This window comes from Acinetobacter lwoffii, assembly GCF_024129355.1.
GTDB lineage: Bacteria > Pseudomonadota > Gammaproteobacteria > Pseudomonadales > Moraxellaceae > Acinetobacter > Acinetobacter lwoffii_I.
The window spans coordinates 1-57671 of the sequence record NZ_JAMXXP010000007.1 but is presented as its reverse complement, the minus strand read 5'-3'; the positions used below and the strand labels follow the sequence as shown (position 1 = coordinate 57671).

At 43.4% G+C, this 57671-nt stretch carries 53 protein-coding genes and 1 pseudogene (1 of these 54 running past the window's edge); 27 read left to right on the top strand and 27 right to left on the bottom strand.

The window, feature by feature from the left end:
- From leuE to aceR, 3 genes are all read right to left on the bottom strand, one after another.
- Positions 1-491 carry the 5' portion of a leucine efflux protein LeuE gene (gene leuE, locus NI468_RS05910; RefSeq protein WP_129716684.1) on the bottom strand. The gene continues 169 nt to the left of window position 1, outside the view, so only the first 491 of its 660 coding nucleotides appear in the window; the start codon lies at positions 489-491; the stop codon falls past the left edge of the window.
- Positions 492-566: 75 nt separating this feature from the next.
- Entirely contained in the window at positions 567-1544 is a 978-nt protein-coding gene (gene tal / locus NI468_RS05905; RefSeq protein ID WP_004645437.1) for a transaldolase, read from the bottom strand.
- An 89-nt stretch (positions 1545-1633) separates the two neighbouring features.
- Entirely contained in the window at positions 1634-2524 is an 891-nt protein-coding gene (gene aceR / locus NI468_RS05900; RefSeq protein ID WP_005263303.1) for an HTH-type transcriptional regulator AceR, read from the bottom strand.
- 99 nt (positions 2525-2623) lie between these two features.
- Here aceR and aceI point away from each other — a divergent pair, with 99 nt between their 5' ends.
- Both aceI and NI468_RS05885 read left to right on the top strand, forming a co-directional pair.
- Positions 2624-3061 (top strand): chlorhexidine efflux PACE transporter AceI, encoded by a 438-nt coding sequence (gene aceI, locus NI468_RS05895; RefSeq protein WP_191112486.1) that lies wholly within the window; start codon positions 2624-2626, stop codon positions 3059-3061.
- Positions 3062-3236: 175 nt separating this feature from the next.
- A pseudogene (locus NI468_RS05885) lies at positions 3237-5420 on the top strand (LVIVD repeat-containing protein).
- A 53-nt stretch (positions 5421-5473) separates the two neighbouring features.
- Here the strand turns inward: NI468_RS05885 and NI468_RS05880 are convergent.
- A complete protein-coding gene (locus NI468_RS05880) occupies positions 5474-6991 on the bottom strand; it encodes an acetyl-CoA C-acetyltransferase (protein ID WP_005106598.1) in 1518 nt (505 codons plus the stop codon).
- 240 nt (positions 6992-7231) lie between these two features.
- On the opposite strand from NI468_RS05880, the gene NI468_RS05875 reads away from it, so the two are divergent.
- The 5 genes from NI468_RS05875 (at position 7232) to dnaX (ending at position 13748) form a co-directional block, all read left to right on the top strand.
- Positions 7232-8623, top strand: a complete 1392-nt coding sequence (locus NI468_RS05875) for a 3-oxoacyl-ACP reductase (RefSeq protein ID WP_253100612.1) — start codon at positions 7232-7234, stop codon at positions 8621-8623.
- A 157-nt stretch (positions 8624-8780) separates the two neighbouring features.
- Positions 8781-9635, top strand: a complete 855-nt coding sequence (locus tag NI468_RS05870) for a MaoC family dehydratase (protein WP_253100609.1) — start codon at positions 8781-8783, stop codon at positions 9633-9635.
- Positions 9636-9694: 59 nt separating this feature from the next.
- Positions 9695-10960, top strand: a complete 1266-nt coding sequence (locus NI468_RS05865) for a serine hydrolase domain-containing protein (protein WP_253100608.1) — start codon at positions 9695-9697, stop codon at positions 10958-10960.
- 78 nt (positions 10961-11038) lie between these two features.
- On the top strand, positions 11039-11482 hold the full coding sequence (locus tag NI468_RS05860; RefSeq protein ID WP_253100605.1) for a copper resistance protein NlpE N-terminal domain-containing protein: 444 nt from the start codon (positions 11039-11041) through the stop codon (positions 11480-11482).
- Between the two features lie 133 nt (positions 11483-11615).
- The gene (gene dnaX / locus NI468_RS05855) at positions 11616-13748 is read left to right on the top strand and encodes a DNA polymerase III subunit gamma/tau (protein ID WP_253100601.1); all 2133 of its coding nucleotides are present in this window, start codon (positions 11616-11618) and stop codon (positions 13746-13748) included.
- Between the two features lie 8 nt (positions 13749-13756).
- Here dnaX and NI468_RS05850 read toward each other — a convergent pair whose 3' ends face one another.
- Together NI468_RS05850 and NI468_RS05845 are read right to left on the bottom strand one after the other, a co-directional pair.
- Entirely contained in the window at positions 13757-14191 is a 435-nt protein-coding gene (locus NI468_RS05850; protein ID WP_005252181.1) for an acyl-CoA thioesterase, read from the bottom strand.
- Between the two features lie 44 nt (positions 14192-14235).
- Positions 14236-15396, bottom strand: a complete 1161-nt coding sequence (locus NI468_RS05845) for an iron-containing alcohol dehydrogenase (RefSeq protein WP_253100598.1) — start codon at positions 15394-15396, stop codon at positions 14236-14238.
- A gap of 120 nt (positions 15397-15516) precedes the next feature.
- On the opposite strand from NI468_RS05845, the gene NI468_RS05840 reads away from it, so the two are divergent.
- From NI468_RS05840 to NI468_RS05825, 4 genes are read left to right on the top strand one after another with little or no spacing between them, the layout of a single operon-like run.
- Positions 15517-16023 carry a low molecular weight protein-tyrosine-phosphatase gene (locus NI468_RS05840; protein ID WP_253100595.1) on the top strand — a complete coding sequence of 169 codons (507 nt, stop codon included), beginning with the start codon at positions 15517-15519 and terminating at the stop codon, positions 16021-16023.
- A 3-nt stretch (positions 16024-16026) separates the two neighbouring features.
- Positions 16027-17067, top strand: coding sequence for a UDP-N-acetylmuramate dehydrogenase (murB, locus tag NI468_RS05835; RefSeq protein WP_253100592.1), 1041 nt, complete (start codon positions 16027-16029; stop codon positions 17065-17067).
- Between the two features lies 1 nt (position 17068).
- Positions 17069-18208 (top strand): YdcF family protein, encoded by a 1140-nt coding sequence (locus NI468_RS05830; RefSeq protein ID WP_253100589.1) that lies wholly within the window; start codon positions 17069-17071, stop codon positions 18206-18208.
- Complete coding sequence (locus NI468_RS05825) at positions 18208-19251, top strand: alpha/beta hydrolase (protein WP_005263275.1); 1044 nt, start codon at positions 18208-18210, stop codon at positions 19249-19251. Before NI468_RS05830 ends, NI468_RS05825 begins: the two co-directional genes overlap by 1 nt.
- Before the next feature lie 69 nt (positions 19252-19320).
- Here the strand turns inward: NI468_RS05825 and NI468_RS05820 are convergent, their stop codons facing one another.
- Entirely contained in the window at positions 19321-20991 is a 1671-nt protein-coding gene (locus NI468_RS05820; protein ID WP_253100586.1) for an FMN-binding glutamate synthase family protein, read from the bottom strand.
- Positions 20992-21492: 501 nt separating this feature from the next.
- Positions 21493-22500, bottom strand: a complete 1008-nt coding sequence (locus NI468_RS05815; RefSeq protein WP_004278803.1) for a helix-turn-helix transcriptional regulator — start codon at positions 22498-22500, stop codon at positions 21493-21495.
- Positions 22501-22740: 240 nt separating this feature from the next.
- Between NI468_RS05815 and NI468_RS05810 the strand changes: the two genes are divergently transcribed.
- The 5 genes from NI468_RS05810 (at position 22741) to NI468_RS05790 (ending at position 26963) form a co-directional block, all read left to right on the top strand.
- Complete coding sequence (locus NI468_RS05810; protein WP_253100583.1) at positions 22741-24300, top strand: circularly permuted type 2 ATP-grasp protein; 1560 nt, start codon at positions 22741-22743, stop codon at positions 24298-24300.
- Positions 24301-24322: 22 nt separating this feature from the next.
- On the top strand, positions 24323-24925 hold the full coding sequence (locus NI468_RS05805) for an alpha-E domain-containing protein (RefSeq protein ID WP_004278801.1): 603 nt from the start codon (positions 24323-24325) through the stop codon (positions 24923-24925).
- Complete coding sequence (locus NI468_RS05800) at positions 24922-25701, top strand: transglutaminase family protein (protein ID WP_005252164.1); 780 nt, start codon at positions 24922-24924, stop codon at positions 25699-25701. Before NI468_RS05805 ends, NI468_RS05800 begins: the two co-directional genes overlap by 4 nt.
- A 13-nt stretch (positions 25702-25714) precedes the next feature.
- A complete protein-coding gene (locus tag NI468_RS05795) occupies positions 25715-26449 on the top strand; it encodes a proteasome-type protease (RefSeq protein WP_004278798.1) in 735 nt (244 codons plus the stop codon).
- 82 nt (positions 26450-26531) lie between these two features.
- Complete coding sequence (locus NI468_RS05790; protein WP_005106614.1) at positions 26532-26963, top strand: BLUF domain-containing protein; 432 nt, start codon at positions 26532-26534, stop codon at positions 26961-26963.
- A gap of 47 nt (positions 26964-27010) precedes the next feature.
- Here the strand turns inward: NI468_RS05790 and alr are convergent, their stop codons facing one another.
- The 12 genes from alr to ppsA form a co-directional block, all read right to left on the bottom strand.
- Positions 27011-28081: an alanine racemase gene (gene alr / locus NI468_RS05785; protein WP_005263263.1), complete on the bottom strand. Its 1071-nt coding sequence runs from the start codon at positions 28079-28081 to the stop codon at positions 27011-27013.
- Between the two features lie 49 nt (positions 28082-28130).
- Positions 28131-29573 (bottom strand): replicative DNA helicase, encoded by a 1443-nt coding sequence (gene dnaB / locus NI468_RS05780; protein WP_253100580.1) that lies wholly within the window; start codon positions 29571-29573, stop codon positions 28131-28133.
- A gap of 216 nt (positions 29574-29789) precedes the next feature.
- Positions 29790-30236, bottom strand: coding sequence for a 50S ribosomal protein L9 (gene rplI / locus NI468_RS05775; RefSeq protein ID WP_004645413.1), 447 nt, complete (start codon positions 30234-30236; stop codon positions 29790-29792).
- A 9-nt stretch (positions 30237-30245) separates the two neighbouring features.
- On the bottom strand, positions 30246-30473 hold the full coding sequence (rpsR, locus tag NI468_RS05770) for a 30S ribosomal protein S18 (protein WP_004278792.1): 228 nt from the start codon (positions 30471-30473) through the stop codon (positions 30246-30248).
- A gap of 12 nt (positions 30474-30485) precedes the next feature.
- The gene (gene rpsF / locus NI468_RS05765; RefSeq protein ID WP_004278789.1) at positions 30486-30872 is read right to left on the bottom strand and encodes a 30S ribosomal protein S6; all 387 of its coding nucleotides are present in this window, start codon (positions 30870-30872) and stop codon (positions 30486-30488) included.
- Between the two features lie 437 nt (positions 30873-31309).
- Positions 31310-32188, bottom strand: coding sequence for a heme o synthase (gene cyoE, locus NI468_RS05760; RefSeq protein ID WP_153566251.1), 879 nt, complete (start codon positions 32186-32188; stop codon positions 31310-31312).
- Between the two features lie 10 nt (positions 32189-32198).
- On the bottom strand, positions 32199-32525 hold the full coding sequence (locus tag NI468_RS05755) for a cytochrome o ubiquinol oxidase subunit IV (RefSeq protein ID WP_004645410.1): 327 nt from the start codon (positions 32523-32525) through the stop codon (positions 32199-32201).
- A complete protein-coding gene (gene cyoC, locus NI468_RS05750; protein ID WP_004278786.1) occupies positions 32525-33145 on the bottom strand; it encodes a cytochrome o ubiquinol oxidase subunit III in 621 nt (206 codons plus the stop codon). Before cyoC ends, NI468_RS05755 begins: the two co-directional genes overlap by 1 nt.
- 4 nt (positions 33146-33149) lie before the next feature.
- On the bottom strand, positions 33150-35138 hold the full coding sequence (cyoB, locus tag NI468_RS05745) for a cytochrome o ubiquinol oxidase subunit I (RefSeq protein ID WP_253100577.1): 1989 nt from the start codon (positions 35136-35138) through the stop codon (positions 33150-33152).
- A gap of 3 nt (positions 35139-35141) precedes the next feature.
- Positions 35142-36236, bottom strand: coding sequence for a ubiquinol oxidase subunit II (gene cyoA, locus NI468_RS05740; protein WP_044108868.1), 1095 nt, complete (start codon positions 36234-36236; stop codon positions 35142-35144).
- Positions 36237-36534: 298 nt separating this feature from the next.
- On the bottom strand, positions 36535-37332 hold the full coding sequence (locus tag NI468_RS05735) for an RDD family protein (RefSeq protein ID WP_005247265.1): 798 nt from the start codon (positions 37330-37332) through the stop codon (positions 36535-36537).
- Between the two features lie 418 nt (positions 37333-37750).
- Positions 37751-40129: a phosphoenolpyruvate synthase gene (ppsA, locus tag NI468_RS05730; protein WP_191112143.1), complete on the bottom strand. Its 2379-nt coding sequence runs from the start codon at positions 40127-40129 to the stop codon at positions 37751-37753.
- 154 nt (positions 40130-40283) lie between these two features.
- On the opposite strand from ppsA, the gene ppsR reads away from it, so the two are divergent.
- Complete coding sequence (ppsR, locus tag NI468_RS05725) at positions 40284-41120, top strand: posphoenolpyruvate synthetase regulatory kinase/phosphorylase PpsR (RefSeq protein WP_004278781.1); 837 nt, start codon at positions 40284-40286, stop codon at positions 41118-41120.
- 246 nt (positions 41121-41366) lie between these two features.
- Here the strand turns inward: ppsR and NI468_RS05720 are convergent, their stop codons facing one another.
- The 4 genes from NI468_RS05720 to NI468_RS05705 all read right to left on the bottom strand — a co-directional run bounded on the left by NI468_RS05720 (position 41367) and on the right by NI468_RS05705 (position 44566).
- The gene (locus NI468_RS05720) at positions 41367-41930 is read right to left on the bottom strand and encodes an NAD(P)/FAD-dependent oxidoreductase (protein ID WP_213687387.1); all 564 of its coding nucleotides are present in this window, start codon (positions 41928-41930) and stop codon (positions 41367-41369) included.
- A 343-nt stretch (positions 41931-42273) separates the two neighbouring features.
- The gene (locus NI468_RS05715) at positions 42274-43278 is read right to left on the bottom strand and encodes an LLM class flavin-dependent oxidoreductase (RefSeq protein WP_253100574.1); all 1005 of its coding nucleotides are present in this window, start codon (positions 43276-43278) and stop codon (positions 42274-42276) included.
- Positions 43279-43447: 169 nt separating this feature from the next.
- A complete protein-coding gene (locus NI468_RS05710; protein ID WP_004278778.1) occupies positions 43448-43903 on the bottom strand; it encodes a hypothetical protein in 456 nt (151 codons plus the stop codon).
- Between the two features lie 246 nt (positions 43904-44149).
- The gene (locus NI468_RS05705) at positions 44150-44566 is read right to left on the bottom strand and encodes a glycine zipper domain-containing protein (RefSeq protein WP_005263255.1); all 417 of its coding nucleotides are present in this window, start codon (positions 44564-44566) and stop codon (positions 44150-44152) included.
- Between the two features lie 345 nt (positions 44567-44911).
- Here NI468_RS05705 and prfA point away from each other — a divergent pair, with 345 nt between their 5' ends.
- Complete coding sequence (prfA, locus tag NI468_RS05700; RefSeq protein WP_004645400.1) at positions 44912-46000, top strand: peptide chain release factor 1; 1089 nt, start codon at positions 44912-44914, stop codon at positions 45998-46000.
- Complete coding sequence (prmC, locus tag NI468_RS05695; protein ID WP_222112205.1) at positions 46000-46818, top strand: peptide chain release factor N(5)-glutamine methyltransferase; 819 nt, start codon at positions 46000-46002, stop codon at positions 46816-46818. The genes prfA and prmC overlap by 1 nt, the downstream gene beginning before the upstream one ends.
- A gap of 182 nt (positions 46819-47000) precedes the next feature.
- On the opposite strand, the gene NI468_RS05690 is transcribed toward prmC, so the two are convergent.
- Positions 47001-47354 carry a hypothetical protein gene (locus NI468_RS05690; RefSeq protein ID WP_253100571.1) on the bottom strand — a complete coding sequence of 118 codons (354 nt, stop codon included), beginning with the start codon at positions 47352-47354 and terminating at the stop codon, positions 47001-47003.
- Between the two features lie 228 nt (positions 47355-47582).
- On the bottom strand, positions 47583-48605 hold the full coding sequence (locus tag NI468_RS05685) for an AraC family transcriptional regulator (protein ID WP_253100692.1): 1023 nt from the start codon (positions 48603-48605) through the stop codon (positions 47583-47585).
- A gap of 138 nt (positions 48606-48743) precedes the next feature.
- Here NI468_RS05685 and NI468_RS05680 point away from each other — a divergent pair, with 138 nt between their 5' ends.
- The 3 genes from NI468_RS05680 (at position 48744) to NI468_RS05670 (ending at position 52811) form a co-directional block, all read left to right on the top strand.
- A complete protein-coding gene (locus NI468_RS05680; protein WP_005263250.1) occupies positions 48744-49514 on the top strand; it encodes an SDR family NAD(P)-dependent oxidoreductase in 771 nt (256 codons plus the stop codon).
- A 246-nt stretch (positions 49515-49760) separates the two neighbouring features.
- Positions 49761-50897: an acyl-CoA dehydrogenase family protein gene (locus tag NI468_RS05675; RefSeq protein ID WP_253100569.1), complete on the top strand. Its 1137-nt coding sequence runs from the start codon at positions 49761-49763 to the stop codon at positions 50895-50897.
- 267 nt (positions 50898-51164) lie between these two features.
- The gene (locus tag NI468_RS05670; RefSeq protein ID WP_253100566.1) at positions 51165-52811 is read left to right on the top strand and encodes an AMP-binding protein; all 1647 of its coding nucleotides are present in this window, start codon (positions 51165-51167) and stop codon (positions 52809-52811) included.
- 255 nt (positions 52812-53066) lie between these two features.
- On the opposite strand, the gene NI468_RS05665 is transcribed toward NI468_RS05670, so the two are convergent.
- Complete coding sequence (locus tag NI468_RS05665; protein WP_044108878.1) at positions 53067-53597, bottom strand: pyridoxamine 5'-phosphate oxidase family protein; 531 nt, start codon at positions 53595-53597, stop codon at positions 53067-53069.
- 482 nt (positions 53598-54079) lie between these two features.
- On the opposite strand from NI468_RS05665, the gene NI468_RS05660 reads away from it, so the two are divergent.
- The 5 genes from NI468_RS05660 (at position 54080) to NI468_RS05640 (ending at position 57362) form a co-directional block, all read left to right on the top strand.
- Positions 54080-54850 (top strand): HesA/MoeB/ThiF family protein, encoded by a 771-nt coding sequence (locus NI468_RS05660; RefSeq protein WP_005106630.1) that lies wholly within the window; start codon positions 54080-54082, stop codon positions 54848-54850.
- 57 nt (positions 54851-54907) lie between these two features.
- Positions 54908-56206: an ABC1 kinase family protein gene (locus tag NI468_RS05655; protein ID WP_253100563.1), complete on the top strand. Its 1299-nt coding sequence runs from the start codon at positions 54908-54910 to the stop codon at positions 56204-56206.
- 124 nt (positions 56207-56330) lie between these two features.
- Entirely contained in the window at positions 56331-56711 is a 381-nt protein-coding gene (folB, locus tag NI468_RS05650) for a dihydroneopterin aldolase (RefSeq protein ID WP_004645388.1), read from the top strand.
- Positions 56668-57105, top strand: a complete 438-nt coding sequence (locus NI468_RS05645) for a 2-amino-4-hydroxy-6-hydroxymethyldihydropteridine diphosphokinase (protein WP_004731425.1) — start codon at positions 56668-56670, stop codon at positions 57103-57105. The genes folB and NI468_RS05645 overlap by 44 nt, the downstream gene beginning before the upstream one ends.
- Before the next feature lie 83 nt (positions 57106-57188).
- On the top strand, positions 57189-57362 hold the full coding sequence (locus tag NI468_RS05640; RefSeq protein WP_004731424.1) for a hypothetical protein: 174 nt from the start codon (positions 57189-57191) through the stop codon (positions 57360-57362).
- The last annotated feature ends 309 nt before the right edge of the window (positions 57363-57671 follow it).

The following is a 57671-nucleotide window of genomic DNA, read 5'->3' as shown; positions in this document are numbered from 1 at the left end:
GCCAGTAGCGTGAACGTCAGGGCAGGATAAGGATAGGCAGGATCGACAAACTGCACAAAAAAAGACAGATAAAACAGAATCGCTTTGGGATTTAAGATGCTAATCGTAAGTGCGGTACGAAAGGGCTGAATTGATTCAGTAGTATCGGAAGATGTTTTTTTAATCTGGACGCGTTGTGATGACTTTTCCGGAAAGAAAGTCTGGTAGGCCGCAATGATTAGCTTGATACCCAAGTAACTGAGATAGATCGCTCCGATAATTTTCAGTGCAATAAACAGTACCGGGAAGGCATGTAGTAAAGAAGCTGCTCCCAATGCCGTACATATAATCAGGATCAGGTCGCCTGTATATACCCCCAATGCGCCCATATAGCCTGTTTTGATGCCAAAGCGTGAAGCAATCGACATGACATACAGGGAGTTCGGCCCAGGCAGTAACACAATCAACGTGGTTCCAATGATAAAGGTCGTTAGATCTGTGATACCAAACACGAAAAACTCGCATGAACAAAAAAGCCGATGCGGCATTATAGCAACATCGGCCTGGAGAAATTTGCTAAATTTTCTTTAAATTTCAGTGGTACTCAGGAAAGTTTCACGTAATAAAGCAGCCAGTTGCTCACGGGCTTTAATGAAACCGTCAATGCCGCCTTGCAATAATTCACTGGCCATCGGATCCTGTTTCAGTTGTGCTTCAAAATCGGCAGGGCTGATTGGGCTGAGTTCACCTTGAACTTTAATATCTTTGGCTGAGAGTTGGGCCTGCACTTCACGCTGATCATTTTCCAGTTCGGCCAGCAGGTTTGGTGCTACCGTGAGCAGGTCACAGCCGCTCAAGCCTAGAACCTGATCAATACTGCGGAAGCTGGCACCCATGATTTCAGTCTGAATACCATGCGCTTTATAAAATTCATAAATACGCTTAACCGAAAGTACACCCGGATCTTTTTCAATCGGGTAAGACTCAACGCCTTCAGCTTTTTTGTACCAGTCCAGAATACGGCCGACAAAAGGCGAGATTAATGTTACTTTGGCATCAGCACAGGCATGGGCCTGATGCTGACCAAACAATAAAGTCAGATTGGTATGAATGCCTTGTTCTTCCAGTGCTTTCGCTGCCTGAATGCCTTCCCAGGTAGACGCGATCTTGATCAGAATGCGGTCTGAGTCAATTCCATATTGCGCATAAAGTGCCAGTAACTCTTTGGCTTTGGCAATGGTAGCTTCAGTATTAAAGGACAGCGAAGCATCGACTTCCGTTGAAACACGACCTTCAATCAGTTTTAAGATTTCTACACCAAATTTGACCGTTAAAATATCAATAGTCCGTTCAATCAGAGCGTCATCTGCATAGCCTTCTTGCTGGGCTTGCTGAAAAGCAGCTTCAATCAAGGCCTGATTTTCAGGTTGTTTTGCTGCTGCAGTAATCAGCGATGGATTGGTGGTTGCATCAAGCGGACGAAATTTTTCAATGGCACTCAAATCACTGCTGTCTGCCACAATGGTCGTCAAGTTTTTTAATTGGTTTAATGCAGTTAATGTCATTACGATCTAGTTCTATGGTTATTGCTTATGCTTTCTTATATATCATAAATGGCCGGTTTACCAAGTAGACTGTCGTTGAATTTCTGTGATTAATGCCCGGTTTTACGTTGTTTGCGCAAGTGATTAATCAAAAAATGAGCAGCTGTGCCTAATCGGGTTTCTCTGCTCCAGACCAGATCAACAAAATATTCAAACTTTGGGGTGAAATCGAGCAGGTTGAGAACCTGTAACTGATCTTGCAAATGTGGCTGCTCATTCAGCATTTCGAGTGGCAGAACCCCCCAGCCCAGTCCTTGCTGAATCATGCTGCAAGCCGAGTGGTGGTTGTCGGTGCGCCAGTAATTTCGTGAAAAGAGTAGTTCCGGCTTGATGGTGCGATCCCGACTGGCCACCACAATCTGCCTGTTTTGCAAAATCTGTTCATAACTGACTTGATCGAACTGACTTAGGGGATGCTGTTTGGCGACTACAGCCACCAGTACCTCACGTTTCAATTCCACAAACTGTTCCCGTGTTTCCAGTTGTTCGCGTTCAAACATCAAGGCTAGCTGCGCTGAACCTTCAAACAGCATACGATGTGCATCTTCCTGAGGTGCACTGAATACATTGACTTGCAGTGCAGGAAATTCCTGTTCTAGCAACACAATATAATCGGTCCAGCGCGTATGCAGCAATTCTGAAACTACCACAATATTCAATTCAGATTCCAAGCCTGAACTTAGGGCTTGAGCATGCTGTTTCCACTGGTTCATTTCTACCAGTAGCTGCTGGGTTTTTTCATACAATACCTGCGCTTGTGCAGTTGGTTTCGGTTCACGACCTATACGCTGAAACAGTTCCAGATTCAGGTCAATTTCCAGATTGGCAATGGCCATGCTGACTGCTGAAGGTACTTTGCCCAGTTGACGTGCAGCCGCAGAGAAAGAACCGGTTTCCATCACGGTTTTAAACATCAGCAGCTGTTCTTGATTAACATTCATATCTTTAATCTTTCATTTTTATTGATAGATTCTAACTCGAATAATCAGATTTAAAGAAATAAAATTCTTGCATCATGTAATGAATTGAGCTGATTTAATATGTTAATTTCCAAAAGAAGACTGATTCATGCTGCCTTATATGAAGGCATTTTACTGGTCGTGATTGCTGTCCTTTTAAGTACACTGATGCATATGCCACTTGAAGTGACAGGTGCGCTCGGGATTGCTATGGCTGTGACTTCAGTATTTTGGAATATGCTGTTTAATCACTATTTTGAAAAGTTTGAAGCTAAACATCGTTTAAAAAGAAGCGTTAAAGTGCGGATTGCTCATGCAATTGGCTTTGAAGGCGGTTTGATGCTGGCGACCATTCCGATGGTGGCTTATGCCTTACACATGAGTCTGGCTCAGGCCTTTCTGCTAGACTTAGCTCTAACCCTTTGTATTCTCGTATATACCTTTATCTTTCAGTGGATTTATGATCATCTAGAAGCCAGACTAGGGCTCCAGCCGGATTATCGGAAAATCTCATCATAAAATATGCCATAAAAAATACCACACAGTTTAGACTCCCTTTTCAGAATGCGAAAGGTGAAATATTCAGCGATGAGGACTTGATCAAGTCCTCATTTTTTATGCTCGAACCCAACTGAAAATTAAGATATAAGACATTGATTTTTTATTTTAATTTTAAAATTTATTGGGGAATTCAATGCTATTTAGACGAGTGACCTTGTCAGTGTCCATCGTGTTGCTGATGTCTGGTTGTGGGGGTGGAGGAGGTGATAGCAGTACGCCACAGCAGACGCTTCCGGATTTCGTAATTTCACCAGGTTCGGGTGAGCAACTGAGCAAAATTGCGGAATTTAAGGTTCTGGATGTAGGTTCGGAATTAACAGCAGGGAATTTCGGTCTGAAAACCTGGAATCCCACCGCCATGGTGGTAAATGGCGATGTGCTTTATATTGCCAATAGTCAGGCCGAATCGAATATTCTACGTTATGACTTAAAACAAAAACGTGCACTCAGTGCGATTGATCCTATGAAAATTTCGGGTCTGGCCAAAAAATGGGACAGCCTGAATGATCTGGAAATTCATGCAGGGCGTTTGTATGTGGCCAATTATGGCTCGAACCGAATTGATATTCTAGATATTAGTGGTGAGCAGCCGAGCTTCATTATGGCACTCGGCATAGGTGTATGGTGGGGCGATGCGCTTAATTATGCGCTGGTACATAGCAATGCAGTGACTGCTGACGACCGTTATGTGTATGTACCTGATATTGAAGGCCGGATCAATGTCTAGCGTCAAAGTGATGTGACAGCGCAAAACCATTTAAAGGCCCGCAAATTTGCACGGCTCAGCTTGCCGGGCTGTGCACGCAACTGTAATGCACGTATGGAGGTCATGGGCGACTATCTGTATACCAGCCTGCTGGATGGTATGACTTATGTCCACGATATCAATCAGATTCAGGAAAATGGAAATAATATTACGCCCATTTTAATAGAAACCAATTTGTCGGCAGTCATGCATCGCCATAACGATGGCCTGGTCTATGTGTCACGGAATGATGGCACTGTAGAAAGTTACAAGGAAAAATCCTTTAACTTGGAGTCTATCTTACCCAATAAAAGTGTGGATACCTTCCGAGACTGTATTTTAAAAGGGCAAAACCAGAGCAGCCGAATAGCTAAAGCCAGCGATCTTTATATTTATGGTCAGAATCTATTACACATGGCCAATCAGAAAATTTATATTCTGCCAATGCTGACCCTGCAACAGAATAAATCCACCCAGCTAAACCAAGCTATGATTTTAACCGAATCTAAAGCACGCGAGAGAAGCCGTGTCTTGCAGGATGGTGAATCATGGGAAACCTTGACCAATAGCAGCCAGCGTCATGTCTATATGGACCATATTTTATCGGCAACCCTAAATGGCAATCGCCTGCATTTGCAAAGCTACAGTGCTGTGCCTGTACGTGATTTGCAGATTCGTGCCAAGATTAAAAACTCAGAAGACTGGGTGATTCTGGCAAAGCTGGATCAGTTGACGCCATTTTCGAATGCCAGCTTTGATCTCAAACTGACCGATCAATCCCGTTTCCCGTTGCTCGATGGCACAGGCTCGATCCAGCTAGCAGGTCTGAGTCAGACCACGCAAAATCCAAGCAATATTTTTGATCTGAAAATTAACTCTGAGACCGATGAGCACGTCAAAAAGCTGAACCAGATTAAAGCCAAATGGAAAATTTATTTTGGTACCTATGATGAACCGAATAAATGGTGTCGTATTACGCCGGTCTATGCCCGGGAATGGGTCATGATGATGACCAATCTGGCCTATATGCTCAGTACTCCAGAATTTGAAACCTTATGGTTTAACCATAAAGCGGTCATGGGACACGATTTTTTTGGCAATGATGGTCAGGTAGAAGGGCCGAATGGTTTCTTTCAGCCAGAAGATTATGTCCGGATCTATCGGGAAATTCTTAACCGCAATGAAATTAATCTTGGCATTACCAATATGGGTGGTGGTTTAGGTGGTGGAGCAGTATTAGGAGTAGATACTTGGTTATTCTATGGCCATTACAGATTATCTGGTTATCGAATTATTGCACATGAATTTGGTCATCATTGGGGCGGGCATAATAGTGCCTGGGCCATGTCGAATTATGGCTTTGAAGCTATCGTCGATTGGTTAAACTTCTATTTCCAGCGCCGTCCAGGCTCAATTCCTTATATGGATCCAAATGTAAATGCTTTTCATTTGACGCCGGACAATGCACTTTGTCAGGGTGTGAACCAGAATATGGTGAAAGGCGTGGCATCGACTGCACCGTGGAATAAAGTGGATGAATACTTCAAAAATAACCCACTGCCAAATCAATAAGTCATAAAAAAGCCCCTCATTTGAGGGGCTTTTTAATTAGATCGGTCAACGGATTATTTTTCAATAATCGCCGTTACACCTTGACCACCGGCTGCACAGATCGATACCAGTACGCGACCTGAACCTTTCTGGTTAATCAGTTTTGCTGCTGTCGCAATGATACGACCGCCAGTTGCTGCAAACGGGTGACCGGCAGCAAGTGAAGAGCCTTTTACGTTCAATTTTGCACGGTCAATTGAACCCAGTGGAGCGTCCAGACCTAAACGCTCTTTACAGAATTTCGGATCTTCCCAAGCTTTCAGCGTAGACAATACTTGAGATGCAAAAGCTTCATGAATTTCGTAATAGTCAAAGTCTTGCAGTTTCAGACCTGCACGTTCCAGCATACGCGGCACGGCATAAGCAGGCGCCATCAACAGGCCTTCTTTTTTCTCGACAAAATCAACTGCGGCAGTTTCCTGGAAAGTCAGGTAAGCCAATACTTCATGACCATTTGCCTTCGCCCATTCTTCAGAAGCCAAGAGCACGCAAGAAGCACCATCTGTTAGCGGCGTAGAGTTACCCGCAGTCATGGTACGGGCATCGCCCTTACCAAAGGCCGGCTTTAATTTCGCCAGTTTTTCAACACTTGAGTCCGCACGCAGGTTATTGTCACGCTTAAGACCCAAGAATGGTGTGATCAGGTCATCAAAGAAACCTTCTTCATACGCTGCAGCCATTTTCTGGTGTGAAGATGCAGCAAGTTCATCCTGTGCTTCACGGGAAATTCCCCATTCCAGTGTAGTAATCGCCTGATGATCACCCATAGACAGACCTGTACGCGGCTCACCATTTTTTGGTGCATCCATAAGGTCTTTCACATTGATTTTGGTCAGTGCTTTCAGACGGTCTTTTGCAGTTTTCGCAATGTTTAGCTCAAGTAATGCTTTACGTAAACCGTCACCAAAAGCAATCGGTGCATCAGAAGTCGTATCTACACCACCTGCAATGCCTACTTCGATTTGACCTAAAGCAATCTTGTTGGCAACAAGAAATGCCGCTTGCAAACCAGTACCACATGCCTGCTGGATGTCATAAGCAGGCGTTTCAGGTGCAAGGGCAGTATTTAGTACACATTCACGGGTCATATTGAAGTCACGGCTGTGTTTCAGTACTGCACCCGCAACCACTTCACCTAAGCGTTGACCTTGCAGATTAAAGCGTTCAACTAGGCCGTTCAGGGTTGCTGTAAACATGTCAGTATTGGATGCCGTAAAGTAAGCACCATTAGAACGTGCAAATGGAATGCGGTTACCACCGATAATCGCAACGCGGCGAACTGTATTTTGGCTCATGTTTGGTTCCTGTAGAACAGAAGTCTGTGTTGTAGAGATTAAATCTTTTTCAGATGAAGTCGTATTTTTGGCACGGGCAGGTGTGCTCCGTGTACGCGAGGTTTTAGTCGGACTTTTTTCTGTCCCAGTGGCTGTGTCAGTATTTTTAGTGCTACGCTTGGTGCGCGTTGATGGTTTTGACACAGTTTCTGTCGCAGAGTTCTCGACTGCTGGATTTTCTTGAGTTGTTTTGCTCATAAGGCTTTACCAGGCAAATAGATCGTCTTCTTGGCGCTTACATTAGCATAGAAGAGGATAGGCTGTATTGACTACAATGACATTACAGACTGCGCTCAGGTCAAGTCATCTGCCTATTATCTCAAGTATGATTGGGCGGAATCTGGCGGATCTATTGAAATATATGTGTCTGGCATCATATTGAAGTTTAAGGATAACTTTAGATCAACCAAAAATTAATTTGTATGAGAGATAATAAACATGACTGATCAGTACCAAACTTTTGCAAAATCTCCTATTGGTAAATTTGTCATTAAAAATTTGGGTCTGCCATCCCCAACTTCTTTAGACCGTTTTGAGTCTGCTACGCCAGTGGTAAAAGGCGCAGTATTATTGGGTGCAGCACCAGCAAGTCCATTGACGGGTGCTATTGCTCAGGTTCTGGCAAATATTTATGCCAACAGCTATGCAGGTAATAATGCTGAGTTGCAACAGGCGGCTGCAGCATCCGGGCTGAATCTGGGTGCATTTAACCCGGGCGATAAAGAATCAAAATTCAAGGTCGTTATTTTTGATGCTTCAGGGATCGAAAATTCAGAACAGTTAAAATCACTTTATGATTTCTTTAACCCGATTGCGCGTCAGATCCAGAGTTCTGGTCGTGTCGTGATTGTAGGGACTACGCCTGAAACTGCTAAATCAGTCAGTCAGTCAATCGCTCAACGTGCACTGGAAGGTTTTGTGAAATCAGTGGCTAAAGAATTCAAGAAAGGTATCGCAGCAAACCTGATCTATGTTGATGCAGGTGCTGAAGCGAATCTTGAGTCTGCATTACGTTTTGCGGTTTCTCCTCGTTCTGCCTATGTTTCTGGTCAGGTGATCCGTGTTTCACCAGCTGAAAAAGTAGACGTAGACTGGACCAAGCCATTAGCGGGTAAAACTGCGGTTGTGACAGGCGCAAGCCGTGGTATTGGTGAAGCGATTGCCCATGTATTGGCCCGTGATGGTGCACATGTCATCTGTCTGGATGTTCCACAACAGCAGGCTGACCTTGATCGTGTAGCTAGTGAGATCGGCGGTTCTACCTTGGCTATTGATATTACAGCTGCAGATGCAGGTGAGAAGATCAAGGCAGCGGCAGCAGAGCATGGCGGCTTAGACATCATTGTGCACAATGCCGGAATTACCCGTGACAAGACCTTGGCCAATATGAAGCCTGAACTGTGGGATCTGGTGATTAACATCAACCTGTCGGCGATTGAACGTGTAAATGACTATTTAATCTCCAACGATGGTCTAAATGCCAATGGTCGTATTATCTGTGTATCCTCAATTTCAGGCATTGCAGGTAACCTGGGTCAAACCAACTATGCAGCGTCTAAAGCGGGTGTGATTGGTGTGGTGAAATTCACAGCACCAACTTTAAAAAATGGTATAACCATTAATGCCGTTGCACCGGGCTTTATCGAAACACAAATGACGGCTGCGATTCCATTTGCGATCCGTGAAGCGGGCCGCCGTATGAATTCGATGAGTCAAGGCGGTCTACCTGTCGATGTTGCAGAAACGATTGCAATGTTTGCTGCTACTGCATCAACAGGTTTAAATGGCAACGTGGTACGTGTATGTGGTCAAAGTCTTTTAGGGGCTTAAAGCATCAAGTCCTTTCTTGCAGTTTAATTAAAGCTCAGGGAGAGGATTTAGGAGAGGGAGACTAGGGGCCTTTTTTTAGCCCTCTCTCTAACTCTCTCCCAAAGGGAGAGAGAACTCCACTCATATATAAATGAAAAGAATATTTTAAAGGTTCAGTATGAATACGCGCCATTTTAGTCAACTTCCAAAACCTTATTTAGCCTATCCAAAAGTGATTCAAGGCTTGATTTTTAAAAAGCCGAAAGCTGAAAAAGTTCTACCGCAAGTTGAATATGTGGTGGATTCATTCAAGGTCGATCAAAAACATCTGAAAGCCTATAATGAAGTCTGCGGTTTTAAAAATAATGGTTATATTCCAGCAATCTATCTGACGGTGCTTTCACAAAGTCTACAAATGCACATGATGACTTCAGAAGCATTTCCGTTTCCGATCTTGGGTCTGGTACATATCCGTAACCAAGTGAAGCAATACCGTAAAATCGGCGTCAATGAAACCTTGACCCTAGCATGCAAATTTGGCGAATTGCAGCCGCACGATAAAGGCGTGCAGTTTGATTTCATTACTACAGTCAAAGTGGGAGGCGAGGTCGTAGTTGAAGCATTGACGACTTATCTGTCACGTCAAAAGACCAATGCTAAAGCTGCTGCAAAACCTGCAGAAAGCCAAGCGCCAGAATATATACTCAATAATGAATGGAACATCTCGGAGAATACTGGTCGTCGTTATGCCATGACCTCAGGCGACTTTAACTTGATCCATATTCATGCAGTCACAGCGAAAGCTTTTGGTTTTAAACAGGCGATTGCACATGGTATGTGGAGCAAGGCCAAAGCACTGGCGAATCTGTCATTGCCAGATGCTTATGAAGCTGATGTCTGGTTCAAGTTGCCGATGTACTTGCCATCTAAAGTTGAGTTCCTGACGGCACAGGCAGCCAATGATACAGATTTTCTGATACGAAGCAGTAAAAATCAAAAACCACACGTCACCGGCCATATCAAAGCAATTTAAATCTGAATCAAAAGCCTAAACCCGATTTAGGCTTTTTCATTTTAAGGGATCAATATTCTATGGATAGAATGATGCAGCCAATTAAAGATTATCTGTTTGCTGATCAGCATAATTATCAGGGCAATGTCGATGAGCGTTTCAGTGACCTTGCCCGTCAGTTTAGCCGTTTGCAGGATGCACGTACCGAACAGGGTGGTGCCGCACTGGTGGTATATTTTGAGGGACAAAAGGTCGTCGATATTTATACCGGTAAAAAGTCTGTCACTGAAAACTGGCAACCGGATACCATGTCGCTGTGTTATTCCACAGGTAAAGGTGTGCTGGCGACTTTGGCGCATATTCTGGTCAGTCAAGGTTATCTGGATTATGATCGACCGGTTGCAGAATACTGGTCTGAATTTGCACAAAATGGTAAAGAAAATATTACTCTGGCACATATGCTCAGTCATCAAAGTGGCCTGTTTGATATCCGTAATATGATTGATGATGCCACTGAAATGGCCGACTGGTCGCATATGCTGGACCGGATTGCGGCGGCTGAACCACGATTTCAGGTTGCTACAGATGCCGCTTATCAACCGCTGACTTTTGGCTGGCAGGTGGGTGGAGCATTAGAAAAAGCGACTGGTAAAAAACTGGGTGAGCTGATGCAGGAATATCTGGTACAGCCACTACAGTTAAATGGTGCTTATTTTAGCGTACCGACGAATGAGTTAGCTCGGGTAGCGCTGCCCATTTTAAAGCCTAAAGCAGCCAAGTCTCAAACACAGACTGCGAAAAAAACTACACCAAGAAAGCCGAACCTGATGGAGCGAGCCTTGGTCTTTAGCGGGCAGGATCCTCAGGATTTTCAGGATGCCATGATTCCCAAAGGCATGAAGAAATTTAGTTTCTTTAGTGAACAGGGGCTACAAGCGATTATTCCCTCCGCCAATGGTGTCTTTACTGCAGAGAGTCTGGCAAAAATCTATACCATGCTGGCGAATCATGGTGAATGGCAAGGTCAGCAACTGATTTCGCCTGAGGTGTTCCAGCGACTTAGTCAGATGCAATACAAAACACGAGATCGGGTCATGCCTTTACCGATGCACTGGCGTTTGGGTTATCACCGTGTTCTCACTTTAGGAAAAGCCTCTAAAGGTTTTGGTCATATGGGGTTTAATGGCTCTGGTGCCTGGTGCGATCCTGAGCGGAATTTAAGTTTTGCCTATACCCATAATTTCCCGACAGGTTCATTAACCGGAGATTATCGTCTTTGGGGTTTAACTCAGGAAACCTTACGCTGTGCGGATGCGGTACTGACCGGGCGCAAAGGCTGGCGTTAGATCACCCTGATCCAGGATTTAATCTATCCTTTAAAATGTGCTATTTTGTGGCGAATTCCAGTTCTGTGAAATGAAAGCATGAAGAAAGTGATATTGATTCCTTTAGTGGTAACCGGTGCTTTATTTGGTTGTCAGGATCAAAATCAATCAGTTAAAAATACTGTCGCTGAAGCCAAGGTGCAGCTACCTGCATGGGTGGGAAATTATCAGGGCACAACGCCATGTATGGGATGCTTTTCAAGTTGTGAAGATTGTCCCGGCATGGCAGTGGCCTTAACTTTAAATGAAGATCAGACCTTTACTTTACAGCGTGAAAGTTTAAGTGGTCATAATGAAATTAAAACGATGAGCGGGCAGATTCGGTTTCAGGATGAATCACAACAAAAGATTGAACTGCTGAATGTCGATACCCGAAATCTGCTCTATGTCGATCTGAAAAAGCATGTTTTGGAAATTCGTGAAGATCAAACAGGCAAACGCTACCAAATGCAAAGTGACTTTATCCTGTTTGAATCGGTCTAATTTTAAAAAAGCATCTGTTTTATATCCCTTTTTCAATGATTTTGATCAAGGGATTTTTATTCTTTATAAACCGGCATTCATTTCACTATTTTATAAAAAAACAGTATGCTTAGACCTGTAAAAAGGAGCATACATGTATCAAGTACTTGCGCGAAAATACCGTCCTCGTAATTTCAATGAATTGGTGGGGCAAAACCATGTATCACGTGCTTTAACCAGCGCGCTCGAACGTGGCCGTTTGCATCATGCCTATTTGTTTACAGGAACGCGTGGTGTCGGAAAAACCACGATTGCACGTATTTTGGCGAAGTGCTTGAACTGTGAAACCGGTATTACCTCGACGCCTTGTGAAGTCTGTGCAACCTGTACCGCAGTCAATGAAGGTCGTTTTATTGACCTGATTGAAATTGATGCGGCGTCACGCACCAAGGTGGAAGATACACGTGAGTTGCTCGACAATGTGCCTTATGCACCGACTCAAGGTCGCTTTAAAGTCTACCTGATCGATGAAGTGCACATGCTCTCCACGCATTCTTTCAATGCGCTGTTAAAGACGCTGGAAGAACCGCCAGAACATGTCAAATTCCTATTTGCAACCACCGATCCGCAAAAACTACCCATTACCGTAATTTCTCGCTGTCTGCAATTTACTTTGCGTCCATTGGCAGTCGATGAAATTACTGAACATCTAGGCCATATTCTTAGCAAAGAAAGCATTCAGTCTGATCAGGATGCCATCTGGCAGATTGCTGAATCTGCGCAAGGTTCATTACGTGATGCCTTGTCGTTGACCGATCAGGCGATTGCCTATGGTCAGGGAGCGATTCAGCATCAGGATGTCAAAGATATGCTGGGACTGATTGACCGCACCATTATTTATGATCTGATTCTGGCGATTCACCAGAACCAGAAAGCGCAGGTCAGTCAGTTATTACTACAATTCCGTCAGCAAGCTCTGGATGTGTCACTGGTGCTAGACCAGCTAATTTCGACACTGCATGAACTGGCTTTATTGCAGTACCTGCCAGATCTGAGCCTGAAATATAGTGCCGAAATCAATCGAAAGATCATGCAGTTATCGGCTCTCATCTCAGCACAAGACCTGCAACTGTATTATCAGATTGCCTGTAAGGGTCGTGCCGATTTACAGCTTGCAGTTACGCAGGAACAAGGCTTTGAGATGACGGTGCTACGCTTACTGGCTTTCCGTCCATTACAACCAAGTGAAATTCCAGTGATGCAGGAGACTGTACCGCAACAGGCAACAACTCATACAACACGTCTACAGCAGCCCGTTCAGACACAACTTCAATCTGAATCAGTAGAAACACAATCATTGGAGGCAGAACCGATATTTGATGATTTTTCTCTGGACGATGAGACAGATGAGGAGATTGATGTCGCATCAGCGTCTGAACCTTCTTCGGATGATTTTTTGGATGAAGACGAGCCAACCAGCATCAATGCGCCTGAACCTGTCCAGCCTGTAGCAACTCAAACAGTGATTGAAGAAGTGCGGTCTAGTGATCAAATTGTTTTTGATCCAAATGATGACAAAGGCCTATTTGGTTTTGATGAAATCAAGAGTAAGCCAGAAGCACCTGCTACCAGCAACAGTTCGGATGATCTCCTGCTTGAAGAGTTTATTCCTGCAGATGCTGTCATCCCTACCGAGCCAGCACAAGACATCATGTCTGCTGATGAGGAATTTAGTCTTGCTGCACCGGAATTAGAACTTTCACAGGAATTGATTGCTCAGCCTGCTCTTGAAAATACAGCGCCGGTTCAGCCAGTCGCACAGACAGCTTTGCTGGAAGATATTTCTCAAGATGTAAATACGCAGAATCTGATGCCACAGGATATTCTGAAAATACCTGAACAAACCTTAGAAGGTGAGTGGAGCGTAGAAAAATGGGAATACTGGTTCCGTAATAGCCAGCTTTCTCCAGCGGTACAGGAACTGGCGCAGTATGGCATCATGACTGGTCAGATGAATGGCGAATCCGTTTTCCATATTCCTGAACAGTACCAGCAGTTGCTGACCCAGTTGCAACATCATCTGGAAGCTGCTTTGCAACAGCAATGGCCGCAAACCAATTTCCAGGTGAAATTTGAAAATGTGGACCAGTTAACGCCATATACCATGCAGCATCAGCGTAAGGCACGTGCCTTTAAACGTGCCGAAGAATTGTTACATGCTGAACCGGCAGTACGCAATCTGTTACAGCAGTTTGACGGTGAACTGCAAAATATTCAGCTGAAATAGGCTGGATGTTAAGTCACAACAAATCGAGATAAAGCATCCCGCATTTCAACTGGAATCGGGGTGCTTTTTCGTGTCTCACGATCGACAAATACATGGACAAAATTGCCTTGCGCAGCGGCTGTATCTGAGTTGCGTTTAAAAATAGCCAGATCATAGCTGAGTGATGAGCTTCCCATGCTTTCAATGGCCACGCCCACTTCAATAATTTCCGGATAAGACAGTTCCTGATTAAACTGACAGTTGGAGCTGACTACCAAGCCAATCATCGGGGAGTATTTAGGATCAAAATCAGCTTCCTGAATCAGCAGGGCATTGGCTGCGGTATCAAAATAACTATAATAAGTCACATTGTTGACATGGCCGTACAGATCATTGTCTGCCCAACGGGTTTGAATGGGCAGGAAAAAAGTATAGTGTTCGCGCTGTTTGATGGTGGCTTTCATCACTATTCAGTCCTCAGCTAGATAAGGCTTAAGTGGAAATTGATCTAGGCATAGATCGCCTGATAAATCTGATAAGCATCCTCCACCTTGAGTTCACGTGGATTATTCTGCAACAGCCGGCTTTGTTGCATCGCATCTTCTGCCATGACCTGCAGCATATCTTCCGGAATATTCAACTGATTCAGTTTTAGGGTCAAACCGCTTTGCATCAGATGATTATTAAAATGATCAATAAACAGATCAGTCAGGCCATCATGACAACCTTTACTGTAAGGATCCAGCCAGGTCATCAATTCCGCATAGAGCTGTTTGGCCGCTGGCGCATTAAACTTTAATACTTCAGTTAGAACCAGCGCATTGCTATGCCCATGCGATAGATGAAAATGTCCACCCAGTGGATAAGCCAGCGCATGTACGGCGGCGACTGGTGCATTGGCAAAGGCTTGTCCGGCCAGCATGGAACCGACCAGCATATTTTGACGCGCATCTAAATCATATCCGTCTTGTAGCACGCGCGGCAGATTGGCATTCAGTAATCTTAAAGCCTGTTTGGCCAGCATATCCGAATAAGGGTTTTTCTTGTGTTTTGAGGTATAGGCTTCAATGGCATGTACCATGGCATCAATGCCGGTGGCGGCAGTGATCTGTGCCGGAAGATTCTGGGTAAAGGTTGCATCCAGAATGGCAATATCAGCAAAAAGGATCGGTGCCACAATACCGGTTTTAGTGGTTTCACCTGTGGTGACAATCGAAATCGGCGTCACTTCTGAACCTGTTCCAGCCGTAGTTGGTACCAGAATTAAGGCTAAACGCGGTCCGGTGGCATTATCAACGCCATACAGATCAGACAATGTCTGATGCTGCTCGGGATGTGCCAGAATCGCGATCAGTTTGGCCACATCCATCGAGCTGCCACCACCAAAGCCCAGAACCACATCAATATTTTCCTGTTTTGCAAAAGCCACCGCTTCAAGCACCACTGTATCGGGCGGATCGGCCTGGACATCCGAGTAAATCACATACTCCAGTCCGGCAGATTCAATAATATCCAGAATCGGCAGATGTAATTGCTCCTTCAGCATACCCGGGTCAGTCACCAGCAGAAGACGGCGATAACGGCCATTTTTTAGAATTTTAAATAATTCCTGAATCGTGCCTAGTCCGGCAATGATATTGGGGACGGTTTGAAACTGAAAACGATTCATGGCGATATCCTTGATTTTTTTATTGCAAATACGAGATTATTCTATGGTTGTAAGATAGGAATCAGTATATAAATAACTTAACATAAGAATCCTTAAAATAAAGTAGCTCTGAGGTTGTTTATGTCATCCAGAACGCCATACAAGGTGTTATGTGTTTGTTTGGGAAATATTTGCCGCTCTCCCACGGCAGAAGTTGTACTCAGACATTATTGTGATGAACAGCAACTGAATATTGTGGTCGATTCTGCCGGAACCAGTAATTATCATCCGGGCAAGGCACCGGACTTGCGTAGCCAGAAGCATGCACTAAAACGTGGCTATGACCTTTCAGCACTTCGCGCACGTCAACTCATTCCACACGATTTTATTGATTATGATCTGATTCTGGCGATGGATCTGGAAAATTTATCCAATATTCAGAACATACAGCGTCTGGTAGAAACTCAGTTTGGTCATATACGTGCACGCGTGGCATTGATGAGTGAACATGATCAGATTTATCCGAAACAGGCGTTACCCGATCCTTATTATGGCGAAGCGGATGGCTTTGAACGGGTGCTTGATCAATGTGAGTCTAGCAGCCGGGCATGGATTGAGATTTTTAAACAGAATTTACACAAGGTTTAAGCGATGCAGATTCAAACCCAGGTTCAACTTAAACCTTTTAATACCTTAAATTTAGAAGCAGTTGCTTCATACTATGCCCAAATTCAGTCCACTGCTGATTTGCTGGCGGCACTGGATTTTGCTGAACAGCAGCAACTCAATGTACTGATCCTGTCAGGTGGCAGCAATATGTTGTTGCCGGAGCAGATTGATGCACTGGTTCTGCATATGGATATTCAGGGCATTGAAATGCTGGATGCTGATGATCAGTCGCAGCGCTTATGTGTAGGCGGTGGTCAAGGCTGGCATGACTTCGTGCTCTGGACCACGGCACAGGAGTTATATGGTCTACAGAATCTGGCTTTAATTCCGGGACGGGTCGGTGCATCGCCAGTACAGAATATTGGCGCTTATGGCGTTGAAGTTGGCGAGTTTATCGATTCCGTTGAGCTCTATGACCGTCAGCTGAAACAGTTTACTTCGATTCAGGCAGCAGATTGCCAGTTTGCCTATCGGCATAGTATTTTTAAAGATGATCCTAACCGTTATGTGATTACCCATGTGACTTTTAGATTACTTAAACAGCCAGATTTGAAACTGAATTATGGTGATCTGAAGACTGCGGTCGGCGATCAGCTCACAGCAGAAAACCTGCAGCAACAAGTCATTCAGATTCGTCAGAGTAAATTGCCTGATCCGCAGGAATTTCCCAACGTAGGCAGCTTCTTTAAAAATCCTGTAGTTGGTCAGGCGGTCTTTGACCGAATTGCTGCATCTTTCCCGAATTTACCCCATTACCAGCAAGCCAATGCTCAAGTTAAACTGGCAGCGGGCTGGCTGATTGATCAGGCTGGCTGGAAAGGCAAACAGTTGGGCCCTGTCGGTATGTTCCACAAACAGGCGCTGGTCTTGGTGAATTATGGTCAAGCCTCTCTCACCGATGTCCGTAAAACGTATCGTGCGGTACAGCAATCGGTTTGGGAAAAATTTAGTTTAATGCTGGAACCTGAACCTGTATTGTTTGATAAAAATGGTCTGATCCGCTCTCATCAGGAAGAGGAATAACATGAAAAACACCCATTGGATAGTACGTTTGCTACAAATTGTCACTGGACTGTTTGTGCTATGCGGCTGTCTATTGGTGTTGGTTTATACGCCTTTTTACTCAAAAATGATCGTCAAGGGCTTAAACCAGTTTGTCTCCTTAGAGCTAAATGAAGTCGCCGCCCAAAGCCAGAAAATGGCAGCGTTAAGCGAGCATGAAAATCTGGAACCTGGCTCTGATTTGTGGATTGCCCGTCAGGCTTATTTAAAGGTCATGGAACAGGATATCCAGCAAAATAACTCGGCTAACCTGATGCTGATTCAGGCACGTTATAAAGCGCTGCAGCAAGTAATTGAAGAATATCAACGCGAGCAGCAAGATCAAAAAGCAGAGCAAAGTCCACCTGCTCAGGTGCCGTTATTGTCCTCACAGGAAGATGCAGAACCAGTCGATCCGACAGCAAATGTCCGGGAATTGCTGGAGTGGGACAGTAGTGAAAACAAGGAACGCATTGAGCAATATATGGAGTTTCTGACGACGCATCCACTTGAGCAGGGTGAAGCCAGTTCGGTACAGGAAACCGATGGAGAGGAAATCCAGCAGGACTTGGCCTTACTACAAGAGCAACAGCAGGCTAAACCCGCGAATCGCTCTCAGCCTTATGCGATTGTGGTATTGGGTGGTGGCTTAACTCTGGATGAACAAAGCAAAGAAATTGTCGTCAATAACTATACGCGACTACGTCTGGAAACCACGCTGGCAGTAGAAAAACATTATCAGTTGCCGATTGTTCTGAGTGGGGTCGAAGCGCCGTATATGCAGCGCTGGTTAAAAAATCATGGTGTCGATGCCAAATTACTGGAAGATCGCAGCATGAACACCTGTGAAAATACCCGATTCAGTTCATTACTATTACAAAAGAAAGGTGGAGCGCCTACAGTGATTTTGATTACGGATCGTTATCATATGCCGCGTACCCGCCGTTTATTTGCTTTAAATGGCATACAAACCATTCCGGTAGAAGCGCCGATGCCAACGCCATTGACACGATGGCGTCCAAGTGCACAAAATTATGATCACAGTCGTCGTGCCAATTATGAAATGTTGGCGACCATGCGCGACATGTGGTTTGGATCCAGTGACTGTCGGGAGGTGCCATAATGTCTGATATCCCATTTTTAAATCCCACCATTCTGAAACAGCTGGATTTACCCATTCCGAGTCGGGATGTTACGCCTCAACTCTTGCCACCTTTAAACTTGAATCGTAGTGATGAACCGCCGATTGATCTGCAGTCCTATCGCAAGCTTTATGGTTTTGATTTGCTGGATTGCAAACACTGGCAGGGCTATGTACAGATGCCTTTATTCAGGTTGCATGTACAGGTGTTTGAACCGAATCTGGAAAATACCCGCTTTGACAAGATCCAGGGAACCGCTTTTTTGCTGCATGGTTATCTGGAACATAGCGGTATTTATCAGCCCATTGTCAAAGAGCTTTTGGAACAGGGTTTTAGTGTATTGACCTATGATCTGCCTGGACATGGTCTTAGTGATGGTTCACCTGCCAGCATTCAGAATTTTGATCATTATCAGCAGGTTTTACATGCCGTGCATCGTTATGTGCAGCACGCCTCACAACTACCGAAACCTTGGGTTGGCATCGGGCAGAGTACCGGCGGTGCGATCTGGATGCACCATTTACTGGAATTTGCGCAGCGTCGCGAAAATCCTTTTGTGGAACGAGTTCTGCTGTTATCACCATTGATTCGTCCCGCCAAAACTGCTTGGTGGCATAATTCGGTCGGATTGGGCATTATTAGCCGAATCAAACGTGAAGTTCCCCGACATTTCAGACGCAATAATCATAATCCGGAGTTTCTGCGTTTTATCCGGCTTAAAGATCCATTACAACCGCGAATGATGGGCATGGACTGGATTCTGGCGATGTCACGCTGGATGCTGGAAATGGAAGCGCGTCCGGCTTGTCGTATTCCAGTCTGGCTGGCACAGGGTGCACAGGATCAGACTGTTGACTGGCGTTATAATATCGAATTTATCCGGCGTAAATTCCGGCTCCAGACTTTGCTGATGCTGGAAGAAGGTTCACACCAATTGATCAATGAGCGAGCCGATATTCGTGCTGCATTGACGGGTTTGATTCCGGCCTTTCTGCATGCACATGGCAGCAAAACTTATTATTAATAGAGTGAAAATTGAGTATTTAAAAAGGCGTTTACGAAAACGCCTTTTTTTGGTTTTAATGTTATCGATTTAAAATTTTTCTAATTTGGCCAAGTTCCACATCCGGAAATAAAAGTTCTCCTCATCCTTATTTTCACAGGTCAATAATTCGCCTTCTTTGAGCCAGAAATGGATCTGCGCAAAGTTCTTTATTTCGTGATTATTAACACGTTGTGCCAGATGATGTGCCTTAATAGCGGAAGGGTGTTTTAGACCAGCGGAAGCAATCAGTTCAGACAGAGCATGTAAGGTGTTTTTATGAAAATGAAACACCCGTTCCGCCTTGGTCGGCACGTGTAAGGCTTTCTGGCGATCTTTGTCTTGGGTGGTGACTCCGACAGGGCACTGATTGGTATGACAACTTTGTGCCTGAATACAGCCCACTGCAAACATAAAACCACGGGCAGAGTTCACCCAATCCGCACCAATGGCAAGCGTACTGGCAATATCGAATGCACTAATTATTTTACCACTTGCACCAATTTTGATCTTATCTCTCAATCCTGCACCAACAAGGGTATTGTGTACAAACAGCAAACCTTCTCTTAAAGGGGCGCCAACATAGTCAATTAATTCAATGGGTGCAGCTCCCGTTCCACCTTCAGAGCCATCAACCACAATAAAATCTGGATAAATCTGGGTATGTAACATGGCTTTGACCATGCTCATAAACTGCCACGGTTGACCCAGACACAGCTTAAATCCGACCGGTTTTCCGTTGGAAAGTTCACGTAATTTTTGTATGAAATGCATCATTTCAATCGGTGTGCTAAATGCCGGATGACTCGAAGGTGAAACACAATCATGATCACGGCTGATGCCTCGAATTTGGGCAATTTCTTCCGAAATTTTACTTTTAGGTAAAATACCGCCATGGCCAGGTTTTGCGCCTTGCGAAAGCTTGATTTCAATCATCTTTACTTGGGGTAGTTTGGCTTGTGCAGCAAAACGTTCCGGATCGAATTGTCCATCTAAAGTACGGCAGCCAAAATAACCACTGCCAATTTCCCAGACCAGATCACCGCCATATTCCAGATGGTAGGGACTGATACTGCCTTCGCCTGTATCATGGAAAAAATCACCTTTTTGAGCGCCGAGATTAAGTGCACGTATCGCATTGGCACTCATGCTGCCAAAGCTCATGGCTGAAATATTTAAAATAGAAGCTGAAAAGGGCTGGGTACATTGCTCATTTCCAATCAGGATACGAAAAGTCTGCGGATCAGCAACTTTGCAGGGCGTGATGGAATGACTAACAAAGCGGTAATTATCTTCATAGACATTCAGAATCGAGCCGAAAGGTTTATCAGAATTTTCATTTTTTGCCCGCTGATACACCAGACTGCGCTGCATACGGGAAAAAGGCAGTGCGTCCCGGTCGGCTTCAATAAAATACTGACGAATCTCGGGACGGAATTCCTCAAAGATAAAGCGGAAATGTCCCATAATGGGATAATTTTTCAGAATGGAATGCTTATTTTGTAGTACATCATACAAACCCAGCAAACTCAGCAGAATGCTCAGGATCCATAGGGTATTCACTAACGTTTGCGGCATAAAATAATAGATATAACGCGGTGAATAACCGATATGAAATGTAGTAAAAATTACTGCAATCAGAATGCAGGCAAACCAGACCGAATGGCGGGAAAAGAAAGTATTAAGCAGCTTGTGACGTACTAATTGAGCAGGGTTAGCCATTGTAAAATTAAGTCCCTATTTCTACTTCTATAGGGCTTTATGATGTGCAGAGCGAGATATCTTATACAAGCAGAGAATTGTTATTCGATTTTATAAACTTGCCGAAAATAGTATTAAGCCAAGCAATGAATCAGCAGCGATTACAGATAAATTTTGCGGAAAAAGTACTATAGAAAAATTCTGCAAAAGACATGCATTCTATTTATTTCACAAGTAAGGCGGATGACTTTATAGTCGGTTTATTCACTATATAGGAGTCTTAAACCATGACCAAAAAATCCATTCGCTTTAATGATGCTGAGCTGGCTTGCTCATGTCTCAGTCATTTTTAAATATTGATGTTTCATTCAAGCTGCATTTCGGGGTGTCAAAGAAAAGCAGATTGGCACAGCGGCAGATCACCACAACAAGAACAAAAATATAAGCATAATTCTCCAGTCCCCAATTTGGGGATTTTTTTATTCTGGAATACCTAAAAGAGTCTGGATGAAGCCTGTGTAGTTAAGGGTTTTCCTCATCCAGTTGAGCGACTGCATTGGCCACAATACTCGGTTCAATATGTTTAATCTTTTTACCAAAGCTACGCAGCCACCAGACCAGTTGAGAGGTAAATGGCACGGTAGCAGTGATCAGCGACATGCCATCTTCCATTTTTTCAATTTTCTGGTCTTTACTGAGCTGGCTTTCCTCAAAGTAATGCGCATCCGACTCTGACATGCTGAGTTTAAGCGTGACATTTTCGGTGGGATGGTTGAAGTCCACCCGGAAGCCCAGTGCACCAGAATCAATATAATCATCAATATCGAAATTGACCGGATGCAAGGCACGTGAATTCAGCACGACGGCCGATTTAAAGCGGTGCAGTGCAAAGGTCTGGATATCCGATTTGTCATGACGGGTACACACCAGATAAATGATTGACCCTTTTTGTACCAATGCCAGAGGATTGAGAATATAGGTTTTTTCTTCGCTGTTATGACCACGGCCCTGATACACACATTCCAGTTGTTTGTCCTGTAACAGGCCTTCATACACCGCTTGCTGCGCGGCCTTATCTACCACAGGTGGAATCAGCGGTTGGGTGGCCGGAACAATGCGTACGCGGTTAATCCATTGCCGGACATTGTTCTGGGAAGAAAGACTGCGTCGTGCCAGATCAAACCACGGATTCATTTCCTCGATCAGGCTCGGTGGCAGCAGATGTTTTAAATGTTCTTCGACCATCATGAAAGTGACCGCTTGCGAGCTGGTCATATGCGGCAAACTTTGCAGCGGCGCATCTGAACGCCAACGCCAGCCTTGCGGCGTGGTTTTACTGCTTTCAATTGGAAAGCGTTGCGCAATCTGATTCAGGTCACGCTGAATGGTACGTAGACTGATATCAATGCCTTCGCGATTCAGGATTTCCTGTAATTCACGTGTTCCCATCCATTTGCCGGTAGAAAGACGCGACAAAATTTGCCATTGGCGATACAGACTGTTTGAAGTTTCTTTTTCTTGTGCTGACATAATTTATTTTGCTGGCAATAAAGAAGAGGGGATTTAGGCTTAGCTTAACACAATAAAAAAACTCTCATTTTTTCGCAAGTCCCTCTGTGCAACATTTGTCCTACAATTCTAAAACAACTTGGTCGAAAATAGCATTGAGTTCAAAGGGCATTTATTAGATTAATGGTAATTGAAATACAGATGTCATGGCATGGATATTGCTTTGATTTAATTATAATAGATGATAATACGGGGGTTTGTATGCTTAAAGGAAATCAGGATACAAATGTGATTGAAACAATTGATAAATTTAGTTCCCAGAATATTGGAAAAAATTTTATAGACACTAAAACTATAGCGGTATCTACTACAACAAATCCACAACTTTTATTGCAGCAGTTATCTTCGAAGTTCTTTAATGAAATGCAAGATGAGCATGTGCTGTCCAGTCAGGCAGGTCACAGACTGGAAGAATGGTTATCAAAACATACGCTGGATGAACTCAATGCACTGAATCAGGTAGCAAAAGAACATTTTTTACATCACGGTATTACCTTTACCGTTTATGGCGATGAAGAAGGTGTAGAGCGCACTATTCCTTACGATATCATTCCGCGAGTCATAGATCGGAAGCAGTGGAATATGGTGGCTTTGGGCTCGGCACAACGGGTACGGGCGCTAAATTTATTCTTACATGATATTTATCATCAACAGGACATTTTAAAAGCCAATATCATTCCTGAATTGCAGATTTTAACTCATGAGGCCTATCAGCCGCATATGTATCAACATAGCTTGAAAGGCGGAATTTATAGCCAGATTAGCGGAATCGATGTGATCCGTGATTCCAGGGGCGAGTTTTATGTCTTAGAAGATAATCTCAGAACGCCATCTGGCGTATCTTATATGCTGGAATGCCGCAAGATCAGTGAAAAACTCATGCCGAAAGTATTCGAGCAGTCCAAGATTGCCGGAATTGAGCAATATCCACAATTATTGAAAGAAATCCTGATCGAAAATGCCTACGTCGACAAGCCATTTGTCGTAGTATTGACCCCAGGACGTTTTAATAGCGCTTACTATGAACATGCCTTCCTTGCAAGGGAGATGGATGTGCCATTGGTAACATCACGTGATCTTTTTGTTGATGACTCGAAGGTTTATGTAAAAACCATACATGGTCGTCAACGAGTCGATGTTATTTATAGACGGGTCGATGATGCGTTTCTTGATCCATTGTGCTTTAAACCGGATAGCACTTTGGGTGTTGCTGGCTTGATGTCGGCTTATTTGCAAAATAATGTCGTGATTGCCAATGCGCCGGGAACCGGTGTGGCAGATGACAAATCGGTTTATCCATATGTCGACAAAATGATTCGTTTTTATTTGGGTGAGCAGCCAATTCTAAAAAATGTTCCGACTTATCAATGTCGTAATTCTGAAGAATTAGACTATGTCGTGGCTCATCTGGATCAACTGGTGGTGAAAGAAGCGCAGGGTTCGGGCGGTTATGGCATGCTCATTGGACCACAAGCGTCTAAACAGCAAATTGAAACTTTCAGGGAGAAAATTTTAGCTGCGCCGCATTTATATATTGCGCAGCCAACTTTGGACTTATCGGTTAGTCCGACTTTGACCAATTTTGGTATTGCTGAACGTCATATCGACTTACGCCCATTTGTACTGAGTTCACCTTATCGTACTGAAATCGTACAGGGTGGCTTGACCCGTGTGGCGATGCAGCCCGGCTCACTGGTGGTGAATTCATCACAAGGTGGCGGTATCAAAGATACCTGGGTAGTCGACAATTTACATTCATAAGATTCCAAAGAAGGAAAATGTCATGGTTTTGCTGAATAGCAATGCGCAACATATCTTTTGGTTAGGGCGTTATTTATCTCGCACTCATTTTTTATGTGCGCGCTTTCCATTTTTAGAAGACGAAGCGGCAGTGGCGTATGCCCATGCCTTTTGTTTACCTGCCTTTGATGCCAGTTCCCTAAATGAGCTAGTACTTGATCCTACGCAAGTGGCGTCTTTTAGCCAGCAGTTTAAAGTGGCCAAAGACAATATTCAGGAATTACGAGGGGTGCTGTCTGCTTCAGGCTATGCGGAACTGATGAAACTGATCAAAACCGCAGACAAAAATGCTGGTTATATCTGTGAAGTGGTGACGGAATGTGAAGATATTCTTGAAGCCGAATCCTCCGATATCTTTCTGTTTTTCAGTTTAGGGCAATGTGTCGAACAGCTCGATCACCAGTTACGTCTGGGTGAAGAAACCAGTACCACACTGTGCAAGATTGATTATGTGGTCAGAATTCTGGTAGAAATGGGCTGGAATGATCTAGAACAGTACTGGGAACAGTTGCGTACAGAACCGAACCGGATTCAGTTCTATCAGTTTAGCGACCATATCCATCAACTGTTTGAGGCAGATGTATGAAATTGATGGTGAATCACCAAACGCACTATATGTACACGGCCGAGGTGAGGAACAGTATTCAGTACATTAAAATGATGCCTTCGAGCAATGCGCATCAGCGGGTTCATTCTTGGGATATCAGTGTGCCGGGTAATAAAGAAATCCGGAAAGATGCATTTCATAATCTGTGGATGACCTGTAGCCAGCGGGAGCCTTATTATTCCCTGACTATCATGGCGCAAGGGATTGTTGAACTGAATCCTGCGCATCAGAGTGGACTGAATGATTCAATCAATCCCAATCTTTTTCTACAGCCGACCGAATCGACACAATGTAATGCAGCAATGAAAGACTTTGCACAACGTCATGTTCCTGCATTAACCCGTCAGCATTTGATTGGACTGGCACAGGCCTTGCTGGAGCATGTGCCTTATATTTCCAACAGTACTTCAGTGCAAGGCTCTGCAATAGATGCCTTTGAGTCCAGACAGGGCGTCTGTCAGGACCATAGTCATATTTTTATTGCCATGTGCAAATATCTAGGTTTGCCTGCACGCTATGTTTCTGGTTATTTATATGCACAAAATGCTTCGCATCTGGCCAGTCACGCTTGGGTAGAGGTGTTTGTAGACCAGACATGGTATTGTTTTGATGTCAGTAATCTGTTGTTTACTCCAAGTTCGCATGTTTATGTGGCGATTGGACGGGATTATTGGGATGTGGCGCCGGTACGCGGTGTCAGAGAAAAGGGCGGTGTGGAATCCATGCATTCCATCGTTCAAGTGCTAGGATGTTAATAAGGACGAATGAATGACGTATTGTTGTGCACTACGTTTAGAGCAAGGTATGCTTTTTATCAGTGATACCCGGACCAATGCCGGAGTAGATCACATTTCTGTATTTCGAAAGTTGTATACCTTTGGTATTCCTGGTGAACGTATGATCGTCATACAGGCATCCGGAAATCTGGCAACAACACAAGCCGTAATTGGGCATATCAAAAATCAGCTCGAACTGAAGCAGGAACCCAATATCTTGAGTCTGCACACCATGTTTGATGTCGCTGAGCTGGTGGGAAGTATGCTGAAAAAAGTGATTGCGAATGTTACAAGCGATATTTCGGAACAAAGTAATTATTATTGCAATCTGCTGGTCGGGGGGCAACTTAAAGATCAGGATATGCAGCTTTATCATGTCTATCCGCAAGGGAACTTTATCTGTGCCACACGCGATACGCCGTATTTTCAGATTGGCGAAAGTAAATATGGTAAGCCGATTCTAGATCGTGCGCTGACTTATGATATGCCGCTGGATGAAGCTTTGCGCTGTTCCCTGATTTCATTTGCATCGACCCTACGTTCCAATGTATCGGTCGGCATGCCGCTCGATGTGCTGGTCTATAAAAAAGACAGTCTGATCATGCCAAGAGGCAAGCGTATTGCCGAAGATGATGAGTATTTCACGTCAATCAGCCGGCAATGGTCAGAGACCTTGAAAAAAGGACTGGCAGAACTTCCGGTTCCCTCTAATGAGTATTTCTTATAATAAACCTATCCGGGTTCAGGTTTTTCGCGTACAGTGTTAACTTCTATGCAGTTCAGCATAATAAAAATAGAGGAGTTAGCGCATGTACCAATTTTGTTACGCCAGTAAAAGTACTTCTCCCAAACCTGACTTACTCGAAGATTTAGCGAATATCCTGAAAGAAGCTCGTGATTTTAATTACCAGCATCAAGTGACAGGTGTACTTTATTTCGCAGATGGTCATTTTTTTCAATGTCTCGAAGGTGAATGTCCCACTTTAAAAAGTCTGCTGGTGGAGCGACTGAATAAAGATCCTCGCCATCAGGACATTAAACTATTTGAAACCAAGGAAATTGAATATCCAAGTTTCCCGGACTGGTCCATGAAATATATTTCCAAACGCAGTCAGATCCAGCAATTCTGTCGGGAAATGGGATTTGATGACTTTAATCCTTTTGCTTTTCAGCAAAGCCATGTCGATGCATTATTAATGCAATTATGCATAGAACAGGGCGAAGAACAAAAGTCAGCCTAAAGAAAAAGCCCAACATCGGTTGGGCTTTTTTTATTTTGAGGACTAGATCAGACCATTTTGCGTAGTGGACGATTGCTGAGCCTGCATAATAGTTCATAACCAATCGTGCCATTCGCTTCAGCCACATCATCAACCAGACGGGTTTTACCCCAAAGTTCGACTTCGGTACCTAATTGCACATCTAGTCCTGTCACATCAATAGCAATCATATCCATGGCAACCCGGCCAATCACGCGAGTTTGCTGACCATTGATTGCGACATAGTTCTGTTTAGGGAAAGCACGTGGATAACCATCACCGTAGCCAATTGAAACAATGGCTAGCGTCATGTCTTGATTTGCGGTAAATGTCGAACCATAACCGACATGCTCACCTGCTTGAATATCATTCAAGGCAATAATTTCAGCTGTAAACGTCATGACCGGCTTTAAGTCCAGATCATGCACATCCCGGTCTGAAAAGGGCGTCGCACCGTAGAGCATGATCCCTGGACGCACATAGTCAAAATGCAATTCTGGATATTTATAGATTGCAGCCGAGTTACAGCAAGAGGCTAAAAGTGGGGCGCAGTCATTTTTAATTTCTAGGAATTGACGGATTTGTTCATCATTCAGTGGATGCTCGGCATCGGCATTAGCGAAGTGCATGGCAAGTACACAAGTAAAGCCTTCTGCTTTCAACTGATTGATCACGGTTTTAATCACATCAATCTTAAAACCTAGGCGGTTCATGCCGCTATTCAGTTTGACCCAGACTTTTAGACCTTTGGCGATATAGGCATCTTTATGTGCAATTAACCAGTCGACTTGAGCCTGTTGATGCACAATGACTTCAATATTTTGTTCGATTACGATTGGCATTTCATCTGCAGAAAAAACACCTTCGATAAGCGTGATTGGCTGTAGATAGCCCAATTCACGAATTTCCAAGGCTTCTTGCAGGCAGGCGACACCAAAGGCATCGGTTTCGCTTAAGGCTGCTAAGCAGTCTTTAACTCCATGTCCATAAGCATTGGCTTTCACCATGCTGACGATTTTCGCGGTTGGGGCAAGTTGTTTGACACGGTTTAAATTATATTGCAGCGCTGCGCTGTCAATATAAACTGTAGCTTGACGCACCCTAAATTACTCCTAGAGGGACGATGGGAATGTGATGATGAGAGCCTGATTACTCTTCGTCATCATACTGAGCATAGAATTCAGGCGAGAGATTACTAAAGCGGGTATATTGACCTTCGAATGCCAGACGCACGGTACCAATCGGGCCGTTACGTTGTTTACCGATAATAATTTCGGCAGTGCCAGCTTCTTTAGATTCCTTGTTATAAACTTCATCACGGTAAATAAACATGATCAAGTCGGCATCCTGCTCGATCGCACCGGATTCACGCAAATCCGACATCACCGGACGTTTGTTGGGACGGTTTTCCAGCGCACGGTTCAACTGCGACAGAGCAATCACAGGGCATTGCATTTCTTTGGCGAGGGCTTTTAAGCTTCGTGAAATTTCCGAGATCTCGCCCACACGGTTATCGCCCATGCCGGGTACTTTCATCAATTGAAGATAATCGACCATGATACAGCCAAGTTTACCGCCATGCATTTTGGCAATACGACGCGCACGCGAACGCAACTCTGTCGGTGGTAGGGCAGAAGAATCATCGATATACAGATTTTTTTCTTGTAAATGCACAATGGTACTGGTGACTTTTGACCATTCATCACTATCCATTTTACCAGAACGTAAATGTCCCTGATGCACGCGACCAAATGATGAAATCAAACGCATGGCGATCGAGTCGGCCGGCATCTCCATTGAATAGACCAGAGCAGGCAGATTGTTATTGAATAAAACGCTTTCGACCAGATTCATGGCAAAGGTGGTTTTACCCATGGAAGGACGCGCCGCGACAATAATCAAGTCACCGGATTGCATGCCGGAAGTTTTGTTATCCAGTTCCACAAAACCAGTAGTTAAACCGGTAATGCTACCTTCCATTTGTGACAGTTCATTTAATTTATCAAATACGTCTGCGACGACCGAGTTGATCGGCTTAGGCCCTTGTGCTTTGGCATTGTTATTATGTTGTTCGGCAATCGAGAAAATATTGGTCTCAGCCAGATCCAGAATTTCACTGACAGTGCGGCCTTTGGTGTCATAGGCATTTTGTAAAATTTCAGAGCTGACTTTAATCATACTACGCAGGGTAGAGAATTCTTTAATTTTGCCTGCATAAGTTTCCAGGTTATAGAAACTCGATGGCGAATCTGCCATTAACTGCATCAGATATTCTTCGCCACCAATTGCATCGAGTAAATTCTGTTTGATCAGCCAGTCATGCACCAGAACCGCATCATAAGGCGAGTTTTCTTTAGAGAGCTGCTCAATAGCACGGAAGATATATTTATGTCGGGTGGCATAAAAATCATTTTCGGTCAGCACATCACCGACCTGTTCAAAAGATTCAGCCACAGTCATAAGGGCAGCAAGTACAGCCTGTTCAATTGCTAAATTGTGTGGCGGAGTACGGAACTCCTTGAGATTGCTATTTTCAGTAACAATTTCCGGTTTAGCAGTAGCTACCTTTTTGCTGGCATTCGCCTGTGACATATAAATCCCTGATTTTAAATACAATGGTTAAATATCGTCGGAGATGAATAGCGTTTATTCACTACGAGATGAAATGATACGCGCTCTGATCAAAAATGCGAAGTGCAATTTTTTGTAAACACGAATAATAAAATGAATTTGACAGTGTTGGCTAGATTATATTTTTTAGAGATAAAAAAAGAGCATGCTTTCGCATGCTCTTTTTGAGGCGAGAAATTACTCAGCTACGATAGTAACTAGAACTTCTGCAGTAACATCATGGTGCAATTGGATTGCGATGTTAAATTCGCCAGTATGACGAAGCGCGCCATTTGGAAGACGTACTTCAGCACGGTCTACTTCTAGACCAGCATTTGTCAACGCGTCAGCGATGTCACGAGTACCGATAGAACCGAATAGTTTACCTTCGTCACCAGCTTTCGCAGTGATAACGATGTTCACTTCGTTCAATTGGTCAGCACGTGCTTGAGCAGCAGCTAAAACATCAGCTTCAGCTTTCTCAAGTTCAGCACGACGAGCTTCAAAAGCAGCAGTATTTGATTCTGTTGCAGCAACTGCCATACCTTGTGGGATAAGGAAGTTACGGCCGTAACCAGCTTTAACTGAAACTTTATCGCCTAGTTTACCTAGGTTTTTAATGCGTTGTAATAAGATAATATCCACAGCTCAACCTCACTTATGATTGTCAGTGTAAGGGATCAAAGACAAGTAGCGAGCTTGTTTGATAGCTAACGCTAATTGACGTTGGTAACGAGCTTTAGTACCTGTAATACGGCTAGGAACAATCTTGCCGTTTTCAGTGATGTACTGTTTTAAAGTGTCGATATCTTTGTAGTCGATGTACGTAACGTTCTCAGCTGTAAAGCGGCAGAACTTGCGACGACGGTAAAAACGTGCCATGTTATGTTCTCCTTAAGCTTCAGCAGAGTCTTGAGCGTGTTGTGCTTCTTCACGTTGAGCTTTACGCGCACGTTTTTCTTCAGCACTCTTCGCCAATAGTGACTCTTCAGTGATAGCGTTTTCACGACGAATGATAAGGCTACGAATGATTGCGTCGTTATAACGGAACAATTCTTCAAGCTCATCAAGAGTAGTTTGACCACACTCAACATTCATAAGAATGTAGTGAGCTTTGTGGATCTTGTTGATTGGGTAAGCCAATTGACGACGGCCCCAGTCTTCAAGACGGTGAATTTGACCTTCAGCTTCTTTGATGTGAGTTAGGTAGCGTTCTACCATACCAACTACTTGATCGCTTTGATCAGGGTGTACTAAAAGTACGATTTCGTAATGACGCATTGTCAGCTCCTTACGGTTTGGACAGCCCCAATTTAAGTAAATTGAAGCAAGGAGTCACAACCAAAGTTGTGTCGCAGTGTTTGCGAAGGGGGAATTGTAGTGATCTTTAGGGATAATTTCAACCAAATAAGACATTTTTGCGAAATTATATCTATAGTCAGATCTTTTAATAGAAAACCACATTAACTTTAAAACAGCAGGGTTCGACTGCTTAAATTCAGCAAATGTACTATTGAGAATATCAAGTGGCTTTCTCTAACTTAAAATCTGCATACACATTATCAATGTCAGGCTAAAACCAAAAAACGGTAAATTTATCAGAGATAAGAAAAGAGAGGGAGGTTCTAAAGCAGAGATTTTGATTCTGCTCTACAGATACTTGGAATGGGGGCTAGGAAAAATCAAAATAAAAAAAGATAGAGACTAACTCTATCTTTTTAAAAAAACACAATCTGTGTAGATGGTGCAGTTGAGGTAAAACTAAAGATAATACTGATGACAGTAATCAGGATCACCGAGAACAAGAAATATTTCTTTGCCCAAAGTTGATCATTTTCAGCTTTAAAGCCAATGACACCGATATACAACCAGTAAATGCACAGTAAGTTTAAAATCACTGCATAGAACCAGTTGGCATAACCAAAGACAAATAACGCATTCATGGTTAGTGTGAATAACACCACATAAACCAGTGATTCAATCTTGGTACGATGAATCGAACGCGCTACAGGCAAAATCGGAATGCCTGCATTTTTGTAATCATCAAAGCGGTAAATCGCAATCGCCCATGAGTGAGGCATTTGCCATAGCGCATAACCTAAAAAGATCAGTAACGCACCGAGGTCAAATTGATTGGCTACTGCGGTATAACCAATGACAGGCGGAGCTGCACCAGAAATACTGCCTACAACAGTTTGATGAATTGTGGTTCGTTTTGTCCATAGGCTGTAAAAACCAACATATACGACAAAACCAATCACCGCGAATAAGAAAGCGTACGCATTTACCCAGAACCATAAAAGACTAAAACCAACGATGCCTAATACCAGAGCAAAGGCCAGGGCAACAGGTTCGGAAATGGTTTTGGTGACCAGTGCACGGTTTTGAGTGCGCTGCATTTTTTGGTCGATGTCCTGGTCAATCACGTTGTTGACCACACATCCTGATGCTACGACAAGCGTAGTACCGAGAAGGGTAATAAGCAGGAGAAGGAAATCTACAGAACCTTGGGTGGCTACGAAGTAGCCACCCAAAGTGGTAACAAAGTTACCGAAGAGAATTCCTGGCTTAGTCAGGAATAAATACTTTTTCAGCATGACGACCAGTTTAGATCATCATGTTGTAGTGTAGGTAATTCATGATCCATACAGAACCCACTAAAAGAATAGCGATAGTTAAGATGGTATACACGAATGCAATCACGTTCCAGCGTTGCTCTGAAGAAGAGTTCATATGCAGGAAGTAAATTAACTGCACAAGAATCTGAGCAACCGCAGTAATCGCGATGACAGTAATCAAGATACCACGGCCAAAACCGCCTGCCATCACCATACCGAATGGAATTACGGTAAGGATGACAGAAAGGATGAAGCCAACGGTATATTGCTTAACGTTACCGTGTGATTCGCCAGCAGCGTTATGATCGTGACTCATTACAGAACTCCCATCAAGTAAACTACGCTGAATACACAGATCCAAACGATGTCAAGGAAGTGCCAGAACAAGCTTAGGCAAGCTAGACGACGCGTGTTTGCAAGAGTCAAACCATATTTCTTGATTTGAACCATAAGCACGATCATCCAGACCAGACCAGAAGTTACGTGAATACCGTGCGTACCTACCAAAGTAAAGAACGCAGATAAGAACGCACTTGTGCTTGGACCGTGACCAGCATGAACTAAGTGATTGAACTCATATAGTTCCATGCCGATGAAGATAGCACCGAATACCCAAGTAATCGCTAACCAAGTCAGTACTTTTGCAACGTCTTTTTTGTATGCAGCAAGAACCGCAAAACCAAAGGTTACAGAAGAGATCAAGAGGGCGAAGGTTTCAGTAAGAACGAAACCTAAAGAGTCGCCAAACAGGTCTCTCGCACTTGGAGTACCCACAGGAATGTGGCTACTCAAAACAGCGAACGCAATGAAGAGTGTACCGAACAGGACAAGGTCACTCATCAAGTAAGTCCAGAAACCAAAGACGGTGATGTCAGTATCATCGTGATGATGATGCTCATCGTGTCCGTGGTTATCGTGATGAAGTACTTCAGCCATTGTCTTAGTCCTTCTTCAAGTGTTTTTCAAGAATCGCATAGCGTTCGTTTTCAATACGTTCAACTTCAGCAGCTGGAACATAGTAATCCACTTTCTTGGTGAAAGAAGACACGATGAAGCTAATGATAGAAGCAATGAACGTAACAACTACTAACCACCAGATGTGCCAGATTAAACCGAAGCCCATAACAGTGATGAACATCGCGATAACGAAACCGGCAGCACGGTTAGTCGGCATGTGGATATCTTCGTACTTCGTTGGTTTTGCATACGCAACACCATTTTCTTTCTCGATCCAGAAAGTATCAATACCATTGATCTTTGGAAGATGAGCAAAGTTATAGAACGGAGCAGGAGAAGATGTCGCCCATTCAAGGGTACGACCATCCCATGGATCGCCAGTCAAATCCAGACGTTGGTCACGTTGTAAGAAACCAACCACGATTTGCAGAACGAAACATACGATACCAAGCGCAATCAGAACTGCACCGAACATCGCGATATTTACATACGGGTCCCATTCTGGGTTGTCAAATGTATTCAAACGACGTGTCATACCCATGAAACCAAGGATATAAAGTGGCATGAACGCAAAGTAGAAACCGAAGAACCAGAACCAGAACGCTGCTTTACCCCAAGTCTCATTCAGTCTCCAACCGAACATTTTCGGCCAGTAGAAGATGATACCTGCGAACATCGCAAATACTACACCACCAATAATTACGTTATGGAAGTGAGCAATCAGGAATAAAGAGTTATGTACCAGGAAGTCCGCTGGTGGAACCGCCATCAATACACCTGTTAAACCACCGATACCGAAAGTTACCAGGAAGCCTAGTGTCCACAGCATTGGAGTAGTGTAAACAATACGACCCTTGTACATGGTGAATAACCAAGAGAAGATTTTCACACCAGTCGGAATCGCAATAATCATGGTCATGATACCGAAGAACGCGTTAACGTTGGCACCTGCACCCATGGTAAAGAAGTGGTGAACCCATACAACGAATGACAATACTGTGATTGCTACTGTTGCATACACCATTGATTTGTAACCGAACAATGCTTTGCGCGAGAAAGTCGCAACAACTTCTGAGTAAATACCAAATGCTGGTAATACCAAGATATATACTTCCGGGTGACCCCAAGTCCAAATCAAGTTCACGTACAACATCGGGCTACCACCCAAGTCGTTAGTAAAGAAGTGGAAACCGAAGTAACGGTCAAGCGTTAACATTGCAATTGTTGCAGTCAACACTGGGAAAGCCGCAATAATCAATACTGCTGTACATAAAGATGTCCAGGTAAAGATTGGCATTTCCATAAGTTTCATGCCAGGCGCACGCATTTTGATGATGGTAACGAAGAAGTTAACACCCGTTAATAGCGTACCCAGACCTGAAATTTGCAGTGCCCAGATATAGTAGTCCATACCTACGCCTGGAGAGTATTCAATGCCAGACAGTGGAGGGTATGCCATCCAGCCTGTTGCAGCGAACTCACCTAACGCGAGTGACACCATCATTAGACCCGCAGCACCGGCGAATAACCAGAAGCTGAGTGAGTTTAATAATGGAAATGCAACGTCACGTGCACCGATTTGAAGCGGTACAGAGATGTTCATCAAACCAACAACAAGACCCATTGCCACGAAGAAGATCATGATCACGCCATGCGCGGTAAAGATCTGATCGTAATGCTCAGGGTGTAAATAACCTTCGCCGCCACCTTTTGCAAGGAACTGCTGAAGACGCATCATGATCGCATCGGCGAAACCACGCACCAGCATGATGATCGATACGAACAGGTACATGATACCAATTTTTTTATGGTCTACAGATGTGAACCATTCGTTCCACAGGTAGCCCCATTTTTTGAAGTAGGTAATACCGGCAACAACTGCGATACCACCCAAGATCATCATTGCAACAGTTGCCAATACGATTGGATCGTAAGGAATTGCATCCGGACCTAACTTACCTAAGAAGCTCATGTCTTATTCTCCTTGAGAAGCAGTCGCATGTTCACCAGCTACATGAGCTTCAGAAGCAGACGCTTCATGAGCAACAGCATCAGTCGCTGCAGCTTCTACAGGAGCTGAATGGTCAGCACCGTGGTAGTTACTCATATACTTGTGAATCACAGATTCAAACAAACCTTGCTCTACAGAAGAGTAGTAAGTCACAGGATGTGGCTTAGTAGGGTAAGGCTTCATTGCTTCAGCAGCAGCCTTCTCTTCAGGAGTCTTAGCTCTTGCAATAATCGCTTCGATCTGGTGAACACCGCGGTTACCGTCACGTAAGCTTGCAAATTCAGCTTGGTCTAGAACAGTTTTTTGTACTGCATTAGGGTTAACTGAAGTACCGTTTCCTGCCTGAATAGCAGAAACCCATTCGGCAAACTGGGCATCAGTCACAGAATGTGCACGGAAGCGCATTTGTGAGAAGCCGTAACCTGAATAGTTTGAAGAGAAACCACGGTAGCCTTCAGCTGGGCTAGTTTCATCAGCTAATAGGTTGAGGTGAGTTTGCATACCTGCCATTGCATAAATCTGACCACTTAACGCCGGGATGAAGAACGAGTTCATCGTGAAGTTAGAGGTTAAACGAAGGCTTACCGGAGTTTTCTCTGGGAAACGCAATTCGTTAACAGTTGCAATGCCTTGCTCAGGATAGATGAAGATCCATTTAAATTGCTCAGCAATAACTTGAACAGTTAATGGCGCTTTATCTGCTTCAATTGGACGGTATGGGTCATACTTGTGGGAGCCCCACCAAGTTAACCAAGCTAAAATACCAATAATAATGACAGGGATACCCCATACTACAATTTCAATCGCAGTAGAGTGTGTCCATGTAGGTTTATAGTCTGCGTCTTTATTCGATGCACGATATTTCCAACCGAACCATAATGCCATGATGATTGATGGAATAACCACCAAAAGCATTAAGTAAATCGCAGTCATCATCAGGTTACTTTGACCTGCTGCAACTGGACCTTTAGAGTTCAGAAGTACCATATCACCACCACACCCGGTCAAGAGTGCAGTCATCGCAGATAAAGACAATACAGCTAAAATCGTTTGTCTCATTTTACAACCTCGGTGAAGAGTCCCATTCCCTAATTTAATATGGGATAGCGATTAAAGTGCATATGACAAAAAAGGCTGAATTTTACAAAACATCCTATTAATCACAATACACCGCTACGTTGTAGGGCATTATGCCTGAGATTCACGAACTAAGCTATATCTAGGGCGCTTTAAATGCCTGTAATAAAAACCGATTTTGCTGGTCTGGATTGGGGAGGATTTATGGGAATTTTATTTCAATTTCAAAGTTCTGTAATCAAAATGGGATGATATTCATCCCATTTTGTGTATTCCTGCGCTATTGTTTCACAACTTTCGTTTTTGCTAGTTTATCGTGCAAGGTTTGACGTTTTTTGCCCAATCCGAAGGCCCAGTCAATAATTAAACTCAGTGGCATAAATACAATATTTAAAAATATGAAGAATACGCTACGAATAGTAAAAGCGCGCAACAGGCTGGGCTTTTCACCTGATTCTGCATCTACAATTTTGATTTTTGTCAGCTTTTTACCAATACTTTGGCCTGATTTGGCAATCAGAAAGGCTTGAATGGCCAGCATGATAATCAAATAGACCGCTGTGGCAAGCCACGCCTGCTGAGAAAACATCTCAAACATTTGAGTCTGTAATTGCTGAGCCATTGCAGGATCTGCATCGCTACTCAGCACAACATTCATGAATTCTTCATTCAGTTGAGCAAACCGGGTTTCCTGTTCAGGCGTAAAAAAAGCAGTCAAAATGAAGGTTGCTGGTAGCCACAGTAATACGTCTACAATTTTGGCCAGGATACGGCTTGGAATACTGGCAAGTTCATTTTTTTGAGTTGCTGTTTGAGTATGAGGCTGTGAGTAGGCCGAAGTCGTTGGTTGGCTATTCTGGAATACCGGCGTTTCAGGTGTGACTGCTGGAGCGACATAACCTTCGGGTTGATATACCGATTTTCCTTGGGTAAGTTCACCTAAGGCTTTCCACTCGGTCATGCCTTGATGCCATGCCAGGTCAGTCAGCATGACTTGTTGATTCGCCAGCATCTGATTCAATTGCTCGAGCGTATATGGACCAGCTTGTTGATTGTTTCGTGCCAAGTAAATCTGCATATAGACTGAATCTCAATATATAAATGTGAACTGATAATAGCTTTGAACAAGATTGTATTGAATTCTGTTTTGAAAACAAACATCCTCTCATCGTAAGATATAGATTAATTAAGGATTTTCAATCATATTTCTTATTAAAAATGCGCCCATACAAAATTGCAAGGATCACCATTCTTAAAAATATCTTCCCGAACATCCAATGGTTATTCATTATTATTGCCATTTTGATATGACTTTACTGTTGGTATTTGTTTGTCATTACAGTTTTCATGTGTTGATAAGCTTTTTTTAATTATTTTTATAAATTCAATGGTTTAGCTTTAGATTGGGACTTTATTTATTAATTTTCAAACAATAAATCATAATAGCTGTCTCATAAAAAAGACCCTATCAAAGGGTCTTTTTTATTCAAAATTGCTTATGCTTTTTGCACTTTTTCTTCAGCCAAGAAGAACCAAGTTTCAAGTACCGAGTCTGGGTTTAAAGATACAGAGTCGATACCTTGTTCCATTAACCATTGTGCAAGATCTGGGTGATCAGAAGGACCTTGACCACAAATACCTACATATTTGCCAGCTTTACGACATGCTTGAATTGCAAGAGAAAGCAACGCTTTAACCGCAGGATCGCGCTCATCAAATAGGTGAGAGACAATACCAGAGTCACGGTCAAGACCAAGCGTTAATTGTGTCAAGTCGTTTGACCCAATAGAGAAACCATCGAAATGTTCAAGGAACTGATCTGCCAATAAAGCATTGGTTGGAAGTTCACACATCATGATCACTTTAAGGCCGTTTTCACCGCGCTTAAGGCCATTTAATGCAAGAAGTTCAATCACACGTTTCGCTTCAGCAACAGTACGAACAAATGGAATCATGATCTGGATATTGGTTAAACCCATTTCATCACGTGCCTTTTTCAATGCACGACATTCAAGTTCGAAACAATCACGGAAGTTATCAGAAACGTAGCGACTTGCACCACGGAAACCTAACATTGGGTTTTCTTCTTCTGGCTCGTATAACTTACCACCGATCAAGTTTGCATATTCGTTAGACTTAAAGTCTGACATACGAACAATGACTGGCTTGTCTGCAAATGCAGCAGCAAGTGTCGAGATACCTTCAACCAGTTTCTCTACATAGAATTCGATTGGAGATGCATAACCTGCAGTACGTGCCATGACTGCTGCACGTGTTTCACGTGGAAGGCTGTCAATATTGATCAATGCTTTCGGGTGAACACCAATCATACGGTTAATAATGAATTCAAGACGCGCCAGACCAATACCTGCGTTTGGAATTTGAGCAAAGTCAAATGCACGGTCAGGGTTACCCACGTTCATCATTACTTTAAATGGAAGAGCAGGCATAGACTCAATTGAATTCTTTTGAATTTCAAAATCTAGTGCGCCTTCATAGATAAAGCCAGTATCACCTTCAGCACAAGACACAGTCACTTCCTGACCGTCTACAAGGACTTCAGTTGCATTACCACAACCCACGATTGCAGGAACACCAAGCTCACGTGCAATAATTGCTGCGTGACAAGTACGACCACCACGGTTTGTTACAATCGCAGCTGCACGTTTCATGACTGGTTCCCAATCCGGGTCAGTCATGTCAGATACAAGAACATCACCGTCTTGCACTTTGTCCATTTCTTTAATCGACGTCACAATGCGGACTTTACCAGAACCGATGCGTTGACCGATTGAACGACCTTCACATACCACAGTACCTTTTTGTTTCAAAAGGTAGCGTTCCATGGTGCCGACATTTTCACGGCTTTTTACAGTTTCAGGACGCGCCTGAACGATGTAAATCTTGCCATCATCGCCATCTTTTGCCCACTCGATGTCCATTGGTGCACCGTAGTGGTTTTCAATGATCAGCGCTTGTTTAGCAAGTTCTTGTAATTCCTGGTCGTTTAAAGCGAACTGTTGGCGTTCAGCTTTTTCCACATCCACGACAACGACAGATTTACCTGCAGATGCTTCTTCACCATAAATCATTTTCTGGTGCTTAGAACCCAGGTTGCGACGAAGGATCGCGTGTCGGCCTGCATTTAAAAGCGGTTTAGAAATATAGAATTCATCAGGGTTGACGGCACCTTGAACAACCATTTCACCCAAACCATAAGATGCGGTAATGAATACTGCATCACGGAAGCCTGATTCAGTATCTAGCGTAAACATTACACCGGCAGCACCAGTTTCTGAACGAACCATGCGTTGTACACCAGCGGACAGGGCAACTACATCATGGGCAAAGTTTTGGTGTACACGGTAAGAGATTGCGCGGTCGTTGTACAAAGATGCAAATACTTCTTTGATCGCGATCAGAACGTTATCGATACCACGAATGTTCAGGAAAGTTTCTTGCTGGCCGGCAAAAGAAGCATCCGGCAAATCTTCTGCAGTTGCAGAAGAACGAACGGCAACCGCGATGTCAGGATTGCCGTTAGAAAGTTCTGCAAATGCTGTACGAACTTCTTGTTCTAATGCAGGCGTAAGTGGAGTATCCACAATCCATTGACGAATTTTTGCGCCAGTTTCAGCAAGTGCATTTACATCATCAACATTGAGTGCAGCAAGCTCTGCATTGATTTTAGCGTTTAGGCCACTTTGCTCGAGAAATTCACGGTAGGCATCGGCAGTCGTTGCGAAACCACCTGGCACAGATACACCAGCATTTGATAAGTGGCTGATCATTTCGCCTAGTGATGAGTTTTTCCCACCGACCAGCTCAACGTCGTGCTTCCCTAATTTTTCCAGACCAATTACGCGCGCTTCCAAAGTTGTTACTCCACTTTTGCAGTATTAATCACTATCTCGGCATGAGAGTATAGCAAATCATCTAGGTTTTTGATTTTACTAAGCGACAGTCATGTAAGATCGGTTTACTATAAAGATTATATAGCACTAAGACAAATGTTGGAGGAGAATTTTAATGTCGGAAGGTAAACAAATTCAGCGTAGTGTTTTCTTTATTTCAGATGGTACCGCCATCACCGCTGAAACCCTTGGACACTCGCTGTTAGCGCAGTTTCCGCATGTGAAATTTGACATTCATATTATCCCTTACATTAGTTCCGAAGAAGCGGCCACAAACGTGGTGGCAGAGATCAATGCAAGAGCTCAAATCGACGGTGAAAAACCGCTGGTATTTGATACCCTGGTTGATCCCTATGTGCGCGACATTATTAATACCGCAAATGCAGTAAATCTTGATGTATTTGAAGGGCTTATTAGTAAGTTGGCTGATGAATTAGGCACGATTCCTACAACTTTAGTCGGGCAGACCCACGCGGTGACCGACTCTGAGTCTTATAAGGCCCGTATTGATGCTGTTCATTTTGCTTTAGATAACGACGACGGCGCACGTACCCGTCATTATGATAAAGCTGACCTGATCCTGATTGGTGTATCGCGTTCAGGTAAAACCCCGACCTCTATTTATCTGTCTTTGCAGTTCGGTATTCGCGTGGCGAACTATCCACTGACTGAAGAAGATTTGGATGATAACCGACTGCCAGCCGTGCTGCGACCGCATAAAAACAAGCTGTTTGGCCTGATGATTGATGCGGAACGCCTTGTGGCCATTCGTTCTGAGCGTAAGGCCAATAGCCGTTATGCCAGCTTTAGTCAGTGTCAGATGGAGTTGCGTGCGATTGAAGGAATTTATATTTCGGAAGGCATCAAGTACCTGAATGTGTCTGAAATGTCGATTGAAGAAATCTCAACACGTGTGTTGCAAATGACCGGTTTAAAACGTCGAATCGGTTAAGAAACCAGCCAGAGCCAAACTGCGGTTTGGCTTTGATTTATAGCTAAAAATTACAAGTAAGCATTGATTAATCGAAATAATGTATGAATTTTATAATTCTAAGAAAATACCAACTATCATATTCTGAAATATAAAAGAGTCTTCTTTGCTCATTTTGTTGAATAAATCATCATGTCGGTTCTTGATACGTAAATAAAAATCTCATTATCAGCTTACCAATTTTTCATTTTTACTCGCCAGCGTGAGTTATTTTTCTGCTAAATAAGTATGAATAATGATATCGACCGGATGCTGTTCACCATTAATACAATGAATTGTATTTTCCGAAATTTTCAGAATCGGCCAGGTAATCAGGTGGCAATTTTCACGTTGTAGGGCAGCATAATAATGATCTGATTTCAGATAAATTTTACGGGAAGATGCAAGATTTGGCATTAACTGGCGTCTTAGCCACAAATTCTGCACCTGATTTTCTAAAAACCGCAGAGAAAGCAAGCTTTTAATGCGGTTGTTAAATAAGCGGCGATTTTTACCAATCAATGGGTGATTAATAATTCGTTGCAGAATTCGGTCGGAACCGGGCAGTACAAAAGCAGGATTAATCTGGAAAACTTTTACCGAACGGGCATGTTGACTGATTTTATCCAGCTGGCTCACGGTAAACTGATCTGTGCCAATAATAGCAATATCTTTATCTGCATAATCCAATTCTAACAGTTCGGAAGAGGGCACTTTAATTCCATTAAACTGCTGAAAATGTTCGGGGCGATTTTCAAAAATACCAGCGTGTGGATCCTGCTTGGTAGACATTAGAATTCCTTGAATTTATTTAATAATTAATTTTCTTTGTATGAGATATAAACAAAAACTCAAGCCAGGGTAAAGTGAAAAATTTAACTTAGACAGTCATCTATTTGACCAAAATATAAAATCTGATTTTGTTGAGGCTGAATGGGTTTACAGGCGATCCAAAAAGAATGAATTTTAACTTGCTGAGATGGATGAAAGAAATGAAGTGTTCGTTCAAAGAAGAGGCTGTTTAATGGAGGAGGTCGATAGAAATGATTTTACTGGGATGTTTCTTTTAGTCATTTATCTTTAAAGGTGAAAAAACATCTACCCATTGCTGAGAATAGGTAGATGCAGCTTTCATTTACAGACCGTTTTTAATTTGCATCAACAGCTCAAAGTTGTGCAGGCGCTTGTCAGTGTCATAGATGTCACAAGTAAAGATAAACTCATCCACATCATATTTGGCTAAAAGCGATTCTAGCCCAGCTTTAACGGTTTCTTTGGAACCGACCTGAGCCATGGCAAAGAAATTATCGACTGACATTTTTTCCGGCGGCGACCACAGACCTTCCATGGAGTCAATTGGTGCTTTAAGTTTCAGGCTTTGCCCACGAATCAGTGATAAAACCCGCTGATAGGCACTAGTCGCTAGATATTCTGCTTCTTCATTGGTATCTGCGACACAGATCGGTACGCCCATGGAAACATAGGGACGATCGAGATATTCAGACGGTTCGAAATTGTCACGATACAGCTGAATGGCCTGACCCAGCATACGCGGGGCAAAATGCGAAGCAAAGGAATAAGGTAGACCAAGTTTTGCCGCCAGTTGTGCACTAAACAGGCTGGAACCTAAAAGCCATATGGGTACATGCGTGCTTTGACCTGGCGTTGCTACAATACGCTGTCCTGGAATTGGATCTTTAAAATATTGCAGAATTTCCAGAACATCCTGCGGGAATTGGTCTTCGGTTTCCTGACGGCCACGACGCAGGGCACGCATGGTCATTTGGTCGGTACCGGGAGCACGGCCCAGACCCAGTTCAATCCGGTCCGGATAGAGCGTTGCCAAGGTGCCGAACTGTTCTGCCACTACTAGTGGAGCATGATTCGGCAGCATGATTCCGCCAGAGCCTAAAGTTAAGGTTTTGGTATTCGCCAGTAAATAGCCTAAGAGAACTGCGGTTGCTGAACTGGCAATGCCATCCATATTATGATGTTCTGCCAGCCACATCCGGCGATAACCCAATTTTTCTGCTGTTTGGGCAAGTTCCAGCGCATGGTTCAGCGCGAATTGAATGCTCTTGTCGTCACGAACAGGAACCAGTTCGAGTATAGAGAACTGGGTATCGTTAAGCGTACGCATAGTATTACTCTTAAATAGACATCTCTAAAAGCATACGACTTTAGAAGGCGTTTGTATATCGAAAAAAATCGATATAAGTGTAAACCAAAAGATAAAGATAAAAAATAAAGGCAAAAAAATAAGCATCCGAAGATGCTTATAAAGGAGGAAAGAATAAGGGGAGAGAATCTTAACGACGACGGTTGTTATAGCGATAATCGTTATAACGGTAGTTACGAGAAGAGTTATAGCGACGTTCGCTGCGGTCATCATAACGACGGTCTTCGCTGACTTTCTTACCTAAAGCTGAGCCACCTGCTGAACCCAGTGCCGCACCGATATAACCACCGTTGGTGCCTGCCATGTTTCGGCCAACTGCATAACCTGCACCGCCACCTAAAGCACCACCGATAATCGCACCATTACGGTCACGTTTATTTGCTGCTACTGCGGCACCCGCACCACCACCAATCGCTGAACCGATTGTTGCACCAGTAGTACCGCCCATTTTATTGCCTACTGCGGCACCAACGACACCACCCAAAGCAGAAGCTAAAGCTGTATTGGTTGTATTGCCTGCATTGGCAGCTGTCATACCCATGGCTGAGGTTGCTACGACAGCGATCATTAGAGATTTATAGTTCATGAGGACACCTTTTATATATCTAGCTATATTTTGTTGATGAGATAAATTTAATCTAGCAAGCGCCAAACAGCATGGAGGCAATGTTGGCGAATTGTGATTTTTATCTCCTTAATTGATTCATGATGTGGACAGGATAATTCCATGTATTACTTGAAATTTCATGTTATGAAACAGTAATAAAAAAAAGCACCAAAAGGTGCTTTTCATGTTAAATGTAGTGTCTGGTCTAAACTGCCTGAGCGCAAATTAACGGTGACGTTTTTTCCAGTGTTTAGAGCGTTTTTCCACTGCTTTATCTTTGGCAATCTTGTTACCCAGTGCCGCACCACCGGCAGCACCTAAGGCTGAACCGATATAACCACCGTTAGTACCGCCCATATTTTTACCTACGGTATAACCGGCACCGCCACCTAGGGCACCACCAATGGCAGATTCAGTACGGTTTTTCTTGCTGCTTGCAACTGCTGCACCGCCAGCACCACCTAAAGCAGCACCAATGGTTGCGCCGGTGTTACCGCCCATGTTTTTACCTAATGCTGTACCTGCAACACTACCTAAAGCACTTGCTGCTGCAACACGCGCTGTACTGTCGGCATGTGCGTTTACGGTCATCATTGAACCAGCAGCTAAAACTGTACTCATTAAAAGTGCGTTGAGTTTCATGTCATCACTCCGTGTCCATCAACAGGACTGTAATTATTTCGATGCGGAAAATGTAACAAATCATGCCCAAAACAATATGAAGATGTTTCTTCATAATTCCCTGCTTTATTTGGCGAATTGTAAAATCGGCAAGAAATAAGAATAAGATCGACTATAAAAAAGGCAATTCCACTGTTTTTAATCATATTTGTTAACAAATGCTGTAGAGCACGAATGATAGCAACGCGGACTTACTCAATAATGATGTTCATTAGAAGCCAGAGTCGTTAAACTAGGCGCAATTTTTTGATTTCGCTGTGCTAAATCGGTTTTTAGTCCCAGCCTATGTTTGAGATTTTTTAGAAAATGAAAGAATCGTTACGTTTACGATTAGACCAACTCTCTGACCGCCATGAAGAATTGACCGCATTACTGGCTGATGTAGAAGTCATTTCTGATAATAAGCGCTTCCGTCAATTGTCACGTGAGCATAATGACTTAACAGAAATCACTAATGTCTGGACCAAGTACAGACAGGCGGAAGAAGACATTGAAACGGCTCAGGCCATGCTGTCAGATCCGGACTTTAAGGAAATGGCGCAGGAAGAGATTAAAGAGAATAAAGCTTTAATTGAATCGCTTGAAGCTGATCTGAACATCTTGATGATTCCGAAAGATCCGAATGATGCCAACTCGGCTTATCTTGAGATTCGTGCCGGAACCGGTGGCGATGAAGCTGCGATTTTCTCAGGCGATTTATTCCGTATGTATAGTAAATATGCGGAAAACCAAGGCTGGCGTATTGAAATCCTCTCTGAAAATGAAGGCGAACATGGCGGCTATAAAGAAGTCATCTGCCTGATTAATGGTGACGGTGTTTACGGTCGTCTAAAATTTGAAAGTGGTGCGCATCGTGTACAGCGTGTACCAGCGACCGAATCACAAGGCCGTGTGCATACCTCAGCATGTACCGTTGCGATTCTTCCTGAAATTGATGTTGATACCTCGGTCGAAATCAACTCATCTGATTTGCGCATTGATACCTATCGTGCTTCAGGTGCAGGCGGTCAGCACGTTAACAAAACCGATTCTGCAGTACGTATTACCCACATTCCAACTGGCACCGTAGTGGAATGTCAGGAAGAGCGTTCACAGCATAAGAACAAAGCCAAAGCGATGGCACTGCTGGTATCACGTTTGGAAAATGCCAAACGTGCAGCAGCAGATGCAGCAACCTCGGAAATGCGTCGTGACCTGGTGGGATCGGGTGATCGTTCGGAACGTATCCGTACCTATAACTATCCGCAAGGTCGTATGACAGATCACCGCATTAACCTGACTTTATACAAGCTGGATGCCGTGATGGAAGGTGATTTGACTGAATTGCTGGACAGCCTGCATCGCGAATATCAGGCGGATCAATTGGCCATGCTTGCACAGCAGAATGGTGGATAATGAATATTTTACAAGCCTTGGCTTTACGCGGCGAAGCTGAAAGTTACGAACGTCAGGAAAATGCCTGGTTACTGGAACACATCACCAAGATTGATTCATTTGATCTGCTGATGAAAAAGGATCAGGAGTTAACGCCGGAACAGGAACAAGCGTATAAAGACGGGTTGGCGCGTATTGCTGCCGGTGAGCCTTTGGCTTATGTCACTGGTTCACAGCCATTCTGGACTTTGGACCTCAAAGTGACCAAAGATACCTTGGTGCCACGTCCGGATACTGAAGTACTGGTTGAGACGGTATTGAAGTTAGACCTGCCTGAAGATGCCCGTGTAGTAGATTTGGGTACAGGTACTGGCGCAATTGCCTTATCACTGGCATCTGAACGTTCTAACTGGACAGTAACGGCTTCCGATATCTACGAGCCTACGCTTGAGGTGGCGAAATATAATGCGGAACAACATGATATTGAGAATGTAGAATTCGTTCTAGGTTCATGGTTGAAACCATTTGGCCGTCAATTCTTTGATGCCATTGTATCGAATCCACCCTATATCGACCCTGATGATGTGCATATGCAGAATCTGGCGACTGAACCGGAACGTGCGCTGGTGGCAGATAAAAAGGGGCTGGCCGATATTGAAATGATTATTCTGCAAGCCAAGAAGCATTTGACCGTGAATGGTTGGGTGGTGCTTGAGCATGGTTATAATCAGGCAGACGCCGTACAACATCTATTTAAACAGGCGGGTTATAAGCAAGTCCGCACGGTTAAAGATTATGGCGGGAATGATCGCGTAACTTTGGGTCAATGGCCACATTAATCTGTCATCTATCTTTATAAAAAAGCGACCGATGTGGTCGCTTTTTTATTGGATTTTTTCTTTATAAATTCCTGACTGCATCTGAAACCTTAAGTATTTTGAATGACATGACGCCAACGCAGTATAACTAAAAACAAAAAAGCGATGCCAGAGCACCGCTTTCGAGGAATTTTTAAAAATAATTACATTGGATAGTCTTGTAGACAGTCATAGACTTCTACCTGATCCAGACTACCAGTTTCCATTGCCAGACAAAGTGCCACAACTTTCAAAGTATCTGCCAGATATTTTTCATCTTTCAAGGCGATACCTTGTTGTAATTCATTGATACGCTCTGCCGGAATTTCAAGGGCCTGAGCCGCTTCCACAGCGTCCACCTGGTTAAAGAAGTGCAGAATTGCATCTTTCAGTTCTGCATCCGATGCATTTAAAATCCCTTGATTCAACTGTTCTGTGATGAGATCAGTCGAAGAAAATAAAGCTTTAGAGAAGTTTTGGACAAGATTTTGCCCAAGCACATCAGTCATCTTTAACATGGAGATACCTTCAACTAGAAAGGAAAATGGAGAGTACAGCCAATAGCAAAAGTGCTATAAATTGAATGAAAAATAATCTATTATCGGGTAAATTGCAAAGCTTTTCGGGTGACTATGTAGTCCTGCTAATATATTTTTCAGGGCTTGAAATATATAATCATAATAAAAATAAATGCTTAGAATGTAAGTATTTTTGAATGATATTTTTAAAGTCTAAATTTATATAAATTATCTAATATTATTTTGCCGATACGCACCTGGACTGACGCCAGTCCACTTTTTGAATGCACGATGAAATGCACTGGATTCCTGAAAGTTAAGCTGATCGCTGATCTCTTGTAAACTTTGTTCAGTACGGGTCAGTAATTCAATTGCGGTATCCCGGCGTATCTCATTTTTTAATTGCTGATAGCTGACACCTTCACTTTTTAAACGCCGTTGCATGGTGGCTTCAGACATATTCATTTTTAAGGCTAGTTCATTCAGTTCCAGCCATTCTGCCGGCGAAACCTGTAGCAATTTTCGGCGAATCTGGGTGCTCAAGGCATAGGGGTTTTTAAAACGCACCAATAAATTTTGTGGTGTTTGCTGAATAAACTGATACCAGGACTGAGTATCCTGTTTAATCGGCAGTTGCAGATAGCTGGCATCAAATTGCACGTAATTTTCGCTGGCCTGATATTCAATCTGTTCACAGAACCGAACTTTATAGTCGAAATCATCCAGGGGAGCTGCACATTTGAGTTGAATCTGATTAAGTAAAATCCGTTGTCCACTTAACCAGCAGATCAGGGTATGAATCAGCATCAGATAAGTCGCATAACTAAACATGCGTTTGGTTGCTTTTAAATCATAAATCACGATATAGGCATAGTGTTCCTCAACCATGAGCGTGCTTTGCAGGTCGTCCAAAACCATGTTGAGAAATTGCAGAATGTGTTGCAGCGCTTTTTCCAGTGTATCTGCCTGCATGACCATTTTCGAAAGCAATTTAAAACTGCCACGACGCATGGCATGGCTGTCCATGCCAAAAAATTCGTCATTCATGCTGTCTGCAAGCACAGTCCATAATTGGGCGAATTGGCTAACGGATACACGTGCCTTGGGAGCATTCAATACTTCTGCTGGGATATTGGCTTTTTTCAGAATGGCAGGGATATCAAATTGCAGCCGTTTGGCATCCAGCAATGCTTCGTTCACCAGGTCAATCGAGATGGTGCCTTTGCTATATTCCAGTGCAGGCTTATGCATATTCAGTCTGACATCCTTGTTTTCATTGTCCAAATACATCATGCAAGATGCAATATTTGGAAATTGTACAGAATAAAAACTCTGTTTACTCTGCATATTAAGTCGTATCTGAAATAGAAAAATCGCTAGGAAATAAACATGAACATTCAGGGAAAAGTTATTGTGATCACCGGTGGTGCCTCAGGTTTGGGTGCGGCTACGGCGACGCATCTGGTTGAACACGGTGCTAAAGTGATTCTGGTCGATATGAATCAGGAGCAGGGTCAGGCATTACAGCAGCAACTGGGCTCACAGTCTGAATTTGTACAGCTCGATGTGACCGATGAACAGACAGTTGAAGCTTTCTTCGCTCATGTTGAAAGCACATATGGCCAACTGAATGGTTTGATCAACTGTGCCGGGATTGCGCCATCCGCCAAAGTATTGGGTCGTAACGGCATCCATGAATTGGCAATGTTCCAAAAAGTGCTGAATATTAATGTAAACGGTACTTTTAATATGTTGCGTCATGCGGCGGCTTTAATTGCAAAATATGAGCTGCAAGCTGGTGAAGAAGAACGTGGCGTGATTGTGAACACCGCTTCGGTTGCCGCTTATGACGGCCAAATTGGTCAGACTGCCTATGCGGCTTCTAAAGGTGCAGTCGTCGCAATGACTTTACCTCTGGCACGTGAACTGGCCCGTGAAGCGATCCGTGTCATGACCATCGCGCCGGGCATTATGGAAACTCCGATGCTAAAAGGCATGCCACAAAATGTCCAGGATGCTTTAGGACAAATGGTGCCGTTTCCACCACGTCTGGCAAAACCACAGGAATTTGCCCATCTGGTGGGACATATTTTTGAAAATAGTTATTTGAATGGTGAGGTCATTCGTTTGGATGGCGCAATCCGTATGCAGCCTAAATAAGTTTTCGATTTATATAGGACATGATGATTTGCACAGCTACCAATTTCTCATTGAATTTAAATGAATTTGCTTAAGCATGCATTTTCTTTTGAAGGATCAAAAGAAACAAAAATCCTTTGCGAAACTGAAGATACATCCCTGTATCTCAGTTTCGCAGGCGACATCCATGCCGCCTTATCCGACGTGCCAACGATCTCAATAGTAAAAAGCTTGAAGTAAATAAATAGATATAGAAAGGGAAGTTCAATGATTTTAAATGATGAACAAAAAATGATTCAGGACATGATGCGAAATTATTCGCAGCAGAAACTGAAACCGACAGCGGCCTTACGCGACAAAACGGCACAATTTCCAGCACAAGAACTTAAAGAGCTTGGTGAGCTTGGTGCATTGGGTATGACAGTGGCTGAAGAATGGGGTGGTGCAGGTCTGGATTATGTATCATTGGTTTTGGCGCTAGAGGAAATTGCCGCAGGAGATGGTGCAATCTCGACGATTATCAGTGTGCAGAATTCTTTGCCTTGCGGCATTACCCAGCGTTATGGCACTGAAGCACAAAAACAGCAGTATTTAACTAAGCTGGCGACAGGTGAATGGCTTGGCTGTTTCTGTTTGACAGAACCTCAGGCCGGTTCGGATGCCAGTTCGCTGGAGTGTAAAGCCGAACGTGATGGTGATGAATGGGTGCTAAATGGCACCAAGCAGTTTATCACGACAGGTAAACACGCACAGATTGCACTAGTCTTTGCTGTGACTGATAAATCTGCAGGGAAAAAGGGTATTTCATGCTTTCTGGTGCCGACCGATGCACCGGGTTATATCGTGTCACGCCTAGAAGAGAAAATGGGTCAGCATTGTTCCGATACCGCGACCATCGTTCTGGATAACTGCCGGATTCCTGCTGCCAACTTGTTGGGGCAGGAAGGAGAAGGCTATAAGATTGCCTTGTCGAACCTTGAATCGGGGCGGATCGGCATTGCAGCACAATCTGTCGGTATGGCCCGGGCTGCGCTAGATGCTGCAGTGGAATATGCCAATGATCGCAAAGCCTTTGGCGTAGAAATTGTGCAGCATCAGGCTGTGGCATTCAGGCTTGCAGATATGGCGACACAAATTGAAGCCGCACGTCAGCTCGTCTTGCATGCTGCAACCTTAAAAGATGCTGGCCAGCCATGCTTAAAAGAAGCTTCTATGGCCAAATTGTTTGCTTCAACTATCGCAGAGCGAGTCTGTTCAGATGCGATTCAGATTCATGGTGGCTATGGCTATGTGTCGGATTTTCCGGTTGAACGTATCTATCGTGATGTACGAGTGAGCCAGATTTATGAAGGTGCATCGGATATTCAACGTCTGGTGATTGCACGTGAAGTATGTCAGCGCTGATTTTTAATTTAAAAAACAGACTTTGATTGATGTTCAAATCTGGCACTTACGTTGATGGATATGGAAATTGCAGGATTCAACTGAACATGATGATCTAAAGACATACAGTACGAATAATCGAAAAATAAGCCTTATTCATGTTCTAGCCCTAGGGCATGAATGCAGATTTGAGAAAGTATGCTGAGGGAATCAGCAGGAACAACAAATACAAATGGATAAACTCAGGCAAGGTCGCCTGAAAACTACAACAGGAAAGAGGTTGTCGTCATGAAGACACTAGAGCAGGCATATGCTGATTTTAATTTTGAAAATATGGTTCAGGAACATCTGGTTGGAAGCGCAGAGAACATCAATGCGTATACCGAATGCTGTGGTCGATACCTGGGTCAAAACCGAACTGCACTGATCTGGGAAGGTAAAAATGGAGATGCAGAGCAGTGGACCTTTGAACAGCTGGCAACAGCTTCAGGACAGCTGGCCAATTATATGCATTCTCTGGGTTTAAAGGCCGGTGACTGTATTGCAGGATTGCTGCCAAGAACGCCAGCACTCTTAATTACCATATTGGCCACCTGGCGGATCGGTGCCATATACCAACCTTTATTTACTGCCTTTGAAAGCAAAGCCATTGAACATCGCATCAGTACCGCTGGCACCCAGTTGATTGTTACTGATGAAGAGCAGCGACTGAAACTTCATGATCTCAATGTCCCTAATATTCTGACTGTGCATCAAACAGCGGCAGATGATTATCAAGATGCTGATTTCTGGACAGCCTTACAGCAGCAACCGGAAGAGTTTGAACCGGTAAATTGCCAGTTTAATGATATTTTCCTGATGATGTTTACTTCAGGTACGACAGGCTTGGCAAAATCGGTTCCTGTGCCTTTAAAAGCCTTGTTGGCCTTTAAAGGCTATATGCTGCACGCGGTAGATCTGCGAGATGAAGATTCCTTCTGGAATCTGGCAGATCCGGGCTGGGCGTATGGACTGTATTATGGTATTGCAGGGCCGCTCAGTTTAGGGCACAGCATCATCATGGATGAACGTGGCTTTAGTGTCGATAATGCCGTACAAATCATTCAAAAATATCAGGTCAGTAACTTGACCGGTTCGCCAACCGCATTTCGCATGTTCTTTGGCTTTAAAGAAAAATTTGATGCAGGCATCAGTTCGCATTTACGCGTGGTAAGTAGTGCGGGTGAGCCGCTCACGCCTGAAGTGATTCAGTGGTTCAATCATGATTTAAATGTGAATATTTACGATCAATATGGACAGACTGAACTGGGTATGGTGATCGCCAATCATCATGGCCTGGAGCATTATAAAAAAGTTGGTTCAGCCGGTTTTGCTATTCCTGGGCATCGTTTTGCTGTATTGGACAAAGAACATCAGGAAGTAGAAAAAGGCGGTATTGGAACACTTGCTATCGACTGTTCAGCTTCACCTTTGATGTGGTTTGAAGGCTATGCAGGGCATAACCGCAAGTCATTTGTCGGGCAGTATTATCTCACTGGTGATACCGTGAAGCTGAATGAATATGGCGGTATTGATTTTATTGGGCGTGCAGACGATGTCATTACAACCTCGGGCTATCGGGTTGGGCCTTTTGATGTAGAAAGTACCTTGCTTGAATGTGAGGAAGTGCTTGAATCCGCAGTCGTTGGAAAGCCAGATCCAGAACGAACAGAAATTGTGAAAGCCTTTGTAGTGCTTAAATCGGCTTATCCGGCTACTGAAGATTTGATGTTGAAACTGCAAAGTTATGTACGTTCACGCTTATCCAAACATGCCTATCCGAAAGAGATTGAGTTTGTGGCATCTTTGCCTAAAACATCGAGTGGCAAGATTCAGCGAAATTTACTCAAACAGCAGGAAGTTGCCAAACTTCAAGAGATGAAGCGAGTCAGCTAATTTTTCAAATTAATTGTTCGATTGAATGCTAAAAGGCTGCCATAGCAGCCTTTTGGTTTTTTAAGAAATAAATCTGCTACTTAAATTTTAATCAGATATTGAGCTGATTTTCCCGAACTTATATTTTTAAGAGAGCAGATTAAGGCAAGCAAAAATTATAATTTTTTATGTCATTACAGTAAAATTACATTAATATTTAAAATTGAATATATCAAAAATTTAGCCTCTTAAGATAAAGAGGCTAAATCTCATTCATTACCAGATATTACTTTGTAGATTCACTTTTTGATGTTCTGCATGCGGTTCGCCCGCTTCGCCGGTAACACCGCCTTTTAAGGCTTTAAAAAGCTGGGTGACTTTGTTGTCTGTCACATTCCAATATTCTGCGCTGACTGCTTCAGCAATCAATACCCGTACGGTAGGATCATCTTTGCCTTCAAACCAGTTTTCAGCCCACGGATTCCACAACTGTTCAATCAGAATGCGGTCAGTACTGATCTGGGCATGTGCACTAATCGACACGTAAATACCATCTGATGGTTTTGCAAAAGACAGACCAATCTGACCACGGCCTGTTTCTGCTGCTTTGACCAGATCATTGGTGTTACGCAGGATGAAATATAAGTTTTGACGTTCATTCATCTGCTCGGAGTTCAGCATGGTCATCGGCTGGGAGTGTATTTCATGTGTGTCGGTTAAATGGCTGATCATGGTGTAACGAACATCCTTGATCAATTCCCATAATTTTTCACGATTATCATGTTGAGTATTGTTATGCTCGGTCATGTATGTTCTCCATACGATTTTATGAAAGCTGAAAAGATTGCTTGGTATTTTCAGATTAATCATATTTAGAGACAGATGCCTTAGGTCTCACTGAACTCATACATTTTCATACTCAAATACAGGCAGAGACTACAGAATTGCTAAACAAGGCAGTTCTATTTACAGGGTAATTCAATAGCAAAGATTTTAAAAACTTCAGGTTTGACACCTTTTATAAATTAGAAGGAACAGTTTACCGGAACCGTTTAATTGAGGTGATTCAAAAAATCTTGCCAAGCCATAGCGGCTGCATCTTGATACCGAACGTTTAGCTGATATGCTATTTGCCTCAACGATTGCCGAACCATTTATTGATGTGCTGTGAATTGAATGTGAGATTGATATTCCAGAGATTTATCAGCCTTTAGAAACTTCAGTAAAGCTAATTTTACGATCATTGTTAAAAATTTTCGAAACAAGGAAAGACGTTGTCTACATTTAACATGGATACCATATCCCCAGAATTCGAACTCACCGATGCTGAACTGCATCTGTATAGCCGTCAGATTCTTCTGGATGGCTGGGATATTGACGCTCAAGAACGGTTAAAATTTTCTAATGTCTGCATTATTGGTTGTGGCGGGATAGGCTGTGCACTGGCAGAACTTCTGGCACGTGCAGGTGTGGGAAAAATTACCCTGATCGATCCGGATACCATCGAGATGAGTAATTTACAGCGACAACTGGCATTTATACCGCAGGATATTGGATTTTATAAGGCAGAAACGCTGGCCAAAAGACTGAGTCAGGTTAATCCGAACCTACAAGTTGAATATGTGAATCAGGCCTTAACGGCTGAAAATGCAGTAAGTGTGATTGAGCATCAGGATCTGGTATTGGATGGCTGTGATCAGTTTGCCACACGTTATCTGGTCAATCAGATTTGCGTGGAGCTGAATGTGCCCTTATTGAGTGCTTCTGCGATTGGCTTGCAAGGTCAGCTATTTATGGTCGAAGGGGATTCCGCCTGTTATGCTTGCCTGTTCCCGCCAGAAAATCAGGCCGATGAAAGTCTGCGCTGTGCAGACTCCGGTGTACTGGCCACCACACCGAATGTGATGGCCAGCTTACAGGCACATCATGCCTTGTTATATCTGGGATTAGGTCAGATACCACTTCGACAAAAGCTGTTGTTGTGGGATGGGCTGAGCTTTAAACAGCGGATTCTTGCTTTCGAAAAAGATACAGATTGCCCAATCTGTCAGGCAAGATAAGCCTGCAAAGTGAATTTTTTTGCTACACTGCGTTTAATTAATTTTTCCTAAGACATTATGAAAAACAATATCTGGTTAGATGGAATACGTTCAGTTGCCCGTATGGGAGAAACAGCGGTCGTTGCGGCCAAGGCGGGCATTAAATATGCCACTGAAAAGCCAAGCAATGCCAAGCTCATGCGTGAAACTTTCGAATCTTTGGGTTCGACCTATATCAAGCTGGGGCAGTTTATTGCCAGTACGCCGTCGCTGTTTCCACGTGAATATGTAGAAGAATTTCAGGGTTGTCTGGATCAGACTCCACGCTTGCCGTTTAGCTATATCCAGCAAGTGTTGGCTTCTGAATTTGCAGGGCGCAATCTGGATGAAATCTTTGCATCGATTGATGAAACACCGTTAGCCTCTGCATCTATTGCACAGGTGCATGCGGCCAAACTGGTGTCTGGCGAAGATGTCGTGATTAAGGTACAAAAACCGGGCGTAGAGACCATTTTGTACACTGACTTGAACGTCCTACATTGGGCAACCAAGTTACTGGAAAAAGCAGTCCCGAAAGTTAAGTTTGCTTCACTGGCTGACATTGTCGAAGAAATCAAAACCCGTATGGTGCGTGAAGTCGATTTTATCGAAGAAGCACAGAATCTGGATGATTTCGTTAATTACCTGAATATCACCAACAATCAGGCAGCCACTGCACCTAAGGTTTATCATCAATATTCGACCCGTCGTGTGCTCACCATGCAGCGTTTATACGGTGTGCCTTTGACAGATTTTGAAGTGGTCAAAAAAGTATCCAAAGATCCATCTCAAGTACTTATCACTGCGATGAATACCTGGTTTGGTAGCTTGATGATGTGTAACAGCTTCCATGCCGATTTACATGCAGGCAACCTGATGCTGCTCGAAGATGGACGTGTCGGTTTTATTGATTTCGGTATTGTCGGTCAGCTTAAACCTGAGGTATGGACGGCATGTATGGCATTTATGGATTCATTGCAACATACCAATTATGAGCTGATGGCACAAAACATGCTGAAAATGGGCATGACTGCTGTGCAGATTGACACCAAAGTCTTGGCTGCTGATCTGGAACGCTTATTTAGCGGTGTATTGATGGCGGATCCGCAGGAATTATTAACGTCCAATCCTGCTGACCTGAACGATATCATGATGGATATGGTGGCTGTGGGTGAACGTCACGGGATCCGGTTCCCGCGTGACTTTGCCTTGCTATTCAAGCAAATGCTGTATTTCGATCGTTTCATGCGAATTCTGGCGCCGTATACCGATATCTATGCCGATCAGCGTTTGCAAATGGTGCAAAGCATGGATCCGAACCTGCTGTTAAAGCATTAAAACCCTATCTAGACTTGGAAAAATCCCCCTAAATCCCCCTTTTAAAAGGGGGACTTTAAAAGCTCCTCCTTTTGTAAAGGGGCTTGAGAGGGATTTGGTTAGTACTAAATTCTCGAGCAATCCAATGGACGCCATTATTATTGAAGGTTTAAAGGTTGAGACAGTCGTGGGCTGCTTTAACTGGGAGCGTCAAATTATTCAGCCTCTAATGCTGGATTTGACCATTCAAACCGATTTAGAACAGGCATCAAACTCAGATGCACTTGCAGATACGCTGAATTATGCAGAAATTTGTGAGATTTCCAGCAAAGTCATTCAAGACGCCAAGCCTGAATTGATTGAACATGCAGCAAAGTTAGTGCTGAATGCACTTTTTACTACCTTTACAGCAATTGAATCGATTAATATTACGATCCGTAAGCCTGCCATTATCGCGCAAGCCAATTCTGTAGGAATACGTCTTGAACGACACCGAAACGATTTTCGCCCTAGCATTAGCGAGTAATTGTCATCCTCAGCAACATTTTCAAGCTGCACAGCAACGTATTTCTGAATGGGGAGAAGTTCAGTTTTCTCCCATTTATATGATTCCTTGCCGCGATGGCATCGGCGCAGATTACTGGAATGCAGCGTGTTTATTGCGAAGTTCGGTATCTAGTGAAGGCCTGATTGAGCTGCTCAAACAGCTGGAACAGGCATCAGGGCGAGTACGTCCATCTCATCAGATTACTTTGGATGTTGATTTGATTGCCTGGGGATTAGATCTTCAACATATGCAGTTTAATGAAAAAAAGTTGCCCTTGGCTCTGGATGTGAAAGTGCCTATGTTTGATATCTGGCATGATGCCATGTTCGAACATGGATCACATAGCTTCCCAACAGTTGAACAGCTGATTTAAATCAAATCACCTAATTTTTTGCTAATACATTTTATCCAGTAAGAATAATTAACCCGCCTGATCAAGCCAGATCAGGCTTTTTTATGCTTCAGTTTTTTGTTTTAGATGAAAAGAAAAATTCAGATAAGATGGCTCAGGCGGAGTTTAGGAATCCTTTAAAAATGAAAATATTAGAAATCTTGGTTTCGGTGATTTTAATTCTTGGGATTCTTTATGTCATCCAATGGGGGGTTCATAGTTTTCCAACAGGCAATTAATGTTTGATTGATTTAAGGCTCTGGAATTTATTTTAAGTTCGATAAAAATCCTCAAAGCAGTAAAAATGCCTCATCGCTCTTTCACTTTTTCTTGTTATAAAAAATGATCAGCAATACGATAATGATCGCCAAGATGGCAAGAATGATCGTAGTTTCCATAACAATACCTCTCAGACATAGATCTTAGGTTTTAAACATCTAAATTAAAACCGAACATATATTAGGGTCTGTTGACATTTACTGTTCATAATTAACCCTATAAAGGTAGCCATAAAAATATACAGGCTAAAGCAACAGAACTTTGATAAT

Coding starts and splice junctions, on each gene's coding strand:
- tal (WP_004645437.1), bottom strand. CDS start 1,544: ATGACATTAACTGCATTAAACCAATTAAAAAACTTGACGACCATTGTG.
- aceR (WP_005263303.1), bottom strand. CDS start 2,524: ATGAATGTTAATCAAGAACAGCTGCTGATGTTTAAAACCGTGATGGAA.
- aceI (WP_191112486.1), top strand. CDS start 2,624: ATGTTAATTTCCAAAAGAAGACTGATTCATGCTGCCTTATATGAAGGC.
- NI468_RS05880 (WP_005106598.1), bottom strand. CDS start 6,991: ATGAGCAAAACAACTCAAGAAAATCCAGCAGTCGAGAACTCTGCGACA.
- NI468_RS05875 (WP_253100612.1), top strand. CDS start 7,232: ATGACTGATCAGTACCAAACTTTTGCAAAATCTCCTATTGGTAAATTT.
- NI468_RS05870 (WP_253100609.1), top strand. CDS start 8,781: ATGAATACGCGCCATTTTAGTCAACTTCCAAAACCTTATTTAGCCTAT.
- NI468_RS05865 (WP_253100608.1), top strand. CDS start 9,695: ATGGATAGAATGATGCAGCCAATTAAAGATTATCTGTTTGCTGATCAG.
- NI468_RS05860 (WP_253100605.1), top strand. CDS start 11,039: ATGAAGAAAGTGATATTGATTCCTTTAGTGGTAACCGGTGCTTTATTT.
- dnaX (WP_253100601.1), top strand. CDS start 11,616: ATGTATCAAGTACTTGCGCGAAAATACCGTCCTCGTAATTTCAATGAA.
- NI468_RS05850 (WP_005252181.1), bottom strand. CDS start 14,191: ATGAAAGCCACCATCAAACAGCGCGAACACTATACTTTTTTCCTGCCC.
- NI468_RS05845 (WP_253100598.1), bottom strand. CDS start 15,396: ATGAATCGTTTTCAGTTTCAAACCGTCCCCAATATCATTGCCGGACTA.
- NI468_RS05840 (WP_253100595.1), top strand. CDS start 15,517: ATGTCATCCAGAACGCCATACAAGGTGTTATGTGTTTGTTTGGGAAAT.
- murB (WP_253100592.1), top strand. CDS start 16,027: ATGCAGATTCAAACCCAGGTTCAACTTAAACCTTTTAATACCTTAAAT.
- NI468_RS05830 (WP_253100589.1), top strand. CDS start 17,069: ATGAAAAACACCCATTGGATAGTACGTTTGCTACAAATTGTCACTGGA.
- NI468_RS05825 (WP_005263275.1), top strand. CDS start 18,208: ATGTCTGATATCCCATTTTTAAATCCCACCATTCTGAAACAGCTGGAT.
- NI468_RS05820 (WP_253100586.1), bottom strand. CDS start 20,991: ATGGCTAACCCTGCTCAATTAGTACGTCACAAGCTGCTTAATACTTTC.
- NI468_RS05815 (WP_004278803.1), bottom strand. CDS start 22,500: ATGTCAGCACAAGAAAAAGAAACTTCAAACAGTCTGTATCGCCAATGG.
- NI468_RS05810 (WP_253100583.1), top strand. CDS start 22,741: ATGCTTAAAGGAAATCAGGATACAAATGTGATTGAAACAATTGATAAA.
- NI468_RS05805 (WP_004278801.1), top strand. CDS start 24,323: ATGGTTTTGCTGAATAGCAATGCGCAACATATCTTTTGGTTAGGGCGT.
- NI468_RS05800 (WP_005252164.1), top strand. CDS start 24,922: ATGAAATTGATGGTGAATCACCAAACGCACTATATGTACACGGCCGAG.
- NI468_RS05795 (WP_004278798.1), top strand. CDS start 25,715: ATGACGTATTGTTGTGCACTACGTTTAGAGCAAGGTATGCTTTTTATC.
- NI468_RS05790 (WP_005106614.1), top strand. CDS start 26,532: ATGTACCAATTTTGTTACGCCAGTAAAAGTACTTCTCCCAAACCTGAC.
- dnaB (WP_253100580.1), bottom strand. CDS start 29,573: ATGTCACAGGCGAATGCCAGCAAAAAGGTAGCTACTGCTAAACCGGAA.
- rpsR (WP_004278792.1), bottom strand. CDS start 30,473: ATGGCACGTTTTTACCGTCGTCGCAAGTTCTGCCGCTTTACAGCTGAG.
- rpsF (WP_004278789.1), bottom strand. CDS start 30,872: ATGCGTCATTACGAAATCGTACTTTTAGTACACCCTGATCAAAGCGAT.
- cyoE (WP_153566251.1), bottom strand. CDS start 32,188: ATGCTGAAAAAGTATTTATTCCTGACTAAGCCAGGAATTCTCTTCGGT.
- NI468_RS05755 (WP_004645410.1), bottom strand. CDS start 32,525: ATGAGTCACGATCATAACGCTGCTGGCGAATCACACGGTAACGTTAAG.
- cyoC (WP_004278786.1), bottom strand. CDS start 33,145: ATGGCTGAAGTACTTCATCACGATAACCACGGACACGATGAGCATCAT.
- cyoB (WP_253100577.1), bottom strand. CDS start 35,138: ATGAGCTTCTTAGGTAAGTTAGGTCCGGATGCAATTCCTTACGATCCA.
- cyoA (WP_044108868.1), bottom strand. CDS start 36,236: ATGAGACAAACGATTTTAGCTGTATTGTCTTTATCTGCGATGACTGCA.
- NI468_RS05735 (WP_005247265.1), bottom strand. CDS start 37,332: ATGCAGATTTACTTGGCACGAAACAATCAACAAGCTGGTCCATATACG.
- ppsR (WP_004278781.1), top strand. CDS start 40,284: ATGTCGGAAGGTAAACAAATTCAGCGTAGTGTTTTCTTTATTTCAGAT.
- NI468_RS05720 (WP_213687387.1), bottom strand. CDS start 41,930: ATGTCTACCAAGCAGGATCCACACGCTGGTATTTTTGAAAATCGCCCC.
- NI468_RS05715 (WP_253100574.1), bottom strand. CDS start 43,278: ATGCGTACGCTTAACGATACCCAGTTCTCTATACTCGAACTGGTTCCT.
- NI468_RS05710 (WP_004278778.1), bottom strand. CDS start 43,903: ATGAACTATAAATCTCTAATGATCGCTGTCGTAGCAACCTCAGCCATG.
- NI468_RS05705 (WP_005263255.1), bottom strand. CDS start 44,566: ATGAAACTCAACGCACTTTTAATGAGTACAGTTTTAGCTGCTGGTTCA.
- prfA (WP_004645400.1), top strand. CDS start 44,912: ATGAAAGAATCGTTACGTTTACGATTAGACCAACTCTCTGACCGCCAT.
- prmC (WP_222112205.1), top strand. CDS start 46,000: ATGAATATTTTACAAGCCTTGGCTTTACGCGGCGAAGCTGAAAGTTAC.
- NI468_RS05690 (WP_253100571.1), bottom strand. CDS start 47,354: ATGTTAAAGATGACTGATGTGCTTGGGCAAAATCTTGTCCAAAACTTC.
- NI468_RS05685 (WP_253100692.1), bottom strand. CDS start 48,605: ATGCATAAGCCTGCACTGGAATATAGCAAAGGCACCATCTCGATTGAC.
- NI468_RS05680 (WP_005263250.1), top strand. CDS start 48,744: ATGAACATTCAGGGAAAAGTTATTGTGATCACCGGTGGTGCCTCAGGT.
- NI468_RS05675 (WP_253100569.1), top strand. CDS start 49,761: ATGATTTTAAATGATGAACAAAAAATGATTCAGGACATGATGCGAAAT.
- NI468_RS05670 (WP_253100566.1), top strand. CDS start 51,165: ATGAAGACACTAGAGCAGGCATATGCTGATTTTAATTTTGAAAATATG.
- NI468_RS05665 (WP_044108878.1), bottom strand. CDS start 53,597: ATGACCGAGCATAACAATACTCAACATGATAATCGTGAAAAATTATGG.
- NI468_RS05660 (WP_005106630.1), top strand. CDS start 54,080: ATGGATACCATATCCCCAGAATTCGAACTCACCGATGCTGAACTGCAT.
- NI468_RS05655 (WP_253100563.1), top strand. CDS start 54,908: ATGAAAAACAATATCTGGTTAGATGGAATACGTTCAGTTGCCCGTATG.
- folB (WP_004645388.1), top strand. CDS start 56,331: ATGGACGCCATTATTATTGAAGGTTTAAAGGTTGAGACAGTCGTGGGC.
- NI468_RS05640 (WP_004731424.1), top strand. CDS start 57,189: ATGCTTCAGTTTTTTGTTTTAGATGAAAAGAAAAATTCAGATAAGATG.